Below are 57,671 nucleotides of genomic sequence, written 5' to 3'. Positions count from 1 at the left end.
TCTGGTAGAGATGGACAGAGATATCGAACAGAACGGAAAGTAATTTTAACCACAGATGAAAAAGGATGAACACAGATCAGGATTTGTATCTGTACCCATTTGTTGGTAAAAACTAGTAGCCATGGTTGGTGTTCTCACGAACCATTTTAAAGATTAATTGTGGCTTGTGGAAACGCAGGCCATTTTTTATAACGATAAACTGTCATTATAAGGCTAATACTTCATTAGCTGTGGCAATTTTTTTTGGTCCTTGCCGTGGTTTGTGTCCTCACAAACCATTTTAATGTTTTGTTAGTTGTTGTTTGGAAAGCAGGGTTTGGCAGTTCTTCGGATAGGACAGTTTTGCTATTGCCTATCAATATAATTCGTCATTGCGAGGCTAATCCTCCATTAGCCGTGGCAATCTTTCTTGTTAGTGTTTATGTTTCTGATGATTTTTTTTTGGAAAGCAGGGTTCTGTAATTCTTCGGTTATTTCAGCCCTGCTATTGCCAATAGTCCCGATTTTAAAAGCGCTTAAATAACAAATGTTTCCTTAAATCGGGAGCTATTTGGCGCTATCAGGTTTGGGTAATTTAGGGTTGTGTTCCAAATTCAAACCGTTCTATTGTAAAGTTTTTCCTCCTTTCGCCATGGTTTGTGTCCTCACAAACCATTTTGTTGTTAATATTACTTATTTAAGGTCTGATATAAACAAAAAAGCCCCGAATTATCGGGGCTTCTGATCTGTTAAGGTAATCCTTTGGGGGTTGTTTTTTATTTGTAAAGGTAATTTACGGCGATTACATCATTTGCATTGAAAGTACGATTACCACCATTAGAACAGGCTAACATAAATGAAGCCGCATCAGGAGCAGAAGGAGTTCCTGGTATTCTAACAGCACCAACATTTGATGCACCTTCGTTGCCTGCGCCACTTGCACCACAGCTAAAGGCACGGTTCATATAATCCGTATGGCGGAAACCGATGCAATGGCCAACTTCATGCTGGATAACAGAAGCTAGATACAATAAATTAGGATTAGCGCCATAGGCTGCTGCATTGGTGTTCATTCTGATCTGGTTAAAAGGCTGACCTGAAGAAGTAGGGAAACCTGCAGAGCCCAAGGTAATAAAGCCACCACTTGGACCTTCGTTAAAGCCAACAACGTTAATGTTGCCGGTTGTTCCGGCGCTGGCCCTTTGGAAAGTAATACGTAAACCCAACGAGTTATATCTCGAAATCATAGTGTTTACTGCATCGCTATATACCTGAGGTAAATTGGTTACCGACACTGTAATTACACGTGGTAAAGATTTAACTAGGTTTGTGGTTCGGTACTGTTCAGTTTCAGCAATGTTTAAATTTGCACCAGTAGAAGGCTCAGCTAAATTATCATCAGTTAAGAGAATATCTCCCTCAACTAAATAACCTTCATCTATCTTACGGATATTGTCGGTGCTAAAGCCTAGAGATTTAATCTGTGATAATTTGTCTGCTGAAATTTCAGTCTTGCTTTCTACTGCGTTTTCTGTATTATTACTCTTACAAGAGTATAGGTTGGTGAGTAAAAAGCATACTGCTGCAATCGATAAAAATTTTGTTGTTTTCATCTTACTTGGAATTAAATTAGTTTAGGTTGAATAAGTTAGTTAATAAAATTTGTGGATTACCTTATAAATCCTAATTTAGGGAAGATATATGATGTAAACAAAATTTTATAATAAAATAATTATTGAGAGTCGCTACTGTAGTTTTAGTTATATGTTTTTGTCTGTCTGTGTTTAGTTTAAACGCACAAGTACAACCTGCTGGAATAGAAAAATATTTTGAAAAATATATTTCAAAAACCGGCAATTCCCAAAAATTAAGTGACAAAGGGATTATTTTGGTTCGTTTCAATCGAACACTAACAGCTACCGAAATTCAATTATTGAACCCTAAAAAGAAGCTTGCCGGCGATTATTTTATTGTCGAAAAATCGGCTGTTTCCAACCTCTCTAATCGTATAATTTATCAAGAACAGGCTAACGGACTATGGAAGGCTAGCGATCGGTTAATCAAAGTGCTTGCTAAGGTCACAAAAAAGAACGATTCCATTCTGGTTAGGTTATCCTTTAAAAATATAAATGCACTGCCAGGTGCAACTAAAAACCTAAGCGTAAAATCAATAGATCACATCAATAACATGATCACGGTTTATATTTTGCCGGCTGATTTAATGTTGATATTGGAGCTGGAGGATATTTTATACGCCGATGTTTTACCTGTTGCTAAGGAGGAAGTGGTAATTAATGGCATCGACCTGGGCTTAAACCAAATTTCTAATGCCCGTAACCTCTTTCCTAGTATCGATGGTACAGGAATAAATGTTTCTTTTAAAGAAGGCATGTACGAGGCAACCGATCTTGATCTGCTGGGGAAAACGTTGCCTGGCGCTAATATTGGCAAAACACCAACCACTCACGCCACCATTATGGCCACTTTGGCATTAGGAAACGGCAATTCATTTATCCGCGGTTTAGGCGCTGCACCTAAAGCTAAATTGGCATATTCTGATTTTTCTAACCTCATGCCTGATTTGGTTACTGATTTAAATCGACTTCAGATTAAAGTTCAAAATCATTCGTACGGTACCGATATCGATAACGATTATGGAATTGAAGCTGCTGCATACGATAAACAGATCTTTGAAACTGATACTTTGATCCATGTTTTTTCTGCAGGAAATAAGGGAACAGCTACACCTTCTGTAGGGTTTTATCAAGGTATGACCGCTCGTGCCAATTTAACGGGCAATTTTAAACAGGCCAAAAATTTATTGGTAATAGGTGGGATCAACAGAGAAAACATTTCTGAAAATCTGAGTAGCAAAGGCCCTGCCTACGATGGTCGTGTAAAACCGGAACTTGTTGCGCTTGGCGAAGATGGAACATCCGGCTCTGCAGCAATTACCAGTGGATCAATCGCTTTGTTAGAACAGTTTTATCAGCAGAAATATAAAAAAGTACCTTCTGCTTCACTAATCAGAGCAACAGTGATTAATTCGGCTGATGATTTGGGTGCACCACAGGTTGATTTTGTGTACGGATATGGAAAACTCAATGTAGCCCAAGCATTAAAAACTTTAGATGAAAACCGGGTTTCTATTTATGATGTGGCTAAAAATCAGGATTTGGTTATTCCTTTAGCTATTCCAACTAATGTAGCTGAAGTTAAACTTACCATTACCTGGAACGATCCTCCTGCAGTTGTAAATGCAGCACAAAGTTTAGTTAATGGATTGGATTTAAGTCTCGAAAATTCTGGTGGAAATTTAACGCTGCCATGGGTGTTAAGCAGTTTTCCTCATTTAGATTCCCTCTCAAAGCCAGCTGTGCGTAAAGCAGATGTTATCAATACCGTTCAGCAGGTTACACTTGATAACCCCTCTGCTGGTGCTTACAGTATCCATGTTAATGGTAATAGGATTTCACAAGGCAATAACCAGCGTTTTGCACTGGCTTATCGTTATATCTTCAAAAACACTTTTTCTTTCATCAGTCCTGAAAAAAACGAATACTTTTTTGCAAATGAAGATAACTACATCCGGTGGGATAATACCTACACAAGTAAAACCGGAAACTTATCAGTGAGTTATGATGAAGGTATTACATGGAAATCAATTGCTTCTGGGATCGATTTAAGCAAAGGTTTTTACAATTGGAATACTCCAGATTTGTTTGCTAAAGCAATGATAAAAATGGAGGTAGAGGGAAATGTAATAGTGAGCCAATCTTTTATTATTTCTAATCCAAGAGCATTAAAAGTTGGATATGTATGCAAAGATGGAATTGTGTTAAACTGGAATCCACAACCTGGCGCAAAAGATTATACACTATATAATGTAGTGGATAATATCCTTTCTCCGGTTTTAACCCTTGCTGATACCCTAGTTAAGCTTGATATAACCAAAATTAATAGTAAATATTTTGCCGTAGCGGCAAATGGTGCAGGTTTTACCGGCCTGAAAAGTTATACCATCGATTATACACAACAGGGGATTGCCTGTTATGTAAAGAATTTATTTGCATCAGTAGCCGATGATAACCGGATAAGGCTTGATCTGAACATTGGAAGCACCTTAGATTTAAAGAATATCATTTGGGAAAAACAGACAGGTGTTAATACTTTCACGGCTTTACAGCAGACCAAACCGGTTCAGAATCAACTCGATTATGCCGTTTTCGATGAAAAGCCAAAAGCTGGAATCCAGTTTTACCGCGTTACTTTCGAAACTGCGAATGGCCAGGTGCAGAGCGATCTGGTGTCGGTAGTGTTTCTTAAAGAGAATGAATTTTCTTTCTTCCCTAATCCCGTAGCTGATTATTTAACAATTCTGAGCGGATCATTCGAAGATTATAACCTATCTATCTTTAACATATTAGGACAGAAGGTTTTTGAAGAAAAGGCCACAAGCTCGAACCGTTTTTTGCTCAATACATTATCAACGGGTATTTATGTAGGGGTGATTAATAAAAACGGGCAGCAGTTAAAGAAATTTAAGCTGATCAAGCAATAACTATTCACATCTTTCCCCAATTTCTTCGTATTTTTCAGAAAATGATATAACATCTATTAAAAACAAAATATTTTGATGAAAAAATTCATACTATTCTCGGGCTGTGTACTTCTTTTTTTAGGTGCTTGTAAGCAGGGCGTAAAAAGCACTGATGCCGGTGCTGATTCTTTAGCCATAAAAGCCATTAACGATTCGAGTTTAACCCAATATCTATCGGTAATTGCTGCTGATAGTTTAGAAGGACGAAAACCTTTTACCAATGGAGAAACCAAAACCATTAATTATCTAAAAACCCAGTTCGAAAAATTGGGCCTGCAGCCAGGCAATGGAGATAGTTTCTTTCAAGAGGTGCCTATGGTCGAGATTAAATCTGTGCCGGAAGATAAAATGGTGCTAAAAGGAAAAACGGCTTCCTTAACACTCAATTATTTAACCGATTTTGTGGCTGGCACGCGCCGTGTGCAAGATGAAGTAAGCATGAGTAACTCTCCACTGGTTTTTGCTGGTTATGGCATCGTTGCACCCGAATACGGTTGGAACGACTATGCAAACCTAGATGTAAAGGGGAAAACGGTTGTGGTGCTGATTAATGATCCAGGCTTTGCCGATTCGACCTTATTTAAAGGCAAAAACATGACTTACTACGGCAGATGGACGTATAAGTTTGAAGAAGCTGCAAGACAGGGCGCTACAGGGATTATCATTGTGCACGATACTGAACCTGCAGCCTATCCTTGGACAGTTGTGCGCAGTGGCTGGTCGAAATCTAAACTTACACTACAAAGCGAAGACAATGGAATGAGTAGGACTGTGGTAGAAGGCTGGATTACTTTAGATAAGGCAAAACAGCTGTTTGCAATGGATGGGAAATCATTTGATGAGTTGGCTTTAAGTGCCCGTAAAAAAGGCTTTAAAGCTGTCGATTTAAATATCACTACCTCACTCAAAGTTAAAAATACCATCAAAAAATCTGTTACCTATAATGTGCTGGCTAAAATACCAGGCGATAAACGTAAAGATGAAGCTATTATTTATTCGGCACATTGGGATCATTTAGGTGTGGGAGAGAAAATACAGGGCGATTCTATTTACAACGGAGCGGTTGATAATGCAACTGGCGTAGCTTCTTTATTCGAAATTGCTTCAGCCTTTAAAAAGTTGCCTAAAGCGCTTGAACGTACCATTTTGTTTATTTCTTATACCGCTGAAGAGCAGGGCCTTTTGGGTTCTGAGTATTATGCCAAACACCCAACTTTTCCATTGGCTAAAACGGTCGCCAATATCAATATGGATATGATGGGCATGGCGGGTAAAACTAAAGATATTGTGGTGTATGGCTTTGGACAGTCAGAACTGGAAGATTATGCTGCAGCGGCGGCTAAAAAGCAGGGGAGGGTAATTGTGCCAGATCCTGTTCCATCATCAGGCTTGTATTACCGTTCAGATCATTTTAATCTGGCTAAGGTTGGTGTACCCTCACTGTTTACAGGTTCGGGTGTAGATAATATCAAAAACGGCAGGGAGTGGGGATTAAAACAGGTAGCCGATTTTACAAAATTCCGTTACCATTCACCACAGGATAATTTCGATGCCAAAACATGGGATTTATCGGGCATTATAGAAGATGTTCGGATGCTTTTTGATATGGGTTACCGCATCAGCAATGAAGATTCATATCCAAAATGGAAAGATGGATCTGAATTTAAAGCCATCAGAGAAAAGAAGTAAAACAAAAAGCGTCCCGATGGTAAACCGGGACGCTCTTTGAAAAAAAGTCATTTTATTAAGTTCCCTTAAGGGAGAATTTAATTAAAAGTAGAACTGTACACCTAATCTTGGTGCGAAAGTATCAGCATTTAAACCAAAAGTGTTTGTTTTTAATTTAGCGCCAGTACCTTCAGCTTTTAAAGTATAGTTTTCATAACTTAAACCTTTAACCGAAAGTTCGATACCGATTCTTTTTGTTGGGAAAAATGCAAAACCTGGAGCAAGTTCCACACCGATTTTAGTAGTAGTACCCAATTTAACTGCATTATCGCCGTTTGCATCAGTTGCTTTTAACTCACCAAATGCCAATGGCACAGATAATTGTCCGAAGAATTTGAATTGATCAGATAAACCAATATAGTAACGTCCGAAAGGAGCAACTTTAAAAGTGCCTTCTTGAGTTTTGTTGCTTACTTTTTTATCGTATTCGTAACCAACACCAGTACCAATTGCAAAATTGTTGCTGATAAAATAACCAACACTTGGTAATACGCTAAAGCTGAAATCTGCCTTAGGAGCGCCATCTACTTTTGTAGAATTAACACCTACGTTACCACCTAACATAAAATTTCCTTTTTCAGTTTGTGCTTGTGCACCGTAAACTAAACCTGCTACTGCTACTAAAGATAATAATAGTTTTTTCATCTTTTTTATTATTTATTTGTTATTAAAACATAGTCAATTTTATTATTTTAATGTCTGACTATATTTGCCTAAAAGTCAACACTTGTGCCAGAAAACTTTGTCTAAGTCATCAAAAAATCAGTTTTTGGTCAACTGCCTAATTGATAAACAGATATAAAATTAATGTTAAGTCAATATTATTTTCGTATGACTAAAAATTAATCGACCGATTAATTTTTGAGGCATGACAGATTGACAATCTGACTTTTTTTGTATAAATGTCAGAATTTAAAATGTCAAAAATGGCAGGTTTTAATGAGGGCTTGTTGTTTTTTTGAATTAAACTTTGCAAGCGGAAATTAAATTTTCTATTTTCTTTTTTATGATACCGGTGGTTCTCTCGTCGATTAGATTTCCTTCAGTGTCGAATTTATTTTGAGCCTGCGCAACTAAAACTTCTGGTTGTAAAACCGGATTCATATTCAGGAATGTAAAAACAGGCAAAAATGCTGTTTGCATTCTAACCGTTCCCCACATTCCCTGTGTTGCGCCCATTAAGGCAACTGGTTTATGCATTAAGGGCGAATCTTTTCCTCGGCTTGCCCAATCAATAGCATTTTTTAATCCACCAGGAATAGAATAATTATATTCAGGAGAAACAATAATAAAAGCATCAGCAGTGGCGAGGACATCTCTGAATTTTGTTACGCTCGCAGGCCTCTCTTCAGTTTCAGGCAAGTCGAGGTCTGCATTATAAATGGGAACGTCATCAAAAGCCACTGTTTCGAACTGAATATCTTCGGGGACTAAACTGCCTGCAACTTTAAGCAGCATGGCATTGTACGATCCCTTTCTTAAACTTCCGCATAAGCCAACAATTTTTCTGTTCTTTTCCATAGCTATAAAACCAAAGCTTTACAAAAATGTTTGGTTTTTGCAAGGACAACCGATGTAGTTAAAAATTTATAATTGCTATTTTTGACGGTATAATTTACCTTTATGACTGAGAATAGCACGACCACTTCTATTATTGAAAAAACCGTTTTTCCGATACTTTTCGCTCTAAGTTTTTCGCACCTGCTTAACGATACGATACAATCATTAATCCCTGCCATTTACCCCATCATTAAAACCAGTTATCATTTAAGTTTTTCGCAGATCGGCCTAATTACATTAACCTTTCAGTTGGCTGCATCACTGCTACAACCTTTTGTGGGTTTATATACCGATAAAAAGCCTCAGCCATATTCTTTGGCGGTAGGTATGGGTTTTACGCTGATCGGGTTGATTTCACTTTCACAATCGACACATTTTTATACCATACTGCTTTCTGTATGTTTTATTGGCATTGGCTCTTCTATATTTCATCCCGAAGCTTCACGTATGGCGCACGCCGCATCTGGCGGAAAGAGGGGATTGGCTCAATCTGTTTTTCAGTTGGGCGGCAATGCAGGGAGTTCTTTAGGTCCATTATTGGCTGCCTGGATTATTGTTCCGTACGGGCAGTTCAGCGTGATCTGGTTTTCGGTTATTGCACTTTTGGCTATTATTATTTTAACCTATGTAGGTAATTGGTATAGAGGCTTTATGCTGTCAAGAAGTAAAAAGATTAATATACAAACGGTGGTTAATCAATTTTCGAGGGGGAAGGTAATCTTCTCGGTATGTATTCTATTGCTGCTGATCTTCTCCAAATATTTTTACATGGCAAGTTTAACCAATTATTTTACCTTTTATCTGATCGATAAATTCCATGTTTCAGTGCAAACCTCACAGATCTATTTATTTGTGTTTTTATTTTCGGTAGCTGCCGGAACGTTACTGGGCGGACCAATAGGCGATAAAATAGGACGGAAATATGTAATCTGGACATCGATATTGGGTACTGCTCCATTTGCGCTGTTGTTGCCGCATGCCAATCTGTTTTGGGTAGGCGTGCTCATTATTCCTATCGGGATGATTTTGGCATCAGCATTCTCCGCAATTCTGGTTTATGCACAGGAGTTGATTCCTGGAAAAGTGGGTTTGGTTGCTGGATTGTTTTTTGGTTTCGCCTTTGGCATGGGCGGCATTGGCTCGGCTTTATTGGGAAAACTAGCTGATTCTACCAGTATCGAATATGTATTTAATGTTTGTGCGTTTCTGCCTTTGATAGGTTTATTAACCGGGTTTTTGCCAAATATTGAAACAAAGAAGAAATAAAAAGGGCCCATCCTTTTTAAAGGGATGGGCCAAAAGCTTATTGTTGAGGGATTAAAATAGTATGTAAATCTTAAAACCAAGGTTGTTGATGAATCCTTGGCTGCTTAAATTGAATGAGGTATATTCGTTTTTAGTAAAATAGTTATTGGCATTTATTTCATTTTGTTCTGTTTTATTGTAAACAATATCTGCTGATAATAAACTTGTTTCTAAGGCGAATCTTTTTGATACAAACCAGGTAATACCACCATAGGCTCCTATAGCGTATTGATTTGAGGTAAAATTCGTTACCTGAGGGTAAGTGTTGTTGTATAAATTATTGTTTTTAGAATAGGTGTAGCCAGCTTTTCCACCTGCATAAGCAAACAAGGTTTTTACAAGTGGAAAGTAGTGTTGGTAACTTAGGTTTCCGCCGTAACTTTTTTGCTCTTGGTGGCTGTCATTTCCAGAGGAATTTTTAGTTAATCCATAGATTAAATCTAAGCCAATCTTATCATTATCTTTAAAGAAAAATCCATAACCAAGCGTAAAAGAGTTGTTTTTTGATTTGATTTCGTAATTGTTTCCGCTACTTTTGTTTGTAGTAGTATTAACGCCGAAGCTTAAAGCGTTTGTTCCTTTTGTTTGCGCGAAACCGCATAGGGAGATACCCACCGCCATAGCGGTAATTAATAATTGTTTTTTCATTTTCATTTGTGTTTTTTTGTGTATCCAATGATAAAATAAAAAAACGACATAAAACTATGTTCTTAGTTATTTTTATGTTAATTATTTGATTGTCAGTAATAAAAAAAACCAGACTAAATATTAGCCTGGATTCAACTGTTTATTATGTTGTAAATTATTGACAATTGAGTCTTTCAATAAAGTAATAGGTGTCTAATGCATCTTCCGATTCGGAATCATCATTTTCATTAAGGATTGATTTTATCTTAACATCGCTTTTTTGAGAACCACTGTTATTGTACTCAAATTTGATATTACCAATCGATTTAATTTTTCCATCTTCCGATTTAAAAACCGAATTATAATATTCAATTTTAGTACCATTAATAGATTTAATCTTTCCATCCTCAGAAGGGAATACACTGCTGTAATATTCTATTTTACCACGAAAGCGTTGAGCATTTGCTTGATTGGAAAAGCTTAAAAGAACTAACAAGCTTATGCCTGTGATGATTAAAATTTTGCTGAATATATTTTTCATGAGATGTAAAATTAGAAGTGAATATTGATCGTAAAAGTAGGGGTAAAGTTATCGAGCGCTAACCGCAAGTTATTTTTCTTATCGAAGTTGTACAACGATTCTTCAGCATAATAATTTTGATGAAAGAAACTTAAAATGGGAAACGAAAAGTCGATACTAGAATCGTTAGAGAGGATATAAGTAAAACCTGGAGTTAAACTTGCTCCTAAGCCTTTTGCCCGTGCATCGGTACGGATGAGGTAACCTTCATCGTCAATCCTATTGAATGTGTTAATTTGGAGCAGCAAATTAGCCTGGGCAAAAAACTTAAACCGATTTTTAACATCCACATATTTCCGTATGAAAGGAGATATGCCGAAGCTAAATTCTTTGGGACCATAGCGGTCCTCGTATCTTCCATCTTCTTCGTCCCAAGAGATATAGCTTTCGCCGCGTAGTTTGGAAAGATTTAAAGGGATCTCCAGACCTATGGCAAAATTATTGGCCAAAAAGTAGCCTCCTCTAGGTGTAACGGTAAAGGTATTTAGGCTTGGTGATGAATTGTTTTGTTTTGAAGTTCCAAAACTTAGGCTCAAACCAGCAAAGCCGGTTCCCTTTTCAGTTTGGGCATAGCAATGCCAACTGACGGCGCATAACAGCGCCATGATGATTAATTTAGGTTTCATTTTATTTGTGTTTTTGTGTGTAATCAATAATAATCATTATTGAAACAAAAAACAAGAAAATGAACTATCATGTTAGTTACTTTTAATGAGGGCATTTTAAACAAAAAATCCCACAGAAATTAATCTGTGGGATTTAATCTGGAATGTATTAACCAGCGTTTTGGTTCAGGAACACAAAGTTATGATCGAACATATCCAACTTAATTTTGCTGTCTTTATCTATCTTACCCGCCAATATCTCTTTCGACAACTCGTTTAAGATTCTTTTTTGAATGACCCTTTTTAACGGTCTGGCACCAAATTGTGGATCGTAACCCAATTGTGCCAACCAATCTAAAGCTTCATCACTGGCATCCATTTCTATACCCATTTCAGCCAATGTTTGCTGTACATGTTTAAACTGTAAGCTTACTATATTTCTGATTTCGCTGCGGTTTAACGGGGTAAACATAATGAGCTCATCAATCCTGTTCAAAAACTCCGGACGAATGGTTTGTTTCAATACTTCAAACAGTTCGTTTTTGGTTTTGGCAATTACCTCATCGCGGTTTTCATCACTTAAATCTTTAAAATTATCTTGAATTAAATGTGCCCCAATATTAGAAGTCATGATGATGATCGTGTTTTTAAAATTCACCGTTCTGCCTTTGTTATCAGTTAAACGGCCATCATCTAACACCTGTAAAAGGATATTAAATACATCAGGGTGTGCTTTTTCAATCTCATCAAGCAATATCACTGAATAAGGTTTACGTCTAACGGCTTCAGTTAACTGTCCCCCTTCATCATAACCAACATATCCTGGAGGCGCCCCAATTAAACGCGAAACCGCATGGCGCTCCTGGTATTCACTCATATCGATACGTGTTAAAGCATTTTCATCGTTGAATAAAAATTCGGCCAGGGCTTTCGCCAGCTCTGTTTTACCTACTCCGGTTGTTCCCAGAAAGATGAAAGAGCCAATTGGTTTGCGTTTATCCTGCAAGCCTGCGCGAGAGCGACGGATGGCATCAGAAATGGCTTCAATTGCTTCATCCTGACCGGCCACACGCTGGTGTAATTCTTCTTCTAAATGAAGTAACTTTTCACGCTCGCTGGCAATCAGTTTGGTAACCGGAATGCCTGTCCAGCGGCCTACTACACCTGCAATGTCATCGGCAGTAACTTCTTCTTTAAGCATACGGCTATCGCTTTGCTGGCTTTCTAAATCGGCTTTCAGTTGCTCAACTTTATCTTGTGTTTCCTTAATTTTTCCATAACGGATTTCGGCCACTTTACCATAATCGCCTGCGCGTTCTGCTTGTTCTGCTTCTAATTTGTAGTGCTCAATCTGCTCTAGCTCGTTATTTACCGCATCCACCAGATCTTTTTCACCTTGCCATTTGGCTTTCAATTGATCGCGCTCTGCTGATAGATTAGCGATATCTTCTGAAAGTTCTTTAACCTTTCTATCGTCTTTTTCGCGTTTAATGGCTTCGCGTTCAATTTCTAAACGCATAATTTCACGGTCTAAAGCATCAACGTTTTCAGGAACGCTATCCATCTCCATACGCAATTTCGAAGCGGCCTCATCCATTAAATCGATGGCTTTATCTGGTAAGAAACGGTCGGCAATATAGCGCTGGCTCATTTCTACTGCGGCTATAATCGCCTCATCTTTAATCCTTACCTTATGGTGTGTTTCGTAGCGTTCTTTTAATCCACGAAGAATTGAAATCGCATCCTGGGTATCAGGTTCTTCTACCATAACCTTTTGAAAACGACGCTCTAATGCTTTATCTTTTTCCAAATATTTTTGGTACTCATCTAAGGTTGTTGCACCAATGGCACGTAACTCTCCGCGGGCTAGGGCAGGTTTTAAGATGTTCGCCGCATCCATTGCACCCTCGCCACCACCAGCACCAACTAACGTGTGGATCTCATCAATAAACAATACGATTTCTCCATCACTCTGTGTAACTTCTTTAACCACGGCTTTTAAGCGTTCTTCAAACTCACCTTTATATTTTGCACCCGCAATAAGCGATCCCATATCAAGCGAATAAACTACTTTGCTTTTAAGGTTTTCTGGCACATCTCCTTTTATAATCCTGAAAGCAATGCCCTCAGCAATGGCCGTTTTACCCACACCTGGCTCACCAATTAAAATAGGGTTGTTCTTGGTTCTACGTGATAAAATCTGGATGACGCGACGGATTTCTTCATCGCGACCGATCACCGGATCCAATTTTCCGCTCTCGGCATATTCGTTTAAATTCCTTGCATATTTGCTTAAAGCCTGATAAGTTGCTTCCGCATTTTGATCGGTTACGCGGTTATCACCACGTAATTCTACAATGGCTTTTTTAAGGTCTTTTTCGTTAACACCCTGTTCTTTTAACAGTTTCGAAGTGCTATCGTTAATGGCTAAGATGCCTAATAATAGATGTTCAACAGATACAAATTCATCTTTAAACTCTTTTAAAAATGTTTGCGCTTTCTGCAAGGCGCTATTGGCATTAGATGACAGATAGACATTGCTTCCGCTCACTTTCGGGAACCTGGCAATCTCTGCATCTAGATTTTGATTGAGTGAATTTAGGTTGACGTTTAATTTCTTTAACACATAAGAAACCACGTTTTCATCAACAGTAAGCAAACCTTTAAGCAGGTGTGCCGTTTCAATAGCCTGTTGCTGATTGCCCTGGGCTATTTCAGAAGCCTGTTGAACTGCTTCCTGGGCTTTTATAGTAAAATTGTTGAAGTTCATATTCCCTTTAAGGTCAAAACAAATGCCATAGTAATTTTGATTTTACAATCGGAAATTTTGTCGGTAAGATTTTGTTATTAATGACTAAATTACTGATTTATAGTTAATTATACTGAAAATTTGTCGTGTTTTGAACTTTAAACCTCACAGGTTTTTAAAATGCATGGTGATCTATGTAGTTAATCTTATTTTGAAAATCAGGGTTCAGCCCATGTCGGTTAGAGCAGTCCTGCTATCGCTCCAAGTCCTCGCTGCGCTGTGGGCTTTCCGCTTTATCAGGTTTATTTAACCTAGGTCTGTGGTCTTAAAACTAAACGTATTCAAAACCTGCACAGTTTGTAGAGCGGATTAATGCGATCAATCCCTATGGAAGATCATTGGTGTCATTCTGAACGCAGTGAAGAATCTTTACAATACATAGACTTTGAAGTAATATTAATCAATGAAATCAGTAATCTATCGCTTAAAGATTGTTCGTGCCTATCATCGACAGGATTCAATAAAAGAGGCGTCATTGCGAGGAACGAAGCAATCTTAAAGCGCACGCTAGTAGCGATTGTTGTAAGATTGCTTCGTCGGCTGAAAAAGCCTTCTCGCAATGACGGTATCTCGGGAACTGGATTATTTTCGGGCTTTATGTTCAATTACATATTTACCAGCCGCTAAATCTATTTTTCCAATGTTGTTTATCTTACCATTTACATAATTAACCATGTCACGCGTAAGTGGCAGGTTAATAGTAGCCGTTGAATTAGCAGGAATAGTGATGTCGTATCTAATCCCGTTGTCAACTTTTTTCCATGCACTAGTAATCTTTCCGTATGGGCCAATATGGCTGGCTTCGAAAGAATCCAGACCTTCCACAATGTGCGGATCTAATATTACATGCTTAAAGCCAGGCTGTTTTTCATCCGGCTTAATGCCGCCTGGCGATTTGTATAACCAGGCACCAATTTCTCCAAACATAATGTGGTTCATTGAAATATCCGATTTTGCATCAATAGGCCAGTTTTCGTATAGGGTAGTGGCTCCATTTTCCATCCACCAACCCCAGCTTGGATAGCTTTTTTGAGCGGCAACTTTGTAGGCAATGTTGCTGTAACCATTTTCACTCAGCGCATTTAAAATGGCTTTGGTACCCAATAATCCAACATCTAAGTGGAAACCATCAGCTTCTACACGTTTGGCTAAATTTTCGGCAACTAAAGCAATTGATTCTTCCGGAACAATTTTCCAATAAAGTGGAACGCTCATTTCGGTCTGTACACCAGAAGCATAAATTCCTTTTTCTTTATTTAAGTACTTGCTATTAAAAGCATCTTTAATTTTTTTAGCTAACGCTATGTACTTTTCATAATCATCGTTTTTACCTAAAATTTTTGCTGCTTTGGCTAAAATAAGCACATCGGCATAGTAATAACAGGTAGAGGTAAGTTCGACAGGTGATTTTGATTTCACCGGAATCCAATCACCCAAACCCCATGTGGTTAAACCTGTTGGATAGGTTTCGTCAATGTGGTTTACATATTTTCTGATATTTTCGTAACAATCGGCAAGCAATTTTTTGTCGCCGTAAAACAGGTAAACATTCCATGGGATAATAGCAATTGTACTGGTCCAATCGGGTCCATTGCCCCACTCGTAGCCCCAGCCATCGGTAGGGATAATGGAAGGTAAAACACCATTGGGTTGTTGTTCATCGCGGTGATCGGCGAGCCATTTTTCGTAAATGGTAATGCCGTCAAAGCCATAAAGACCTGTTTCTATGGCAATCTGTGCGTCGCCTGTCCATCCGTTTTTCTCTCTTTGTGGACAATCTGTAGGGTAGCCAAAAAGATTCGATAGGTAAGAATTATTGGTGGCGTAATAGATTTTATTGATGATGGGTTCTGAAGATTTAACATCTCCAACAACCGGCACATCACTATGCATAAAACAGCCTACCAGATCTTCTTTTTTTAATTGAATGGGAGTAGAGCTGCTCACTTCTACATATTGAAAGCCCTTATAATTAAAGTGTGGCATAAAACTTTGTGCCCCTTTTCCGTTTAAAATCAGGATGTCAGTTTGGAAAGGATCGGTATTATCGGTTGGGCGGTAATGGGCATCAATATTCGAGATATCCACGTGCCCATTGGTATATAAACGCTCGCCATGTTTCAGTTTAATAACAGTGCCAGCTGGACCGCTTACTGTGATTTTGCTTACCCCCGAAATATTTCTGCCCAAATCGAACAGGTATGTGGTATCATTAAATTTTCTTAAACTTTTGCTGGCTATTTCTTCAACATTACGGATAGGGTGCATGGCCTGTGCAACAATATTTTTAGACGGTGCTGAGCGGTAAATCACATTTTTCCAATCTGTATCGTTGAAATTTGGCGTGTTCCAGCCTACTTTTTCAAGGCGGGCATCATAATGCTCAGCGGTATAAATGCTATTAAAAATAATCGGACTTAATGCTGTTTTCCATTCTTTACCCGATTTAATGGTTGCGGTTGTTCCATCCTCGTAAGTAATGCGCACATCAAGACAAAAAGTTGGCCTGTTGCGCCATGGGGCACGATCGAAATCCCAAACTGCGGTTGATTGGTGGTTATACCATCCATTTCCCAGCAATACGCCAATAGCATTTTTACCTTTGCTGATGGCATTGGTTACATCATAGGTAACGTATAAGGTTCGTCTATCAAAACGGGTGTACATCGGATCCATGCGGTGGTTACCGATTTTTTTGCCATTGATAGAGAGTTCGTACAAGCCGGCTGCAGTAATGTACGCCCTGGCCGATCTGATTTTTTTAGTTGTGGTAAAGGTATTCCGGAAATAGGGTGCGGGTTTAAGTTTGGTATTCTCGTTATCCGAAATCCATGCGCCCTGCCAATTCTCCATTTTCATCATCCCGGTTTCAAAGCTGGCGATACGAATTTTGTCTGATTTCTTTTTGTTCCCGTCGACAATATCAACCCTCCAATAATATTTAGTAAAAGGTTTTAGTGATTGACCCGAATAAACGATCAGATTTTTTTCTGAAGCTATCCAACCTGTATTCCAAAGTTTTGCCTCAGCCTTAATAAGCGAGGCCGAATCGGTATCTACCAGAACACGGTAGGCTGTTTGTTTAGCGCCTTGGCTGGCATCGTTCATTTGCCAGGTAAAACGCGGATTTGGATTGTCTAAGCCAATCGGATTAACCAAATATTCGGTTTTTAAGGCTGTAATCGATTGAGCGAACCCTTTGGAAATAGGAGCAAGGGCAAAAAATAAAGCAGTTACCTGTAGAAATCTGAGGTTCATAGTTTAAGGTTATTCAGAAACTAAGGTATTAAAATAAAATGCTGATAAAAGAACCACAATGGAATTTTACGCATAAAAAAAGACGAGGTTTAACTCGTCTCATTATCTTTGGAATCAATTAAATCTGTGTAATCACCATTAATTATCCTAATATCTCTTTCAATTTTTCTGTTTGGTGATCGGCCAATTTTTGTAGTGGTCCAGATGCCAACATTTTCATCATCATATTCAAATCTGCTGAGATAATGTGTTTAGCTGTAGTTGTTCCGTTTCCGTTATCGGCTACAGTCCACTTTAACTCTACATCGAAAGGTGCTTTTTCACTAGGAATTGCTGTTATTTCTTGATTTTCGATACGGCTCGAAATTTTAATGGCCAATTTTGCCATATTCTGGATGGTAAACCGTGCATCATCTTCAGTAGATTCCCAGTTATAGATATTTTCTGGCATCAGTTGCTGATGATTGTTCATATTGGATAGAAATGCATAAACCTCTGTAGCTGGCTTATTCACCTCTACTGCGCTTTCAATAACAGTCATTATATATTTTTTATAGATTTTTGTTTTTTAATCAAAACTTAAGACTCCGGACTCAAAACCTGTCCCTGTCCCCATTCTGAAGGATTTAAACGCCATTTACTTAATAATTCCATATCACTTTTGGCAATAATACTGTGCTCGGCAGCATAGTCGATTAATGCGCCGTAGCTTGATAAGGTTAAGTAACGGCATTTTGCAGCTGCGAAATTTTCGTCTGCTTTTTCGAAACCGTAAGTGAAAATTGCCGCTAAACCAGCTACCGATAAACCTGCAGCTCTTAATGCTTCAACTGCTTGTAAACTGCTTTTTCCGGTAGAAATTAAATCTTCGATAACCACCACACGCTGACCTTCTACTACTTCGCCTTCAATTAAACTTCCGGTGCCATGTTCTTTAGCCTTCGCTCTTACATAGATAAAAGGTAAACCAAGTTCTTGAGCTACTAATACACCTTGAGGGATTCCAGCAGTTGCAACACCCGCAATAACATCTACCGAACCAAACTCTTCTTGTATGGCCTGCGCAAGTTTTTGACGGATGTAAGTTCTAACCTGAGGGTGGGAAAGGGTAATTCTGTTGTCGCAATAAATCGGCGATTTCCAACCAGATGCCCAAGTAAAAGGATTATTTGGTTGTAATTTGATTGCTTTTATCTGTAATAAAAATTCCGCTACCTTTAATTCAATATCACTTTTATTATACATGGCTCAAAATTACAGATTTATTTGTGTTTGTCATAACGTTTATTAAGCCCCACTTGTTTTGGTGAGGAGAAAAAATGTCGGAATTTGAATTTATTTCGACTCTCAAATGCTACAAATATCGAAAATTTTGATGGATGGTAAAAGCTATTTCTTGTCACTCCTTGTAAATCAGTACGATAAAGAATGGTGAGGGCTAAAAATCTAAGAGAATGTAAATGCATATTGGTGTTGCTAAGTTTCTATGCTTACTAATTCTGTAGCTGTAAATGATTGTTTTTGTTTAAAGTGCGTCTTTGAAATTTCTTTTAAATGGTAGGGATTGTTTGAATTTTGCAATGATTTATTTGATTTATGTAATTGTTGTTAACAAACCGCTGTTTACATTTGTTATGGTAAAATAAATTTAAATTTTTATGATAGCAACAAAAGGATATGCGGCACAAAATGCCGAAACAGATCTTGCACCCTGGAATTTTGAGCGCCGGGAAGTAGGACCTCATGATGTTCAGTTTGAGATACTTTTCTGTGGGGTTTGCCACTCAGATCTGCACCAGATAAAAAACGATTGGTTTCCGGGAATATTCCCAATGGTTCCTGGTCACGAAATTGTGGGTAGGGTAGTAAAGGTTGGAGATCACGTTAAGAAATTTAAGGTAGGTGATCTTGCGGGTACAGGTTGTATGGTAGATTCGTGTCAGGTTTGTGAAAACTGTAAGCAAGATTTAGAACAATATTGTTTAGAAGGAAATACGCAGACATACAATGGTTTAGAAAGAGATGGTAAAACACCAACTTATGGTGGATACTCAGATTCGATTATAGTAAGAGAAGAATTTGTACTTCATGTATCAGATAAATTAAATCTTGCTGCTGTAGCACCGCTTTTATGTGCAGGTATCACCACTTATTCTCCCTTAAAACACTGGAAAGTAGGAAAAGGTCATAAACTAGCGGTACTTGGTTTAGGCGGTTTAGGCCATATGGCTGTGAAATTCGGTGTAGCTTTTGGTGCCGAGGTAACGGTATTGAGTACTTCACCAAAAAAAGAAGAAGATGCCAAAAAACTTGGTGCCCACCATTTTGTGGTAACTACCGATCCTGCGCAGGTTAAAGCAGCAAGGGGTACCTTCGATTTTATATTGGATACCGTATCTGCTGAACATGATTTTAACATGTATCTTTCTTTATTGAGAACAAATGGTATACACATTTGCGTAGGTGTTCCGCCTAAACCAGCAGAAATTGCGGCTTTTAGTTTACTTGGTGGTAGAAAAAGTCTTGCCGGATCTGGTATTGGAGGTATTGCCGAAACTCAGGAAATGTTAGATTTCTGTGCGGAGAACAATATCGTATCTGACATCGAAATGATCGATATGAAAGACATCCACCATGCCTACGAGCGTATGGAAAAAGGTGATGTGCGTTACCGCTTCGTGATTGATATGGCTACGCTTTAGATATAAAATCATATTGCGGTTAAGAATAGGGGTTTAGAGGCCGAAAATAAAGGTTTCTAAATCCCTATTTGTTTATCAAACAAATCAACTTCTTACGCGGTGTAATTTCCTTTTACAAATTCTGATATGGAGATGTTGTGCTCAGATTCTACTTTGAAAATTTGTTTTTTGTTTTCCATTAGCAGATTTTGGAGTGTACCTAGCGAATCTTTAAGGTAAGAGATAGATAATATGCCCGAAATCCTGCTTCTGATCTTTTCGGCAAGGAACAATTCGACCAAGATCAGTGTTATTAAAAAGATATAGTGGGTAAAAATCAGGTTATTGGTATTCTTGCTTAAAGCGGGCAATCCTAATGAAACAAAAGCTATATCTATTACTAAAGGAATGCCGATGATGGCAATAACCGAGATTGCACTTGCTTTTAGTGTAATGCGTTTTTCTGCTTGTTTTATCTGTTCGTTGAAAGCAGAGAGTTTACTGTTTAGGGGACTATTCCTGTTGTTTTGTTGCTGTTCTAGCTTCTGAAGGTCTTTTCCATGTGCTATATCTATTATTCTAATCTGCTCTACGATGGATGATTCGGCATGGTTAAGCTTTTCTTGATCTTCAACAATTGATTCTTGCTCAGCTATAATTTTATCCATTACCATCAAATCGTCGGGTATACCATGACGTAGCTTTTGCTCTGCGGCAACAATACGGTTATCTAATTGTTTAAACTGCCTTTTAAGTTCAGCAATTTCTTTATTATAATGCTCTTTTTTCGAAGCATAACTTTTTTCCAAACTGTGTAGTTCAGATGCGTATTCGAAACTTGCCAACAGCTGTTCATTGCCGGCAAAACATTGATAAAGCCCAGTTAATGTAATAAAGAGCGCTCCTGTTGATTTTTCTGGGTTAGAAAGATCATTTCGGTATGCTTCCAGATCTGTTTCGGATAATGAGGGTATGGGCATGGCAGATTAAAAGGTTAAAATTATGAAAAATATTATCGTTGAGGGAATTATTCATCATAGTTTTCCAGGCGAATGTTCCAATACAGATTACTAACCGTTTTTTTTACATTCTAGTGTATCTGGCTTTTAGTATTATAGGATCATCATTAATTAAATATTTATTTTTTTTCCATCCTTTAATAAATTATTATATATTTGTAGCAAGCAAGGGGTGAGAGCCTTGCATCAATCTTTGATTGAGAGCGTTAATTTAGATAAGGTTACAACATTAATTGTTGTAACCTTTTTTTATACCCTATAAATTACCCAACAATTTTTCTACTTTTAGAGCATTGCAAAATATATAGGTTTCGCAGAAAGAACTCTTTAAATGTAATCAGGAAAGGAGTGGGTTGCTATAAAATGTAGTGTGCTTCATTAATGTGTTTTAAAAATATATGCCAAGAAATTATAGAATTTATATCAACGATAATACTTTGTTTATCTCAGATTTTTTGCCAGAGCAAAAGGAAAAAATTCAACAGCTTGAATTTCAAGATTTTAATCTGCAAACATTCTACAAAAAGCTAAAAAATGGTTCTAAAAAGAGCTATATTTTCTTGACAAAAAATCCTCAGGAGACCTTTAAAAAGCTAAAGAAAGATTGTACTATTATTAAAGCCGCAGGTGGTTTGGTAGAGAGTGCAAATGGAAATTACCTGTTTATTTTTCGAAATAAAAAGTGGGATCTGCCTAAAGGAAAGCTCGAGGAAGGTGAAAAAATGAAGGAAACTGCTGTTCGTGAGGTGGAAGAGGAGTGTGGAATCAGGGTCCTTAAACGCGAAGAAAAACTTTGTAAAACCTATCATGTTTACCCCATTGGCACTAAAATGGTGATCAAGAAAACAAACTGGTACAAAATGAAGGTTAAAGGGGAACCAAAATTAGTCCCTCAAAAAGAAGAAGGGATTGATGAAGCGGTTTGGCTGGATAAAAATCATATTTCGCCTGTGGTTAAAAATACTTTTCCGTCAATTATGGATGTTTTAAGGGCCGGAGGAATACTATAAGTATTCTATCCCAGAGATCGTCCTGCTGAACTTGTTTCAGCATCTTTTGTAGTAAATACCGGTATCTTGTGGTGTCAGATATTTCTATCTGACACGGATTGGAACAATTACAGGATCCGCTTTTTAATGTACTTTAACAGTCAGATGGTAACATCTGACTGCACCATTACGATATTTTTTACCACAGATAAAAAGGATGAACACAGATTTGATATTTGTTTAAGTTGTGGTGTTAGATATTTCCATCTGACACTTACAAAGTTATTTAAAAATCAATGAATCGGTGAGTTTTATGAGTCAGATGGTAACATCTGGCTGCACTTAAAGCTCCTGCTGCACGGATTACTATTCATAATCCAACTCATCAACTACTTTTTTAACCTGCTTTAAATACTTTCCGTAGTAATACCAGGCCCATAGCTCGGTAATTGCGCCAATAATCAAAATGGTAATAAAGCAGTTCAGCAAGATGTAAACAGGTGATAGTTTTCCTAAAATTCTGGTGAAAATGGAAGCTTTTTCTATAAATAGGTAAACTGTAATAAAGGCAATTCCAATAAAGGCAATGATGTAGGTTAGCGCTTTATAAAGTTCGATATTCAGTTTCATTTCGTAATAGAACCAAAGGATGTTTTTACGCGTATCCAGACTCAGGTCGTAAGAGTTTTTATAGAATAGGTAAAATTTAAAAAAGTAATAAGCCGTAAATCCGCAGGTGATGGCATAAAACATTAAAAATACCTGATTCATTGCCGATGAAAACCCAAAAAAGTAAGGAATGAAGGCCATGATGACCAAAAAGAAGATCTGGTAAAAAAACTCGTGTTTCATTTTTCCTCTTATTTTGTCAATTGGGGTATGTGCTTGTTTTATTTTAAGCATATCGGTAGAAATGTTGCTTCCTTCGGGACTTTCAGCATTCCATTCATTTTTTATATCGTCAAAATTCATAACCGTTTTTCTTTATGATAAATTGTAATTTTTCTTTAGTTCTGTTGAGTTTTACCCGTGCATTTACCTCGCTAATACCCAGGTTTTCGGCAATTTCGCGGTGGGATTGATTTTCGAGAAAGAGAAATATCAATGCTTTTTCTATAACATTTAGCTCTTGAACAGCCGTGTACAGATAGGCTAGTTTTTCTTCCTTTTCGGTACTTTCATTTACATCTATTACATCAATATTTTCATCCAATGGCGTTTTATCTACTTTTCTGTTCTCCTTTTTAAAGTAGATTAAAGCTGTATTTAAACAGACTCGGTACATCCAGGTGCTAAATTTAGCGTTGCCTTTAAAGGTAGGATAGGCTTTCCACAGCTGTAGTGCGATTTCCTGAAACAGATCGCGCTGTTCTTCGGCACCATTCATATACATTTTGGAAATCTTATGTATAATGCCTTTATGCTGATTGATCAGGGCGAGAAATATGTTTTCTGTTTCTTCCATTTAATATATACTACATTGGTAACAGATTTTTAAAAACGTTACAGATTTATTGAAATAAAATTACATGAATCCTCTGCCGTAACGTTTGGCTACAACTTAAAAATAAGTATAGTTACAGATTATTTAATAATTGCTGTATAAATAGCGCCAATGATCAGGAATAAAAAAGTGCCGGTTAAAATTGCAGCGCCTGTGTACAGGTACAATGGGGTTTTTGAGAGCTTTTCATACAGTTTAGCATTCTCGCTTATTACGTTATTGTTGCTAAAGTTACAGCTATCGCAACTCATTCCTGTGTATTTTTCGGCAGGAAGGATTGGAATACTATTGATTTGATAATATTCCTGAACGATGCGATAGGTTACTGTTGTCTCATTGCAATTATCACAGCTTGCCAATTCATCTTCATAGAAATTGAGCAGTTTCTCTGTTTTACCAAAATGAACGAGCATGAGGAGTTAGGTTTCTATAAAAAACTAAGCGCTTCTTTTGGTACAAACGGACTCACATCGCCATGGTTTCTTAAAATATCGCGCACAATGGTAGAACTGATGGCCGAATATTCTGGTTTGCTTAAAAGTAAAATGGTTTCTACTTCGGGCATCATGGTTTGATTGATCTGTGCGATGGCTCTTTCATATTCAAAATCAGCAGCTGAACGGATGCCGCGTACCATATATGTAGCATCAATTTTTCTGCAGAAATCGACTGTTAAGCCCTCGTAAGTTTGGATTTCGATGTTTTGATAGCCTTTAAAAACAGTCTGTAAAATCTGAAGACGCTGCTCTGCACTTAAAAAATTCTGTTTAGAACTGTTTAGTCCGATACCCACTACAATTTTATCGAAAAGTGGAGTGGCACGTTGTAAAATGTTTACGTGAGCAATAGTGATCGGATCAAATGAGCCCGGAAATAGCGCTATCTTCATGATTCAAATATAGATTTTTAAGCTGAAATTATTTACCACTAAGACACGAAGAACACAAAAAGGGGTTATTTTTTGCCACGGAAACACGGATTTACACGGAATAATTTTCTAGTCATGTTCTTTTAACATTAAGAAATTAAGATCATTAAGTTGATTTTGGGTATCATGATTAAAGCAGACCATTGACAATAAGCCTGAGTGCAATGGAAAGCCCGGAACCCGATTCTTTACCGATGAATCGGCACTAAATTAGCATCGGGTGAGGACTTGTAATGAAAAGCAGGACTGAAGCCCGCCACAATGCACTAAATGTTCACTTCTAAAAACGAAAGAGCGGATTTACATGGGATATTCTTAGGTTTTGTTTTTTAACCATTGACGAATTAAGCACATTAAGATATTTCTCACAAAAATATATACTTCGTGTGCTTGGTGTCTTTGTGGTAAAAATTATTTGTGTTTAACTAAACTCAAAAAAACTGAATGATGAATTGCCGTACTTCCTGGTTTCGGTATAACCGGGCTGGCTGTTCAGTTTCATATGGCTTTGATGCTCTACAATGAGTAAACCATCGGGTTTAAGCAACTGCTGTTCTTTAACCATCACTGGAATCTGCGGGATGTTAGGCATATTGTACGGTGGATCGGCAAAGATCAGGTCGTAAGCGCCAGTCATTTGTTTCAATAACTTAAAAACATCGCCTTTGCGTACCTCAACTTGATCGAACTGGTATTGTTTTGCGGTGTTTTTAACCCAATTTACACAACCATAATCCATATCAACCGCTAAAATACTTTCTGCACCACGTGATGCAAATTCGAAAGTTAAATTTCCGGTGCCGCAGAATAAATCCAAAACAGTACAGGTTTCGAAATCATATTTGTTGTTTAGGATATTGAAGAGTGCTTCTTTGGCCATATCCGTAGTTGGGCGTACCGGTAAATTTGCAGGGGGCTGCAAACGGATGCCCTTTAATTTGCCACCAATTATTCGCATAAATCTAAAGCAAGGAGACCGGTGAAATAGTGCTTAGGCATATCGGCCAATAATTCGCTATCTTGTTTTCCAGCCGGAAGGAAGAAATAAAGTTGGTTAAAATATTTTAATAAGCAGTTATAATGCTCATCATCTTCGTTTATAATGCCTTGTAAATAAACCGGAATGGTATCGGTTAAACCCAGTTGTTCGATCATTAACAACAGGAAATAATTAAACTCCTCTGCATTTTCTGATTGATAGTGGTTTTGAAAAACAATCTTTTTATCTTTTGTATACAGCACATTGAAAGATACTGCTGTAAAATCGATTAATAAAGATTCGTCTGCCAAATGGTTATATAAAGCCATTAGTGGTTCAGATTGCGGAAATAAATCTGTTTTTTCAGGCAGATTTGCTTTCACCTCTTCATTTAAACAAAAAATAGTATTAAATCCGAGTACATTGTTATGTTTGGTATAAACCTTAGCATCGGAACCTAAATATTTAGCGTAAACGGCCAGGTTCTCACCATCAAACCACTCATCAGGGATAAAAATAAAATTTGACGTATGGATTGCTGCTTTTACCGTTGCGTAGTTTAATGATAGGTAACTATCGGTTTCAAAGGCAGATTTTATTTCTTGCTGCACATCATCGCAACCCTGCCTATCAAAAATGATATTGATCTCTTCTGTATCCTTACTCACGACGGCATAAGAAAAGCTGTCATTCGTTATTTTTAATAATAAATGGCAGTTTGCAGATGCATCAGCTTTAAAATTCGGATCGACTAATAAGAGACTATTGTTACTCATTGAAACAAAAATAGACTTTTTTAAGGATTAACAGTAAGTTGCTGGTTAATTTTTTGGTTTTGACCATTAAAAGGTCTTCGACAAGGTCAGACTGATAATTGAGTAAGTTGTATAAGATAAAAAGAACTTAACTTTCTTAACTCCTTAATGGTAATATTATTAATCATTAAGAACATTAAGGAGGTTGTTACTCAATTGAAAAGCCCTCTTCATGACGAATTAAAGGGCTGTAATTACCGAATGAACAAATGGCCAACGAACTTTTTACCACCTGAGACCCCTAAGTTCACCTAAGAAATGGATTTAGAGACAAAAACATGCAATTAACTTTGTGCCCTTTGCGTCTTTATGGTTAATCCCTTCCCTGCGTGCTTTGCTGTTAAAACTGCATCGAAAATATCTGTGTTTATCTGTGAAGATCTGTGGTAAAAATGTCTGTGTTTTTTTACCAAAATCAAACCTTTCAACTATTCAAAAATCGAAATATTCGGCTTAAATTCGAAACATGAGTTACAAGCCTACCTATAAAGCGGCAAACACGATTGCAGCAACTATTGAGCAACATTTTGTTAAACTGCACAAAAATGCAATTGCACAGGGTGAGATAGATTTGGCTACTCAACCAGATCGAAAAATAATTGAAGCAATAATCGATGTTGCTTTTTGGAGCAGCCTGCGTAAGGAGGAAGGGCATTCGCCACGCATTTCGATCGCATTTTTACCACCTGAGCAAACCTCGAAACCATTACATTTTGCGAAAAAGCTAGCCTTAAATGCCAACACATTAACCAAAATAGCTCCTGGGATAGAACGTTCTGGTATTCACTTAGGCGTATGGGAAGAAGATAGTGAGCTTTACATCTGGGGAACAACCTTAAATATTCCGAACTTTTGTTTTGTAGTTGATGTTTCTGAACCTGGATTAATTGTAATTAAACACCGAAGGATTTACGGCATAGGTAAGTTTACCAATGTTGCTGTACTAAAAGGGGAGCAGATCCGGATTGTAGACGATAGAAGCTGCACGAATAAAGATTGTCCGCCTATTTTGCAGGCCTTGTTAGATTTGACTGTTTTAGCAAGCTGGAACGACCCCATCAATATCCTGATTCAGTTTTCAGTTTCTATGCGTGCACATGGCCGTGGTGGAGCCTTGCTAATTGTGCCGAAAGGTGATACGAAATGGGAAGAATCTATTATCCACCCGATACAGTATTTGGTAGAACCTCCATTCTGTGGCCTATCCAACCTGGCGAAACAGAGTGGTAACCAGAGTGAAATTTTTTCGCAGGGCGCTGTACGCCGCGAGGTTGATCATTTAGCAGGTTTAACAGCCGTTGATGGTGCAACGATCATCAATGAAGAATTTGATCTGATTGCTTTTGGTGCAAAAATTGGCCGGGCTAAAGGCAAACCAACAGTAGAACAGATTGCATTTTCGGAGCCAATTGTTGGTGGTGAAGATAAAATTCTTTATCCCGGACAGCTAGGTGGCACGCGGCATTTTTCTGTGGCACAGTTTGTTAACGATCAGCCTCAATCTATAGGTTTGGTAGCCTCTCAGGATGGCCATTTTACCATTTTCAGCTTTAGTAAAAAACAAAATATGGTAATGGCACATCGCATTGAAACCTTACTTTTGTAGCAAAAATTGTTTAATTGTTCCATTGCTTTATTGTTTAGCCGCGGTAATGCTTAAAAAGGAGCATGCCTTTTTGTTGAGGTTACTTCGACAATCTACCATTGACGGATTCAAGTAAAGCAATCGTCATTCCCGCGCAGGCGGGAATCTTAAAGCGCTTGCATTACGATTCCCAATCGAGTTGGGAATGACGATTCCTCGCAGTGTGACACTCACAAAAAAGATATAACGGAAAGATCGACTGCCGGAACAAATTAGCGCAGCAACTGCTTTCCTAAAACAATTTATCAATAAAACAATTTAACAATACATGTTAACCGATAAAAGCCAGCTTATAGCTTCAGCATACGAACATAGTCCAACTAAGGAGCAATTGCTTTTTTGCCAACGGATGTCGGTGTTTTTGCAAGAGGATGACGAGCACCGTTGTTTTGTGCTTAAAGGTTACGCAGGTACGGGTAAAACTACATCTGTAGCGGCTTTGGTGAAGGTACTGAAACAATTTAACTTGCGTAGTGAACTGCTTGCGCCAACTGGCAGGGCAGCAAAGGTAATGAGCCAATATTCATACCGCAAAGCCTTAACCATACATAAACGGATTTACCGCAAGCGCTCTGCAGCATCGCCTGAAATGCAGTTTCAGTTAGCACCGAACCTTTCCGAAAATACACTTTTTATTATCGATGAGGCTTCGATGATTGCCGATGAATTTAACGAAACGGGTTCTTCAATATTAAGGGATCTGCTCGAGTTTGTGTACAATACTAAAAATTGCTTTTTGCTTTTCGTGGGCGATACAGCACAATTGCCTCCTGTGGGGAGTTTAGATAGTCCGGCACTGAACGAACGGTACCTCAAAGATAAATTTGCGTTAACAGTTTCATCTGTCGAGTTAAAGGAAGTGGTTAGGCAAGGAAAGAAATCGGGTATTTTGGCCAATGCCACGATGTTGAGAAATCAGATTGCCAAAAATCCTGAAAATCCACTACCTAAATTCCTGACTAAAAGTTATACCGACATTTACAATATGCCTGGTGCTCGTTTGGTAGAAGGCTTGGAATATGCTTACCGCAAATTTGGAATGGAAAATACCCTTGTGGTTTGCCGTTCCAATAAATCGGCCAATGTGTATAACCAGCAGATTAGAGCAAGGTTATTGTACCGAGAGGAGGAATTAACAGGTGGCGATCAGATTATGGTGGTGCGGAACAATTATTTCTGGCTGCCTGAGAATGAGGATACTGCTTTTATCGCCAATGGCGATATGGCAAAGGTGATCCGTGTGAGGGGAGAGGAAGAACGTTATGGTTTCCGCTTTGCCGATGCCACTTTAGAGTTTATGGATTTCCCCGCCGCAGGACAGATTAGTTGCAAAGTAATGTTGGATACGCTCAATTTAGAAAGTGCCAATCTACCTTATGAGCAGAATAAAAAGCTTTTTGATGGGCTTAATGAAGATTATGAGCATATCGCCAATAAGCGGCAGCGGATGTTGGCCATTAAAGCTGATCCTTTTTATAATGCGCTACAAATTAAGTTTGCTTATGCGGTTACTTGTCATAAAGCACAGGGTGGACAATGGGATGCTGTTTTTGCTGATCAGGGTTATCTTACCGAAGAAATGATCGATCTCGATTTTCTCCGCTGGTTATACACCGCTGTAACACGAGCAAAAAAAGAGCTATATTTAGTCAATTTTGCTCCTCAGCTTTTCGCAAAGACTGTGCAGGAGGATTATTTTTAGAAAGTGATTACACAGATTGATAAAGATGATTGCACAGATTTATTAATCGAAACAGTTAACCACCAGGACACCAAGGCACAAAGGTTTATTTCTTGGTGTTGTGTACAAATGAAATAAGTTAACCAAAGGCATAAAGTTTATTTCTTGGTGTTCTTTGTGCCTTTGTGGTCGAATATACTAACCAATTATAATATGAAATTTGCCTTTAGTCTTAAAAACAAGCTGAAAATTGCTTTCTTGCTTTTTTGCATTATGTGCTGCACGTTATTGATCCGTTTTTTGGAAGATAAAAGTGTAGAGAAGATTAACGAATCTTTTATTTCAATGTATAATGATAGGCTTGTACCAGCAACAGATTTATATTTTATTGCTGAAAATCTGCATTATAAAAATGAGATCCTTCAGGAAACCTTGTTAGGTAATGGTGCTGTTCATCCCTCAACTGGTATGGTGAAAATGAATACACACAACCGTAAAATAGATTCGGTAATCAATAAATACGAGCTCACCTTATTGGTAAAGCAGGAGCAAAACTTTTTAAATGACCTTAAAAAAGCATTAACTGTTCAACAAGGATTAGAGGCTAAAATTTTGAACATGGCTGGCACAGAGGGAAGAGCAATTTATGAATCGATGGGTAGGAACGCAGCAAACCAGACTTTAGCCAAACTTTCGGCACTCATTAAAATACAATCTAAAGTAGGGAACGAGCTGATTAAAGGATCAGAAATTTTTGTTTCGGGAACCAAGGTTTACTCTACTCTACAGGTAATTTTGGCTATTGTGATCGGGATTATGATCGTTGCTATTATTTCGGCATCGAATGTAGTGAAGGTTCAGAGTGATAAGTTTAATTTGAATTAGTTTTTTTGCCACGGAGGCACGGAGGTCACGGAATATATTTCATCATCTCGATCGCAGTGTTCCCAAGACTCCTTCGGAGGAGAGACCTTTGCCTATTGGTCGGTGTCACACCGACCAACATTACCAATTTATCCAATCTGGAGGTGAGCCTGCTTCTTTCGGTCGGTGTGACACCAACCGATAAATAAAATTTGAATTAGTTTTTGCCCCGCCTGCCCGGCCGTTCAGGCGGGGAAGCACAGAAGATTATTTCGCTATAATCATTTTTTGCCGCGGAGACATTGAAATTACAGAACAGTATTCCGTGATAATCCGTGTCTCCGTGGCCAATGCTTTTTATTCAGCTTCATCGTCTGTAATCAGTCTGATTGAATCATCAGAAAGTACGATTAAACGTTCTTTATACAATGAGCCAATGGTTTTTTTGAAGGCACTTTTACTGATCTGGAAACGATGATAAATCTCCTCAGGAGAGCTTTTATCGCCCAGTTCAATAACACCGCCACTCTTTTTCAATTCGCTTAACATCATCTCTTTCGAATCGAGGATATGGCCATAACCACTTGGCTGGAGGGTTAAATCGATCTTGCCTTCCACACGGATTTTCTTGATCCAGCCTTTACGCATTTCACCTGGTTGGATATTATCGAAAACCTCATTATTGTAAAGCAAACCAATATAAGTGTTGTTGATAATGGCGTTGAAACCAAGATCAGTTTCTTCGGTAATCAATAAGCTAACTTCATCACCTTCTTCAAAATCAAAGCCATCTTCTTCTACAAAATCGTATAGTTTAGAAGAAGCCAATAAGCGGTCGTTACTTTCGTCTAAATACAGGTAAACCACATATTTATAGCCTTTTTGCATTGGCCTTTTTTGCTCTCTATCTGGCACATATACATCTTTATCGATGCCGAGATCCATAAACACGCCATCATCACCATCAGAAACCACTTTCAAAAAAGCGAAATCACCTACTTCGGCATAAGCTTTCTGGGTGGTTCCGGTTAAACGGCCATCTTTCTGTACAAATACGAAAACCTTAATGTTATCGCCAATTTCTACACCATTCGGAACATATTGGTAAGGCAGCACCACTAGTTTATCGCCGTCGGTTAAGTTTAATCCAGCTTCTGTTTTGCTTAAAATCCTTAACTCGTTGTATTTTCCTATTTCAATCATTTGTTTTGGGTTTAACCATTTTCTCCAATGGCTTTTGCTGCAAAGGTAATAATGTTTAGTTGCAAATTGGTTTTAAATCATTTGAGATAATTTAACCACAGATGAAAAGGATGTGCACAGATATTCATATCCGTGTTTATCTGTGCTTATCTGTGGTGAAAAAACTAACCTAATATTTGTTTTTAGCCAGGTTACCATTGACTGACTCGGCTAGAGCGGTCGTCCTCTCGACCGGAGCAACGCGGAGTGGAGAGATCTATTACAATTAGATTTCTCGACTACGTTGCACTCCGCTCGAAATGACGTAAACTGGGAGCTATCAATAACGATCTATCACTGTTACTTGAACCTGCAATGAAAAAAAATATATAATTTAGCAGCTTATCTAATATTAAATCTACAATATGAACAAGCAGATTCCTCCATTTTTTTTAAGCGACGAATATTTTATTGATGAGAAAGTAAACTTTTTAAAGTTTGCGAACGAGTACAAAGTTTACAACGATCAGGGCGCTCAGATCGGGATTATTAAACAACGCATTTCTGGCTGGCAAAAGGCATTAACTTTATTGGTTGACAAACGTATGATGCCTTTTAAATTAGAAATTACCGATACTAACGATCAGTTGCAGGCTACCATTACAAGAGGCTGGACATTCTGGATGTCGAAAATTATCGTTACCGATCCGCTTGGTGTTGAAGTGGGTGTTATTAAACAAAAATTTAAATTCTTTAAGCCAACTTTTACCATTTCAAGTCCAACATCGGGCGAGGAGATCGCAAAAATATCTGGCGATTGGAAAGCCTGGAACTTTAGCATAACCAATAATGCAGGTGCCGAAATGGGCAAAATAAGCAAAAAATGGGCTGGTGCTTTGAAAGAAGTTTTTACAACAGCCGATAAATACAACGTTTCTATCGACCCCAGTTATGCAGAAAGCAATCAAAAAGTTGCGATTGTGGCTACTGCCATTACCATCGATATGGTTTTGAAGGAAAGTAAGTAAATTAGATTAATGAGAGATTGACAGAATTATTGAATGATAGAATGATTGATTTATTGAATGGTGGATTCCTTTAAATAAAAATTACATTCTATCATTCATAATTCACTCATTTAATCATTTCTTTGGGCTAAATTTGGAACCTACAATTTAAGGTATCTTCATTGACATGGAAAAAACCAAAGAAGCCAAAAAGCCAAGTATTTTCAGTTTACTTGGGAACTATAGGGGCTTAATTTTTATGCTGATCCTGTTTGCGTTGCTCAGTAACGGTATTAACTTACTCTTACCAAAGATTATTGCAAATGGTATCGACTCTTATACCAACAAAACCTTCAATCTTCAATCCATATTGTTTCAGTTTTCGTTGGCCATTGTACTGGTTTTTATCTTTACCTATCTACAAAGTATTGTACAAACCTATGCTTCCGAACGTGTGGCAAGAGATTTAAGAACAAGATTATCTGATCAGATTTCGCGACAGAGCCATGCCTACATTATTCAGGCTAACCCCTCAAAATTGTTAACCAACCTTACAGCCGATGCCGATTCGATCAAAATGTTTGTTTCGCAGGCTATCGTTTCTATCTGTTCATCTATATTTTTAATTGTTGGGGCAAGTATTCTGCTCCTGATGATTAACTGGAAACTGGCACTTTGTGTAATTGCGATTGTGCCGATTATTGGCGGTGCATTTTTCTATGTGTTAAGCAAGGTAAAAGTGCTGTTCAAAAAGAGCAGGGAAGTTATCGACTGGCTGAACAAGGTCATCAGTGAAAGCATTTTGGGTTCAGCTTTAATCCGTGTAATTAATTCACAAGTATTAGAATACAATAAATTTTTAGATGCAAATGCCAAAGCCAGAGATTTAGGGATAGCTATCCTCCGAATGTTTGCAGCCTTGATTCCGGTTATTGTTTTTACAGCCAATTTATCTGGGTTGTGCATTTTGGTGCTGGGTGGTCACTTTGTAATTACCAATTCAATGACCTTGGGCGAATTTACCGCTTTTAGTAGTTACCTCACACTCATTATATTTCCAATTTTGGTGATCGGTTTTATGAGCAATGTAATTGCACAGGCTACAGCGTCTTACCAAAGGATAGAAAGTGTGTTAAATGCTGCTGAGATCAAACATCCAGGTACACTGACTACACCATTGAGGGGAGATGTAGAAGCGAAAGATATTACCTTGAGTTTTGGTCAGAAACCAATTTTGAAATCGGTTTCATTTTCTGCTAAAGCAGGTTCAAAAACAGCAATTATCGGCCCTACAGCTGCGGGTAAAACACAATTGCTTTATATTTTAACAGGCCTTATTGAAGCAGATTCTGGTGCGGTGCTGTTCGACAACGAAGAAATTAAGAAGTACAACCAGGAGAATTTCCATCAACAGGTAGGCTTTGTATTTCAGGATAGCATCATGTTCAATATGAGCATTAGGGAAAATATTGCCTTTAGCGATACCGTTACAGACGAATCGCTGGCCAAAGCCATTGCTACAGCCGAACTTAAAGATTTTGTAGATGCTTTGCCAGATAAATTGAACACCATTGTTTCCGAACGTGGTAACAGCCTTTCTGGCGGACAAAAACAACGGATTATGCTGGCTAGAGCTCTAGCTGTGAATCCGAAGATCTTATTGCTCGATGATTTTACGGCCCGTGTTGATACCAATACGGAGAAAAGGATTTTGGAGAATATCCAACAAAATTATTCTGGTTTAACTTTACTTTCCATTACCCAAAAAATAGCTTCTGTTGAACATTACGACAAAGTGATCTTGCTGATGCAGGGCGAAATCATTGCAGAAGGAACCCATCAGGAATTATTGAAAAGCAGTCCTGAATATGTTCAGATTTACAATTCACAACAGAGCACCAGTAATTATGAACTACAATCTTAACCAGCTTAACACTAAGCAGGAGAAGCAATCGACTTATAAGGCGCTGAAAAGCCTGCTTAAATTGATCTCGGCCGAGCGTAAAAACCTTTGGCTGGCACTAATTGCCATTTTGGTAAATTCGGGCTTATTGCTTTTGGGACCATTATTAGTGGGTTACACAGTTGATACCTATATCCGCACTAAACAATTCCATGGTGTGCTTATTTTTGGTGGTATACTGTTAGTGATGTACATGATTGCCATGGTTACCGGTTATACCCAAACGAGATTAATGGGCGGAGTAGGGCAAAGAATGTTATACACTTTAAGGAATGCCATTTTTAATAAACTGCAGGAGTTACCAGTTTCATTTTTTAACCAGAATAAAGCTGGTGATCTAATTTCGAGGGTGAATAACGATACCGATAAGCTGAACCAGTTTTTTTCGCAGTCGTTAATGCAGTTTATTGGCAGTATTGTAACGATGATTGGTGCAGGTATTTTTCTGCTTTCGATTAATTTAGAACTGGGTGCTGCAACACTTTCGCCGGCGGTGATTATCGTTCTTTTTACCGTGGCCTTATCGCCTTGGGTAAAAGGGAAAAATGCTAAAAATTTAAAAAGTGTTGGTGGAATGAGTGCCGAAATACAGGAAAGCCTGAATAACTTTAAAGTGATTATTGCATTTAACCGTAGGGATTATTTTAGGAAACGTTTTAATGAAGCCAATGCCGAAAACTATAAAACGGCAATCAGCGCTGGTTTAGCCAATAATATTTTCGTGCCTGTTTATGGTTTGCTATCGAGTATAGCACAGCTCATTACCTTACTGTTCGGTATTTATCTGATTTCTGTTGGCAACTTTACTTTGGGCTTATTGGTAAGTTATATTGCTTATACAACCAATTTTTATAATCCTTTAAGGCAGTTAGCCGCCCTTTGGACAAGTTTTCAGGTAGCTATGGCCAGTTGGGACAGGATATCGCAAATTTTAACCTTGGAGAGCAATTTAAAACAACTGGAAGTAAATGACAACATCACATCTGATGCTTTGCTGGAGTTTAAAAACGTGCACTTCTCTTATGATGATGATAAAGAAATCCTCCATAATATCAATTTAAGGTTCGAAAAAGGAAAAACTTATGCCTTAATTGGTCCAACTGGAGGTGGAAAAACCACAACGGCTTCTTTAATCTCCCGTCTGTACGATGCCACAAAAGGAATGGTTTTGTTAAATGGTAAAGATATCCGTTCATTTTCTGCTGAGGAAAGAACACAGAAAATCGGTTTCATTTTACAGGAACCATTTTTATTTACAGGAACTGTAAAAGAGAATATTTTGTATGGCAATAGTCAGTATAAAGAGGTAAGTGATGCAGAACTAGAGAAGATAATCGAAGAAGCTAACCTAAACGCACTTTTAGCCATATTTGATGAGGGATTAAATACGCAGATTACTTCAGGGGCAGACAGTATAAGTTTGGGGCAGAAACAGCTGATTGCCTTTATGCGTGCGGTGTTAAGAAATCCTGAACTATTGATCCTTGATGAAGCCACGGCCAACATCGATACCATAACCGAACAGCTTTTGGGAAGTATTTTAAATAAACTATCAAAAGAAACTACGCTGGTTATTATTGCCCACCGTTTAAATACTATTGAAAACGCCGATGAAATTTATTTTGTAAATGAAGGCGAAGTGCAAAAAGCTGGAACGCTTAACGATGCACTAAATATGTTACTAAAAGGCAAGCGGGTAAGTTAATATCTTTATAAACCTTGGGTTGGTCGAGATTTGTAATCTCGACTGTATGAGTTGTGGATTTGCAATCCAATTAAAAGATTAGAAATCTTTAGTTCAAATAGTCGGGATTACAAATCCCGACTAACATTATTAAAAAATACAAATGAAAAAATACTACTTCTTTTTAGCGTGTTCTGTCTTAGGCATCGCTTCTTTTGCACAAAATACAGGCGATAATCTTTTTGTTCAGGACAGTTTAAAGGTGATTTCTGCACAATTTAAGTTTACGGAAGGTGCTTCGGTTGATAAACAAGGGAATGTTTTTTTTACCGATCAACCAAACGATAAGATCTGGAAGTACGATATTAACGGCAAATTGAGCTTATATATGGATAAATCGGGTAGGGCAAATGGAACTTATTTTGATAAGAAAGGGAACTTAATTGTGTGTGCCGATGAGAATAACCAAATCTGGTCTATCAATAAAAACAAAAAGATAAAAGTACTCTTCAGCGATTATGAAGGCAAAAAGGTAAACGGACCAAATGATCTCTGGTTGGATGCTAAAGGAGGCATTTATTTTACTGATCCTTACTATCAGCGCGATTACTGGGCTAGAAAATCGCCTGAGATTCAAGGTCAAAAGGTGTATTATATTCCAAAAGGGAAAAAAGAAGCTATCGTGGTTGCTGATGATGTGATTAAACCTAACGGTATTGTGGGGACTCCAGATGGTAAATTTTTGTATGTGGCCGATATGGGTGCCAATAAAACTTATCGTTATAGTATAGGTGCCAATGCGAAATTAACAGACAAACAGCTTATCCTGAACCAGCATTCAGACGGGATGACTTTAGATAACAAGGGAAATATTTACGTAACCGGAAAAGGAGTGAACATTTACAAACCTACGGGCGAAAAAATTAGCCATATTGATATACCCGAGGAGTGGTGTGGCAACATTTGTTTTGGTGGAAAAGATAAAAATATGTTGTTTATTACGGCTTCAAAATCATTGTATGTTATTCCGATGAATGCAAGGGGAGTGGAATAATAGTTTATTATAGCCCTTTAAAAGCACGTAAAGAGGAAAAAATAAAGAATGAATTAAGATAAAAAATTTTTCTGTTCAGTTTATTCAACCCCTAAAAATATTAAACACATTATTTAGTTTTGAGCTTCCTACTTATAGGGATAGACGACTATGAAAAAGCCCTCTCAGGATTGAAGGGCTTTTTTACTTTTATATTCTTCCTTATTTTTTTAAATTCTGTAGGTAACCTGTAGGCGTAACCCCGAATTCTTTCTTAAAGGCTTTTGTAAAATACGATTGCGTTTGAATGCCGATCCGGTACATCACTTCTGTCATCAGTACATCTTCGGTTTTCATGATCTCAATTGCTTTTCTGAGTCTTGCCGACCTAACAAATTCTCCAATGGATTGACCTGTTATTGATTTCATCTTCTGGTAAAGTTTGGTTCTGCTCATGCCGATTTCTTTGCAAAGGTAATCGATATCCATTTCGGGGTTGATCATTTCGGCATCGATAATCGACAGTAATTTGGTGATGAAGGCTTTATCCCTTTCCGAATGGGCAAGTGCTCTTGGCTCGGTATCTTTGTTTTTTAAATAATGATCTTTCAGTTTCTGTCTTTGCTCAAAAATGTTTTTGATGGTGAGCAGTAGTAAATTAGTGTTGATGGGTTTGGTGAAATACAGATCAGCACCCGATTCGGCACCTTCTATCTCAGCCTCGATACTGTTTTTGGCCGTAAGCATTAAAAATGGAATATGGCTGGTTTCTATATCTTCTTTGATATGCTTACAGAATTCGGTTCCGTCCATGCCAGGCATCATAACATCGCTTATAATTAAGTCAGGCAGATCTTTTCGTGCCTGTTCAAGCCCTGAATGGCCATCAGCAGCTTCGGTAATGGTGTAAAACGGACTTAAAGTATCTTTTAAAAAGTTTCTTAATTCTTCGTTATCATCTACCAGAAGAATACTTGTAGTGGTATCTGCAGGGGTAAGTTCGCTGCCGGGCCAAGGTACTTCAGTTTCTGACTTGTAACTAATACTTTCCAATCGGGTTCCACCAGGTTCGTTGTTTTGGCTAAATTGTTCGTTTAAGGTATAATCTGTTTTACTGCTTGGTATACCGATAATAATTTCTGTTCCTTCGTTGCGCTCGCTAGATACCTGAATCAAGCCTTTGTGCAGTAAGGTTAAACTTTTTACGAAAGCCAAACCCACTCCCGAACCCAAATGCGTCTCAGTAATCCGGTAATAACGCTCAAATAAATGCTGGATAGAGTCTTTGGAAATCCCAATTCCACTATCAATTACGCGGAAGTAGATGTACACATTGGCTTCGTAATCACTTTTGATCACCAATTTGTTTTCGAAAGCTGGTTTATGGTCGTTTAAGTCAGTAAAAACCTGAAGTTTAAGTGTTCCGCCAGATTTAGTGTATTTGATGGAGTTGTTGATCAGGTTGAGAATGATTTTTTCAATCACCTGCCTGTCGAACCAGATATCGGGAGGGAGATTTTCTTTTTCAACCGTAAAGCTAATTTCCTTTTCAGCAGCCATTTCCGAAAATTCTTCTGCAACTTCATCAATAAAAAGGTTCAAGTTTCCATTTACTACATTGAGCTTTAAAGCTCCAGAGGCAGTTTTTCTGAAATCCATTAACTCATTTATGAGCCGCAATAAGCGGTTGGCATTACGATGAATAGTGTTGTAATAACTTTGGAAACTTTCTTGCGTATCTTCTTTTAAAAGGCGTTCTATCGGCCCTAATATTAGCGAAAGCGGAGTCCGGAACTCATGCGAAATATTGGTGAAAAACTGAAGCTGTGTCTGGTGGATTTCTTCTCTTTTTTCTTCTTCGATTTTTCTGATCTCTAGCCTGCGTTTAAAACTGAGCGCTAAATAGGTTAAATACAGGGTGGTGGCAATAACGATGAGCCTAAACCACCAGGTTGCCCAGAATGGGGGAGAGATGATAATTTTTAAAGCCGTTCCGGTATTGTTCCAAACATTATCGTTGTTTGATGCCCTTACCCTAAAGGTGTAGGTTCCCGGATCAAGGTTGGTATAAAAGGCCTGTTTAACATTACCTACATTGATCCAGTCTTTATCTTCGCCTTCTAATTTGTAAGCATAGTTGTTATTCTCGTTGGCTATATAGTTTAAGCTTGCAAATCGGAACGATATCGTAGCTTGGTCATAATCTAGTTTTAATTCTTTAGTGTAGCTGATGTCGTTTTCGAGCGCAGAACCTTTTGTATTGGGTAGGATTTTCTGGTTAAAAATCTGAAACTCGGTCAAGTAAACCGGCGGAATAAATTTATTGGTTTGTATATCATCAGGAAAGAATGAGTTGAAGCCATTTACGCCACCAAAAAACATTTCTCCGTTTTGGGCTTTGAGGTAGGCGTTAGTTTCGAATTCGAGTCCTTGCAAACCATCGCCTGTATTATACTTTTTAAAGTTATAATCCTTTGGATTAAATTTGGTGAGGCCTTTCGCGGTCGAAATCCAGAAATTACCTTTATCATCTTCCGTAATTCCTTTTATAAATTCGGTTGATAAGCCTGCTTTATCGGTATAAAGCTCAAATTTTAGCTTTGATCGGTTAAAACGGTAAAGCCCGGCCTGGCCAATCCATAAATTGCCCTTATTATCGATGAAAATTACCCTTAAATCTGGCCGTTTCCCACCGCCCATAAAATAATGGGTAAATACTTGTGTATTGAGGTTGTAGCAATTTAAACCTCCATCATCAGTGCCTATCCATAGGTTTTGATATTGATCTTCATTAATGGAAACAATGTTGTTGCCCGTTAATTTACTGCCGTTTTTTCCTTCGGTAATGCGTTTAAACTGCTTGCTTTGCGCATCAAACAGGTTTAATCCACCGTAATATGTGCCAATCCAGATGTTTCCTTTACTGTCTTCGAAAGATTTCTGTACATAATCTGAAGAAATAGACGTAGGATTGGCGTTGTTGTGGTTAAAACGGGTAAAAGAGCCATTGCTGTGCATGATGTTCAATCCACCTGCCCAAGTGCCAACAAGAAGTAGACCGCTTTTTATTTCGGTAATATCGAGAATGGCGTCGGCACCAATACTATTCTGATTAAAGGGATTATAGCGATGATGGATAAAGGTTTTGCTCGTTTTGTTATAGATATCGAGTCCGCCACCGTCCGTTCCGATATAAATATTACCCGTTTTATCTTCATGGAAAGCCCTCACATCGTTGTAACTTAAACTGTTTTTGTTGGGCTCCTGGCGCACCAGCTTAAATTTTTCGGCCTGTGGACTGTACAAATTTATTCCACCCCGGTGCGTGCCAATCCATAAGTTTTCCTGCTGATCGATAAAAAGAGCCGAAACAGTACGTTGCGATAAACTAAAGGCATTACCGGGTTCATTCTGGTAATGCGTAAATGTTTCTGTTTCAGGGTCGAAATGATTCAAGCCTCCGTTAATTCCTCCAATCCATACATTTTTCTGCTGGTCGAAAACAATTGCCCTTATTAGATTGCTGCCTATGCTATTTTTGTTTTTTTCCTGGTGCTGGTAGGTTTTTATATTATTATCAACTGGGTTGAAACGGATTAAACCATTTTCTTCAGTTCCAAACCAAAAAGTACCATTAGCATCTTTTTTAATTACCCTAAAAGTTTCATTTTCTAAAGTTTTAACGGTTGTTGCGTTGCCAGATTTAAGGTTTAAAATATGGATACCTGCATCGGTAGCCATCCAGATGTTTCCAGTAGCATCGCAGTACAGGTCGTTAATGTAATTCTTTCTGTCGGTTTTTACCTGATCGGAACGATATGGATAACGGCTAAAGGAATTTGTGGTTTTATCAAGCAAGTTAAGCCCTCCGCCATAAGTACCAATCCAGATCCCTTTATTGGTTTCTTTAACCGAAGTGATGATGTTATTGGTCTGATTTTTTTTGTCTTTAGATCTGTAGGTTACAAAATTGTTTTTCTCGGCATTAAACCTGTTCAACCCATCTGATGTGCCTACCCAAAGGTTATGACTTTGATCTTCGAAGATGCACCGGATAAAATTATCGCTAATGCTATTCGCATTTTTATCGTGTTTAAAAACGGTGATCTGGCTGCCATCGTATTTGTTCAAACCATCTCGTGTGCCAAACCAGATAAAACCTCGGTGATCTTGAAAAATGCATTCGATGGTACTGTTCGATAATCCATCTTCTACACTTACGTGTTTAAACTTTAAGTTTTGTGCGCCAACGTTTCCTATCGAAAAAATAAAGAGGAGCAGGAAAATGGTTCTCGTTAACGTGTTCATTAATCATTTCGTCAGACAGTTCTGAGGCGATAAAGATAATTCATTTTTTGGCAACCTTTGGTATAATTGGTTGGTTAGCCTAGCAACATCATCCCGAATTTATAATGGAGAGATTAAGGTGCTGTCGTCATTCCCAACTTGATTGGGAATCGTAATGCTTTAGCTGGGCTTGTATTATTCATTAGGATTCCCGCCTGCGCGGGAATGACGTATGGGAGGGTTAGACGCTGTCGTCATTCCCAACTTGATTGGGAATCGTAATGCCATGGTAGGTTTTTTCTTTCGCATTAGGATTCCCGCCTGCGCGGGAATGACGCATTAGGGGTTTAGGCGCCGTCGTCATTCCCAGCTTGACTGGGAATCGTAATACTTTAGCTGGGCTTGTATATTCATTAAGATTAGCTCCGCTCAGCAAACGTGGTTCCGCCTACGCTGGAATGATGGAACTTATTAATACTAAATGTTACAAATCCTCACTAAACAGATCTAGCCAATCAGGGTTATGATCACTAATCAGCTTAATTTTCCAATTCCTATTCCATTTTTTTAGTCTTTTCTCCTGCTCAATCGCCTCTTCAATGTCATCATAAAGCATGAAATAAATCAGCTTAATACAATTATATTTCGATGTAAAAGAAGTTGGATATCTCTTGTGTTTATGCTCTATAACTCTTGAGTACAAGTCTGAAGTAACACCGATATAATAAACCGTGTTAAAGATATTGGTCATGATATATACGCAACCACCTCGTTCCATATCTTAAAAATACAAGTTTCTAATAAAATTCCTAGACGATATCGTCATTCCGAATTTCTTCGGGATCGTAGCCATGGTAGGCTTCTTCTTTTGCATTAGGATTCCCGCCTGCGCGGGAATGACGTATGGGAGGGTTAGACGCTGTCGTCATTCCCAACTTGATTGGGAATCGTAATGCCATGGTAGGTTTTTTCTTTCGCATTAGGATTCCCGCCTGTGCGGGAATGACGTATGAGGGGTTTAGCGTGATAGTCATTCCCAACCCTATAGGTATCGGGTCGATTGGGTATCACGTAGTTGCTCATCGCAGATAATCGCAATACTATGCTAGGTCTTTTTCTTCCGCATTAGGATCCCCACCTCCGCGGGAATGATGGATAGAAAGCGATTTAACCCAATAATATGTCGATTAGCACAAAAGAAATGAACAATAGCACAAGGCGAAGAATGGTATAAAGCCTTCATTTGTATTGTTAATTCTAACCATAATATTCTATGCACATTTTTACATCTTTCATCAAGAGTAACAAGCAAATGTTAATGCTTTTACTACTGATTTTTACCCATGGATATCTTTTTGCACAGCAGGCAACCGTTAGTGGAGTTGTTAAATCAGCACCCGATAATTTGGGCATGCCTGGCGTAAGTGTCCGCTTAAAAGGAACGGCGATTGCCACCTCTACTGATGCAAATGGAAATTTTAGTATCAAGATACCGGCCCAAGCCGGAATTCTCGAATTTACCTCAGTGGGTTATAAAGTTCAGGAAGTTCCCGTTTCTAAAACCACAACGCTAACCATCACTTTAATCGAAGATGCTTCTACCTTAAATGATGTGGTGGTAGTGGGTTATGGAACTACCCGAAAACAAGACCTTACGGGATCTGTAGCGGTTGTTGGCGTAAAAGATTTCCAAAAAGGAAGTATCAGCACGCCCGAGCAAATGTTATCAGGTAAAGTATCGGGAGTTTCGATTACTTCGAACAGCGGACAACCAGGAAGCGGTAGTACCATTCGTATCCGCGGTGGTTCATCGCTAAATGCCAGCAACGATCCGTTAATTGTTATCGATGGAGTACCATTAGAAAGTGGTGGCGTTTCGGGTGCATCAAATCCATTAAGTTTTATCAATCCAAATGATATTGAAACCTTCACGGTTTTAAAAGATGCATCGGCAGCAGCCATTTACGGTGCAAGAGCGTCGAATGGTGTAATTATCATTACCACAAAAAAGGGATTAGGTGATGCTTTGAAAGTAACTTTCAATTCGGTAAACTCAGTTTCTAAGTTAACCAAACAGTTAGATGTATTAAGTGCTGATGAAATCCGCGCGATTGTAAACTCAAAGGGTACCTCGGCACAAAAAGCAAAACTAGGAGCGTTTAATACCAACTGGCAGGATCTGATTTATCAGGATGGTTTTTCTAGCGATAACAATATCAGTATTAGCGGAGGGATTAAAAAACTGCCTTATCGCTTATCTCTCGGTTATCAAAATCAAACAGGAGTACTCAGGACCGATGAATTGCAGAAAACTTCAGCCGCAATTGTTTTCAATCCAAGATTTTTTGATAATCACCTAAAACTGGATATCAACCTGAAGGGGAGTATGCAGAAAGCACGTTTTGCAAATGCTTCAGCTATCGGTGGAGCCGTTAGTTTTGATCCAACGCAGGCAACTTATACCAATCGATCTGATTATAATGGTTATTGGGAATGGCTAGATTCGAGTACGCCAACAGGTTTGGTTAATCTGGTTGGTCGAAATCCGGTTGGTTTATTGGAACAGAGAGAAGACAGGGCGAAACCGATGCGTAGTATTGGTAATGTTCAATTGGATTATAGTTTTCACTTTCTGCCAGAGTTGCACGCTAATTTGAATGCTGCTTATGATGTAGCTTCGGGTAAAGGAACGGTTTATGTAGATCCAAATGCTGCTGAATCGATTTTAAGCAATGGTGTAAGCAACCAGTATAAACAAAACAGAAGAAATACCGTTCTGGATTTTTACCTGAACTATATTAAAGAATTTAAATCGATTAAAAGTAGGATAGATGCAACGGCGGGTTATTCTTACAACGATTATTTAACTACGCAATACAATTATCCAAGTTTTGATGCGAATGGGAATAAGGTAGCCAATTCTGATCCGGCATTTGCTTTTAATAAACCGCAATACCGTTTGATCTCTTATTTTGGAAGATTGAATTACAACTACGATGAACGTTTTCTGTTAACGGCAACCATACGCCGCGATGGTTCATCACGCTTTGGTCCGGCATATAAATATGGCGTTTTCCCTTCAGTAGCATTGGCCTGGACAGTTAAAAACGAAGCCTTTTTGAAGGATAATAAAATAATATCTGCCTTGAAATTAAGAGCCAGTTATGGTATTACCGGACAGCAGGACGGGATTGGGAACTACGGTTACATGTCTACCTATGGTTTAAGTGCTTTAAATGCATCTTACCAGTTTGGAAATACTTTTTACCAAATGTACCGCCCTAGTGCATACATCGCTAACATTAAGTGGGAAGAAACCGCAACAGCCAATATTGGTTTAGATTTTGGTTTGTTTGATAACCGTATCACAGGTAGTTTGGATCTCTATCAAAAGAAAACAAGTGATTTGTTGAATTTAATTCCTCAACCTGCCGGTACAAATTTCGCGGCAACAGCAATCGTGAATGTGGGTGATATGGAAAACAAAGGAATTGAACTTACTTTAGGATTTAACCCAGTTAGAGAAAAGGATTTTAATTGGGATTTCAGTTTCAATGCCACTTATAATAAAAATACCATCACCAATTTAACGGTGGTGCCGAATGATCCAAATTATGCAGGTTTCCCAAGTGGGACAATTGCCGGCGGCGTTGGTGGCCAAAATGCATTTATCAACGCGGTTGGCGGACCGAAAAACACTTTCAATCTGTTTGAACAGACTTATGATCAGAACGGAAATCCGATTGAGGGTGTTTATGTAGATCAGAATGGTGATGGTGTAATCAATCAGAACGATTTCAAAAAAGGGAAACAAGCAGATCCAAAAGTATTTCTGGGTTTTAGCAATAACCTGAGCTACAAAAAATGGAACCTGTCTTTTACCCTGAGGGCCAACTTAGGTAATTATGTGTACAACAATAATTATAGCCAAAGCGGTAATCTAAATCAAATTTTAGGTACGGCAATTATTTTAAATGCTTCACCCAATTACCTGACTACCAATTTTAAAACACAGCAATTACTTAGCGATTATTATGTTCAAAATGCATCATTCTTGAGAATGGATAATGTTAATTTGGGTTATGCTTTCGGTAAAATCTTAAAAACCAAAGCAAACCTGCAACTCACGGCCAGCGTGCAAAATGTATTTGTAATTACAAAATATCAAGGATTAGATCCGGAAGTGGCTTCGGGTGTGGATAACAATATCTACCCAAGACCACGTATTTTCTCTTTAGGCTTAAATGTTAATTTTTAAGATGATGAACTGTTTTAATAAAAAATATATGAAACCACGTGTTTTACAACTAATCACTTTGGTTTGCGCAATCGCTCTACTGACTTCGTGCAACAAATTAGATTTAGTACCTACAAATGATCTTACAGCTGATAAAGTGTATACTTCAGCAGCTGGTTATAAACAATCGTTGGCCAAGGTTTATGGCGCTTTTGCGCTTACTGGAAACGCATCTGTTGGCCAACCAGATATTCCGGTAGAGATTATCAAAGATGAAGGTAATTCGGACTTTATTCGCTTATACTGGAATTTACAGGAATTAACTACCGATGAGGCGGTTTGGTCATGGCAAAATGATGCTGGTATCCAGGGACTGCACGAAATGACCTGGTCGTCGATAAATTCGATCATCAACGGTTTATATTACCGTTCATTTTTCCAGATTACGCTTTGCAACGATTTTATCAATCAATCATCCGATGACAATCTAAGCAAAAGAGGAATCGTGGGTGCTGATGCCGATCAGGTGCGTAGGTTTAGGGCAGAGGCCCGTTTTATCAGGGCTTATCAGTATGCGGTATTGATGGATATTTACGGAAATCCACCACTGGTTACCGAAACTACAGAAATAGGAGGCAAAGATTTACCAAAACAGATTGCCCGTAAAGATTTATTCGCCTATGTAGAATCAGAACTCAAAGCCATTGAAAATGATTTAGCTGCACCAAAAGCCAACGAATATGGCCGTGCCGACAGAGCAGCATCGTGGGCTTTATTATCCAGGATATATTTAAATGCAGAAGTATATACTGGTACCGCCAGATATACCGAAGCAATTACCTATTGCAACAAAATTACTGCCGCGGGTTATACACTTCATGGCAATTACCGTGAACTGACCATTGCCGATAATCACTTAAATACTGATGAAAATATCTTTACCATTAATTATGATGGTACCAGTACCCAGAATTTTGGCGGTACTACTTACCTGATGCACGGACCTGCAGGCGTTCCTGCAGAGGTATCAGGATCAAATGGTAACTGGGGCGGATTAAGGATTACCCAGCAATTTGTAAATCTTTTTGCTGATAAAACAGGTGCAACAGATACAAGAGCGCAGTTTTATATGTCGGGACAAAACCTGGAGGTGAACGATTTATACACTTCTACCGATGGTTATTCCAGCACAAAATACCGCAATAAAACCCGTTCTGGCGGTCCGGCTCCACACCAGGATGTTGCCAAAGACTTTTCCGACATTGATTTTCCACTTTTCCGATTAGGAGAAACCTATTTAACTTATGCTGAGGCTGTTTTACGTGGAGGTAGTGGTGGTAGTTTAACGCAAGCTTTAGCCTATATTAACCAGTTGCGCACCCGTGCTTATAACGGGAGCACTGCCGGAAATATCACTTCAAGCGCGTTAACTGCTGATTTTATTTTAGATGAACGTGGTCGTGAACTTTGGTACGAAGCCATCCGCAGAACAGATTTGATCCGTTTCGGAAAATTTACCACGGCTGCTTATTTATGGGCATGGAAAGGTGGTAGTAAAGGTGGTACAGCTGTAAATGGTAAATACAATCTTTATCCATTGCCACCAACCGATCTTTCGGCCAATCCAAATCTTCGTCAGAATACAGGTTATTAATCTAAATCATCATGAAAAAACTCATTCAGATCATATATACTTTTCTTTTAATCAGTCTGTTTTTTGGCTGTAAAAAAGAAGAACGCACAAATATCGTAACCTCACCAGGTGCGAGTAGCCTTGCCTTTAAAAGTTCAGCCGCCAGTGTAGTATTAACTTCGGCAAATGATGCTACCAATGTCGCCACTTTCAGTTTTAAGGCTGCAGATTTTGGTGTGAGCATCGTTCCATCTTATTCTTTAGAGTTTGATGTGCCTGCTGATACCTTAGGTGCAAATGCCTGGGCAAACGCGGTTATCGTTAAACTTGCTGCTGGTACTTTTGAGAAAGCTTATTTAGGCGCAGATTTTAATTCACTTTTGGCCAATCAATTATTATTGCCAACCGGTGTAGTAAGTACTTTAGTTGTCCGTTTAAAAGCCGAGGTAACACAAAATACGGGCATGGCTTCAACTATCAAACCGATCTACTCAAGCTTAACGCTAACGGTTAATCCCTACAAAGCCACAATAGAATATCCTGCTTTAATGGTAAAAGGAGGTAACTCCTGGAAAACACCAACCGCAAGGACCAACGGTTTCGTGTTAACCTCGGCTAAATTCAATTCGAAATACGAGGGTTATTTAAACCTGCCTAATGCCGATGGTTATGGCGGCGACGCTTTTCAATTGGTATCTACAAAAGATGCCAGTAAAGTTTACGGTTGGGGAGGCACTTCAACTACGATGAGCTTAACAGGAGGTAATTTATATCTCACACCAGCACCCGCTTATATGAAAGTAAATGCTGATGTAGATGCACTAACCATTACCTATACGCCTGTAAAATTCTTTATCTCCGGTGATGACAATGCCTGGAGCACTTCGGCAACACCTTTAATTTACAATGCAACAACAGGTAAATGGGTTGCGGCAAATGTATCGTTAACTGCAGGTAAAACATTTGTGTTTACCTGTAACGGCGGCTACGATATCAGTTATAAAGTAGATGCCAATGGTGTATTGGTCTATGCGGGTGCACCGACCTGGGGCGGTATTAATATTCCAATTACCAAAACGGGCGTGTTCACCGTTACTTTAGATTTAAGTGCTGGTGATGGAAATTATACGTATTCGGTTAAATAACCTTCACAACGACGAATTCTAATGTAATAAGCTTTAAGATTACCGCCTGCGCGGGAATGACGACCGAGTTAGATAAAAAAATAAGTTCAATACTTGCTTTAAAAAGAATAGAAAATGTTTAAAAAAATAAAAAACGTTAACTGGCTGTGCATTATTTTGTTGCTATTAGTTATAAATACCGCGTGCAAAAAAACAATCAAAGGCGAAACACAGATTTATCCTGAGCCAGATCCAATTGGTACTTATGCCTTAGGTGCCGATGTAAGTTGGTTGACTGAAATGGAAGCTGCGGGTAAAAAGTTTTACAACGCTGCCGGAGCACAAGAGGATCTGCTGAAAATTTTAAAAGATAAGGGTATCAATACCATTCGCCTTAGGGTGTGGGTGAATCCAACGGCGGGTTATTGCAATACTGCCGATGTGTTAGCTAAGGCTAAAAGAGCAAAAGCCATGAACATGCGTTTGTTAATCGATTTTCATTACAGTGATTCGTGGGCAGACCCCGGCCAGCAAAACAAACCTGCCGCATGGGCAACACAAGATTTTGCAGCCTTAAAAACTTCGGTTTACAACCATACTGTTGAGGTTTTAACGGTTTTAAAAACCAATAAAATTGTACCTGAATGGGTTCAGGTAGGTAACGAAACCAATAATGGCATGTTATGGAATGATGGAAAAGCCTCTACAAATATGAAAAACTTTGCAGATTTGGTGCTTTCAGGCTATAACGGCGTAAAAGCGGTAAATTCAAGTTCGAAAGTAGTGGTGCATATTTCTAATGGTTATGATAACAGTTTATTTAGGTGGATATTTGATGGATTAAAGAATAATGGTGCCAAATGGGATGTAATCGGAATGTCGATGTACCCTACAGCTACTGATTGGTCGGCAAAAAATACCCAGTGTTTAACCAATATGACCGATATGGTTTCGCGTTATGGATCGGAAGTAATGATCTGCGAATTGGGAATGCCGGTTTCAGAAGCAGTAGCCTGCAAAGCTTTTATTAAAGACTTAATCGCGAAGAATAAATCGTTGCCAAATAATAAAGGTTTGGGGGTTTTTTATTGGGAACCACAATCTTACAATAGCTGGAGCGGTTATAAATTGGGTGCTTTTGATGATACGGGCAAGCCAACAGTTGCAATGGATGCGTTTCTGCCTTAGCCCCCAGCCCCTAAAGGGGAGTAAAAGTTCGATGCAGTGGTTCGTATCTCCACGAATCAGACAAATTGGTACTTGAAGACGTGTACCAGGCAAAAAAAACAAAGCCTTAAATCAAATACATTTTACCAACTTGTAATATGAAATTATACATAAACGATAGAAAGTCAAAGCCCCCTCTAGGGGGTTGGGGGATCGTTGTTTTTTTGCTATTTGCAACACTTGCCCATGCGCAAAATAAACAAGGTGTTTATGTAGATGCATCGGGTGTAATCCGCTGGGAGAAGGATAATAAGGAAGCTGCTTTTTTCGGTACAAACTATACTGCGCCTTTTGCATACGGTAACCGGGCCATTGTAAGGATGGGTGTAACTGCCGAACAAGCGATAAAAGACGATGTGTATCATTTCTCAAGGTTGGGTTTAGATGCTTTCCGTGTGCATGTTTGGGATCAGGAAATATCAGATGCTGAAGGAAACCTGATCAATAACGAGCATTTACGTCTTTTCGATTTTTTATTAGCAGAACTTAAGAAACGTAAGATCAAAACTTTGGTTACACCGATTGCTTTTTGGGGAAACGGTTATCCGGAAAAAGATGAAAATACCGGGAGCTTTGTTAATAAATACGGAAAAGATAAATCGGTTGTTAGTGAAGCCGCTTTTAAAGCTCAGGAAAACTACTTAAAGCAGTTTTTTAAACATAAAAATCCATACACGGGTTTAACCTATCAACAGGATGTTGCTATTTTAGCAGCAGAGATCAACAACGAACCTCATCATAATGGCCCGAAAGAAAGAGCAACCGAATATGTTAACCGCATGACAGCCGCCATAAAAAGTACTGGTTGGACCAAACCCATTTTCTATAACATCAGCGAATCGCCTTGGTATGCTGATGCCATTGTAAAAGCAAATGTTCAGGGGCATACCTTTCAATGGTACCCAACAGGTTTAGTTGCCGGACATACTTTGCAGGGCAATTACCTTCCGAATGTGGCGAAATATAAAATTCCTTTCGATTCTATTCCAGCGTTTAAAAATCGTGCTAAAGCCGTTTACGAATTTGATGCGGGTGATGTGATGGCTCCGATCATGTACCCTGCAATGGCTAGAAGTTTCAGGGCTGCAGGTTTCCAATGGGCTACACAATTTGCCTACGATCCGATGGCAACCGCTTATGCCAATACCGAATATCAAACCCATTATTTAAATCTTGCTTATACGCCATCAAAAGCGATTAGTATGTTAATTGCTTCAAAGGTTTTTCACCAAACTACCCGTTTAGATACGTTGAACAACGGTAATACTTTTGGCCCTTTTAAAATTGATTACAAAAATTCGCTAAGTGAAATGAGTACCGCTGAGGAATTTTATTATACCAATACAACTACGTCGAAAGTAGTCAATGCCCGAAAGCTGAAGCATATTGCAGGCGTGGGAAGCTCCAGAATTGTACAATATGAGGGTAGAGGGGCTTATTTTATCGATCAGCTCGCCACTGGAGTATGGCGTTTAGAGGTTATGCCAGATGCGATTCAGATCAGAGATTCTTTTGAAAAAGCTTCACCAAAAAAAGAAGTCACACAGATTATCTGGTCTACTTTACCAATCGATATTGATCTTCCTGATCTAGGCTCTGGTTTTACAGTCAAAGGATTAAATCAAGGCAATACTTTTAATTCAGCAGCTGTTGAACATCGTTTTAGTGTTTCTCCAGGTGCTTATCTTTTGACTAAGAAAAATTTGAAAAGCAATCTGAACGCCCAAAGCATTAGTCAGAATATAGCCTTGGGTGAATTTGTTGCGCCAAAAGCTTCAACAGGTGGTGTTTTTGTGAAACATCAGACTTTAACAACAGTTTCAGAAGATATAGCTTTACAAATCAATGCAGAAATTTTGGGTTTAGGTTTGAAAGATTCTGCCTTTGTTCAGCTAAATGCTGTAAACCGCGTGAAAAATATTCCTTTACAAAAAAATCAGGAATACCAGTATAGCGCAACAATTCCTGCTGAACTGGTGAGAAATGGTCTGCTGAAATATCAGATCATCGTCCATAAAGTAAATGGCGATTACATCACTTTTCCAGCAAATGTAAAAGGAAATCCCAATGCCTGGGATAAACTCGAAACTGAAAGTTACCAGACCTATGTGGCAGCTAAAGATGCCATTGTAGAAATCTTCAATGCAGGCATAGATGGAAAAAATATCAATATTTATAATCCTGATTGGGGAAACAATAAAGTTGAATATGTTTCAGAAGAAAATCCATCGGTATTGAACCTGAAACTCTCCATGAATAAGCCAAAAACAGGTCAATTGATGGGTTTTCAAAGCTTCTTTGTAGATAAAATGGCTGGGAGGACTGCAGAGCTGAATAATTTAAAAATATTGGTGATCAAGATTAAAGCAAATACAGAAAACACAAAGATTAAAATCGGTTTAATTGATACTGATGCACATTTTTTTGCGACTGAAATCCAAGCAATGAAAGGTTTTCAATCGATCGAAATTCCGTTAAATCAGCTTAAAAACGATAAACAGTTGTTGCTTCCACGCCCTTATCCTGGCTTTTTACCACTTTATTATCAGTCGCCAGACCGATCTGCTTTTAGTCTGAAGAATGCTGAAAAATTTGAAATCACATTTGGTTATGGAAATACCACTAAACCAACTAATATTACTATCGAATCTATCTATTTAAAATAACCGTCAATTACATGTTCCGATTGAAAAAAATATTTTTTACCATTTTTATGGTTAGCCTTGCTTATTTAAATGCCTCCGCACAACGGACTGAAATTTTACTTGACGAAGGTTGGAAATTCTCAAAGGGAAATTTTCCCAATGCAGCCGAAGCCACTTTTAATGATACGCGTTGGGAAACTGTTACCGTTCCACACGATTGGGCCATTAGCGGGCCTTTTGATAAAGAAATAGACAAGCAGGTAACGGCGATCACTCAAAATGGCGAAACAAAGGCAAGCGAAAAAACAGGTAGAACAGGCGCTTTACCTTATATTGGTGAAGGCTGGTATAGGAAAAAACTGAATCTCCCAACACTTAAAGCAAACCAGAAAGTGCTGCTTCAGATTGATGGCGCCATGAGTGAGCCTCGGGTTTACCTAAACGGAAAATTGGTTGGACAATGGAATTACGGCTACAATTATTTTTATATTGATATTACAAATGACCTTAAAGCGAATGATAATTTACTCGCTATCCATTTGAAGAATATGCCCAAATCTTCACGCTGGTATCCAGGAGCAGGCTTGTACCGCAACGTGCATCTGATCATCAAAGAAGAAAAAAGCATCGATCAATGGGGAATCACCGTAACCACTCCTGTAGTGAAGAAAGAATTTGCGAAAGTAAATATCAAAACCAAATTAACAGGTAATGGTGTTCGAGTGGTTACTCAAATTTTAGATAGTTTGGGTAAACAGGTGGCTATTGATACGGCAAAAAACATTTTTGGCAACGAAACAGATCAGAACATGGCAATCAGAAATCCTAAGCTTTGGAGTCCGGAAAGGCCTTATTTGTACACTTCAGTATCGAGTGTGTATGAAGGAAACGTTTTGAAGGATGTGGTGAAAACAAGATTTGGGATCAGAACAATCAATTTTAATGCAGGTGTAGGATTTAGCCTCAATGGTCAGGTAAGAAAGTTTAAAGGCGTTTGTTTACATCACGATCTTGGCCCACTTGGTGCCGCCATCAATACAGCTGCTTTAAGAAGACAATTAAGCATTTTAAAAGAAATGGGCTGTGATGCCATCAGAAGTTCGCACAATATGCCTTCGCCCGAGCAATTGGAGCTGTGCGATGAAATGGGATTTATGTTTCTTGCCGAAAGTTTCGATGAATGGGCAAAAGCCAAAGTAGAAAATGGTTATCATTTATATTTCAATACCGATGCCGAAAAAGATATTGTAAATCTGGTGCAAGCCAATAAAAACCACCCCTGTATTGTGATGTGGAGCTCTGGAAATGAAGTGCCCGATCAGTTTGGTGCCGAAGGTGTTAAAAGGGCTAAATGGCTTCAGGAGATTTTTCACCGCGAAGATCCTACACGCCCTGTTACGGTAGGGATGGATCAGGTTAAAGCAACTATGCAATCGGGCTTTGGTGCGCTAATGGACATTCCAGGCTTAAATTATCGGGTTCACCTGTACGAAGAAGCCAATAAAGTTTTTCCGCAGGGATTTATATTGGGGTCGGAAACGGCATCAACGGTAAGCTCAAGAGGAATATATAAATTTCCGGTTGTAAAAGGATTTGATAAACAATATCCTGATTTTCAGTCTTCTTCTTATGATCTGGAATATTGCAGCTGGTCTAATGTACCTGATGATGATTTTGTAATGCAGGATGATAAACCTTGGGTAATCGGCGAATTTGTATGGACAGGTTTCGATTACCTCGGTGAACCTACCCCATACGATAGCAGCTGGCCTTCAAGAAGTTCTTATTTCGGGATTTCCGATCTCGCAGGTTTGCCTAAAGATCGTTATTACTTGTACAGAAGCCGTTGGAACAAAACAAAACCCACACTACATTTACTCCCTCATTGGAACTGGGAAGGAAGAGAAGGCGAAACTACACCTGTTTTTGTATACACCAGTTACGATAGTGCCGAACTTTTCTTGAATGGTAAAAGCTTGGGTGTGCGTAAAAAAGATAAATCGTCACCACAAAACCGCTACAGATTGATGTGGATGGATGTAAAATATGAACCTGGAACATTAAAAGTTATTGCATTTGATAGCAATGGAAAATCTGTAGCAGAAGAAAAGGTAATTACAGCTGGTAAACCTTATAAAATTGTGTTAACACCAGACAGAAAAGAAATTACGGCCGACGGAAAAGATTTGTCTTTTGTAACCGTATCGGTAGTTGATCAAAACGGTATACCTTGTCCAACAGCTATAAACGCTTTGAATTTTGAAGTTAAGGGAGCGGGGATATTCAAAGCCGTTTGTAATGGCGATGCCACTTCCTTAGAATCTTTCGTGAAACCAACAATGAAACTTTTCAGCGGAAAGTTAGTGGTAGTGGTACAGTCTGATAAAAATGGTGGTATGATACAGTTGAATGTTAAAGGGAAAGGATTAGAAAATGGAAACATAGAAATTGTTTCGGTTAAGTAATTATGTTTTGGTCGCTTCTGTAAAGTAACCCGCAGGTCCGTCATCCTCGCGCAGGCGGGGATCTTAAAGCTTCATACAAATCTAGCTAAAGCATTACGATTCCCAATCATTTACCAATTACAGATTGTAAAAATGAGTCGTCATTTCGACTGGAGCATAGCGAAATGGAGAAATCTTTAAACTATGTTTATTGGATAGCTCAAAGATTTCTCCACTGCGGTCTTAGCGAGATGCTAAGACCAGATTTTATTTAAAGATTCGTCATCCTCGCGTAGGTGGGGATCGTTAATGCCATTGCCATTACTTATTTTCTTTTAGGCGTTTCATACTTTCTGTATTTCCGTGACTAAATTGTTCTTGTAACATTGTATTTGTTCTACTTCTGAATAATAATCTTTTGATGTTCGGTTTTTAATTAAAAAAGCATCGAATTGCCTGTGTTTTTAAACTCTTTTCTGCTTTATGGGTTTTTTGTAACTTAATTGTATAGGTGCTGTTACAATTAATCTTATTTGGAATAATTCTTTAAATTAGCATATATTAAATAACCTGATAAGCTTATGGAAAATCTAAAAGAAGAACCCAAAATCAAAGCTTTCCTCACCAGGATAAAAGCAGAGTGGCCAGGAGTGGTAGAACGCTTTGAGTTTAAAACAGGCAGTGTAATTTACGTTCATTTAAAGGAAGGCATATCGAGTATAGATTTTCTCGGTAAACTATCCAGACAGGTAGAGCGTTTTGTCGATTTCAGTATGCCCATTATCTTATATCATATTGAGAGTGATGGCATGAATTTGAGGTCGCACCCAATTAATTGGTATTCTTCCATTACGCAAGGAAAATCTTTTTAACATTCCTAAACATTCGCAGTTAGTACCTTAGACTGTAAAATGGCAGCGATAATCTTTACAGTTGTAAATCTTTTGTGCATAATTAGCAATTTTGTTTGCCAGTAATTTTGGTTTTTGGGTTTTAATCCTATTTTTGGTTTTTAATTTAAAAACATCCAGTATAATGAAAAACGGAACAGTAAAATTTTTTAACTCAGAAAAAGGCTTTGGCTTTATTAAAGAAGAAAGCGGATCTGAGATTTTTGTGCATGCATCAGGCCTGATTGATGAAATCAGAGAGAATGATACAGTTGAATACGAAGTTCAAGAAGGCAAAAAAGGCCTTAATGCAGTTAAAGTAAGAGTTGTTTAATTCTTCCCCAAAAGATTTTGAGCAGGATTTAGTCCTGCTTTTTTTTTGCCTGATTTTTCCATCCTGACATCAAAATGGAAGATGCAAATTTACTGAACAAAAAGGTTGAAAAAATTTCCATCTCATTTTTAGTTGATTACCTTTCTAACCAGCATTAGGAACGTTTTATATAGTTATTTTCTGGATTGGATTTTTATTTTTGCCGCTGTCGATATACTCGGACGGAACCAAACAAATTAAATATTTTTGCAACTCTCTATTTTTTCAATTCAGAAACCTGTTATAAACACCAAACCGCTTGATCGAAGCGCTTTTATGGCTGCTGCACAATTTGTAATGGCACTTAATTTTGCTGATGAATTTGAGCTTTTAAGCTTATCGGTTATGAACACCCAGCCTGGCACAACTAAAAAAGGCGGACTGGTATTTGTACGCAATGGCAAGTTGAAAATGCATCCCGAAATCTACGATCATTTAGCGCTGATATCGATATCTTCTATTTGTGCAGGGAGTGTTTACTTCCATGGCCGCGATAAAATTGCTGCAGAAATTGTAAATTTACCCTATAGTGATGGCCTATTAAATCTGGAAGGTGCAGAAGAGGATTATATGGCTTTTAAACGTTTATGCAGCCCTGTTTCGCGATTCTTTTTGCTTCAAGCTAAAAAAGTACAATGGTCTGCAATACTATCTACCTTTCGGTTTTTTATGATGGAAGGCATTTGGGATGTGGTTAATTTTGTTGCCCATGCCCTGCATCAGGCTGACGCCGATGTACTCGCCTGTGCGCAACTTTTAGAAAGCATGCATAAACAAGAGTGGTATCCTGGTTTTTGTCGCTCCCTTCAGGATTTCCATGCTTCTCGTTATCCTTTAAGTAAAGTTGGTTTAGAATCAGAACTGCCAGAGATGCCCTAAATTATTTCAGATAGTTTTCTAATAAAGCACTTATTTCATCTCCAATAACTCTATTGCCCATATTAGTGAGTTTTTGCTGCGAAGAATTGTGTTTTTCGATATATGTAGCCTCTGTTTTATTGAATTTAAGGTAACCCTGCTCAAAATAACGTTCTTCAATTTCGGTAGAAGAATCCATCGATCTGAACCATAATTTAATCAACGACCCCGTAATTTTATCAAAATAAAGCCAGTGGTAGGTCGCTTCTGCATCTGCATTGTGTGGCAGGCCAAGACGCTGAATTTCTAGAATAGCGGTATCAGAATTTTGGAAAAAGTATAAAATCTTATATTTAGACGACATGCCGCAAAAATAGGACTTAATTTTTTACTACAAAAGAGATTTCTGTTGTTTAGATTTAATATTTGTTGGTTTAAACGAATTCGTCTTTCCCGCGCAGGCCTATCGTGTGGACACATCTTTATTAGCGTTTTAAAGGCCAATAGCTACTTCGTGGTCAGCATCTTTCCTGCTATTAACAAGCACTGATTCCTTAAAAACTATATTTTGAAGATAAATGTTGATTTTTTTTCGCTCTTTGCCGCTAGGGCATGGTACTTTGGAGCGCCAAAGTACCCAAAGCGCTTTGTCAATCTAGCAATGTGGCTTGTCACCGCCCCGCGCTCATCAAAAAAACAGCGGCACTTTGTTTTGTGTTGGTATTGCTAAGTGAAAGTTTTTACAAACTTCGAACACAAAACCACTGCGTTTCAGGCTTGGTAGTGCTATTTGTTCTTTTCTGCATCTGTTTTTTTGATTCTGCTGCCACTTGAGATTGACGGCGTTCTTCGGTAAAGCCTGTACTTTATTAAAGTTGGTCAGCAAAATGCCTAAAAAAATCAATAGTAAAAGATGTGTCCACACGAT

General features: G+C 38.3%; 44 protein-coding genes (1 of these 44 running past the window's edge). 22 read left to right on the top strand and 22 right to left on the bottom strand.

The window, feature by feature from the left end:
* Positions 1-43, top strand: the final stretch of a protein-coding gene (locus tag EZ456_RS16260) for a S9 family peptidase (RefSeq protein ID WP_131531903.1). 2,465 nt of this gene lie to the left of the window's left edge; 43 of the gene's 2,508 nt are visible here — the last part of the coding sequence; its start codon lies beyond the left edge, outside the window; its stop codon occupies positions 41-43.
* A gap of 712 nt (positions 44-755) precedes the next feature.
* Here EZ456_RS16260 and EZ456_RS16255 read toward each other — a convergent pair.
* Positions 756-1,592: a M57 family metalloprotease gene (locus EZ456_RS16255; protein WP_131531901.1), complete on the bottom strand. Its 837-nt coding sequence runs from the start codon at positions 1,590-1,592 to the stop codon at positions 756-758.
* Positions 1,593-1,759: 167 nt separating this feature from the next.
* On the opposite strand from EZ456_RS16255, the gene EZ456_RS16250 reads away from it, so the two are divergent.
* Together EZ456_RS16250 and EZ456_RS16245 are read left to right on the top strand one after the other, a co-directional pair.
* Positions 1,760-4,540, top strand: coding sequence for a S8 family peptidase (locus tag EZ456_RS16250; RefSeq protein WP_131531899.1), 2,781 nt, complete (start codon positions 1,760-1,762; stop codon positions 4,538-4,540).
* A gap of 75 nt (positions 4,541-4,615) precedes the next feature.
* Positions 4,616-6,268: a M28 family metallopeptidase gene (locus EZ456_RS16245; protein WP_131531897.1), complete on the top strand. Its 1,653-nt coding sequence runs from the start codon at positions 4,616-4,618 to the stop codon at positions 6,266-6,268.
* 81 nt (positions 6,269-6,349) lie between these two features.
* Here the strand turns inward: EZ456_RS16245 and EZ456_RS16240 are convergent, their stop codons facing one another.
* On the bottom strand, positions 6,350-6,952 hold the full coding sequence (locus EZ456_RS16240) for an outer membrane beta-barrel protein (protein WP_131531895.1): 603 nt from the start codon (positions 6,950-6,952) through the stop codon (positions 6,350-6,352).
* 318 nt (positions 6,953-7,270) lie between these two features.
* The gene (locus EZ456_RS16235; protein ID WP_131531893.1) at positions 7,271-7,828 is read right to left on the bottom strand and encodes an NADPH-dependent FMN reductase; all 558 of its coding nucleotides are present in this window, start codon (positions 7,826-7,828) and stop codon (positions 7,271-7,273) included.
* 102 nt (positions 7,829-7,930) lie between these two features.
* Here EZ456_RS16235 and EZ456_RS16230 point away from each other — a divergent pair, with 102 nt between their 5' ends.
* Positions 7,931-9,133, top strand: a complete 1,203-nt coding sequence (locus EZ456_RS16230; RefSeq protein ID WP_131531891.1) for an MFS transporter — start codon at positions 7,931-7,933, stop codon at positions 9,131-9,133.
* Positions 9,134-9,184: 51 nt separating this feature from the next.
* Here the strand turns inward: EZ456_RS16230 and EZ456_RS16225 are convergent, their stop codons facing one another.
* The 7 genes from EZ456_RS16225 to pyrE form a co-directional block, all read right to left on the bottom strand.
* Positions 9,185-9,820: an outer membrane beta-barrel protein gene (locus tag EZ456_RS16225; protein WP_165501352.1), complete on the bottom strand. Its 636-nt coding sequence runs from the start codon at positions 9,818-9,820 to the stop codon at positions 9,185-9,187.
* 154 nt (positions 9,821-9,974) lie between these two features.
* Entirely contained in the window at positions 9,975-10,340 is a 366-nt protein-coding gene (locus EZ456_RS16220) for a hypothetical protein (protein WP_131531887.1), read from the bottom strand.
* Between the two features lie 11 nt (positions 10,341-10,351).
* On the bottom strand, positions 10,352-11,005 hold the full coding sequence (locus EZ456_RS16215) for a hypothetical protein (protein WP_131531885.1): 654 nt from the start codon (positions 11,003-11,005) through the stop codon (positions 10,352-10,354).
* A 148-nt stretch (positions 11,006-11,153) separates the two neighbouring features.
* Positions 11,154-13,754 carry an ATP-dependent chaperone ClpB gene (clpB, locus tag EZ456_RS16210; RefSeq protein ID WP_131531883.1) on the bottom strand — a complete coding sequence of 867 codons (2,601 nt, stop codon included), beginning with the start codon at positions 13,752-13,754 and terminating at the stop codon, positions 11,154-11,156.
* A 621-nt stretch (positions 13,755-14,375) separates the two neighbouring features.
* Entirely contained in the window at positions 14,376-17,051 is a 2,676-nt protein-coding gene (locus EZ456_RS16205) for a glycoside hydrolase family 78 protein (RefSeq protein WP_131531882.1), read from the bottom strand.
* Positions 17,052-17,193: 142 nt separating this feature from the next.
* Complete coding sequence (locus EZ456_RS16200) at positions 17,194-17,592, bottom strand: SRPBCC family protein (protein ID WP_131531881.1); 399 nt, start codon at positions 17,590-17,592, stop codon at positions 17,194-17,196.
* Between the two features lie 38 nt (positions 17,593-17,630).
* Complete coding sequence (pyrE, locus tag EZ456_RS16195; protein WP_131531879.1) at positions 17,631-18,296, bottom strand: orotate phosphoribosyltransferase; 666 nt, start codon at positions 18,294-18,296, stop codon at positions 17,631-17,633.
* A gap of 413 nt (positions 18,297-18,709) precedes the next feature.
* On the opposite strand from pyrE, the gene EZ456_RS16190 reads away from it, so the two are divergent.
* The gene (locus EZ456_RS16190) at positions 18,710-19,753 is read left to right on the top strand and encodes an NAD(P)-dependent alcohol dehydrogenase (protein WP_131531877.1); all 1,044 of its coding nucleotides are present in this window, start codon (positions 18,710-18,712) and stop codon (positions 19,751-19,753) included.
* A gap of 92 nt (positions 19,754-19,845) precedes the next feature.
* On the opposite strand, the gene EZ456_RS16185 is transcribed toward EZ456_RS16190, so the two are convergent.
* On the bottom strand, positions 19,846-20,712 hold the full coding sequence (locus tag EZ456_RS16185) for a hypothetical protein (RefSeq protein WP_131531875.1): 867 nt from the start codon (positions 20,710-20,712) through the stop codon (positions 19,846-19,848).
* Between the two features lie 437 nt (positions 20,713-21,149).
* Here EZ456_RS16185 and EZ456_RS16180 point away from each other — a divergent pair, with 437 nt between their 5' ends.
* Positions 21,150-21,761 carry an NUDIX hydrolase gene (locus EZ456_RS16180; RefSeq protein ID WP_131531873.1) on the top strand — a complete coding sequence of 204 codons (612 nt, stop codon included), beginning with the start codon at positions 21,150-21,152 and terminating at the stop codon, positions 21,759-21,761.
* 345 nt (positions 21,762-22,106) lie between these two features.
* On the opposite strand, the gene EZ456_RS16175 is transcribed toward EZ456_RS16180, so the two are convergent.
* The 6 genes from EZ456_RS16175 to EZ456_RS16150 form a co-directional block, all read right to left on the bottom strand.
* Positions 22,107-22,712 carry a hypothetical protein gene (locus tag EZ456_RS16175; RefSeq protein ID WP_131531871.1) on the bottom strand — a complete coding sequence of 202 codons (606 nt, stop codon included), beginning with the start codon at positions 22,710-22,712 and terminating at the stop codon, positions 22,107-22,109.
* Positions 22,702-23,205 carry an RNA polymerase sigma factor gene (locus tag EZ456_RS16170; RefSeq protein ID WP_131531869.1) on the bottom strand — a complete coding sequence of 168 codons (504 nt, stop codon included), beginning with the start codon at positions 23,203-23,205 and terminating at the stop codon, positions 22,702-22,704. The genes EZ456_RS16175 and EZ456_RS16170 overlap by 11 nt, the downstream gene beginning before the upstream one ends.
* A 119-nt stretch (positions 23,206-23,324) precedes the next feature.
* On the bottom strand, positions 23,325-23,657 hold the full coding sequence (locus tag EZ456_RS16165) for a hypothetical protein (RefSeq protein WP_131531867.1): 333 nt from the start codon (positions 23,655-23,657) through the stop codon (positions 23,325-23,327).
* 14 nt (positions 23,658-23,671) lie between these two features.
* A complete protein-coding gene (coaD, locus tag EZ456_RS16160; RefSeq protein ID WP_029279302.1) occupies positions 23,672-24,133 on the bottom strand; it encodes a pantetheine-phosphate adenylyltransferase in 462 nt (153 codons plus the stop codon).
* Between the two features lie 460 nt (positions 24,134-24,593).
* The gene (rsmD, locus tag EZ456_RS16155; RefSeq protein WP_131531865.1) at positions 24,594-25,130 is read right to left on the bottom strand and encodes a 16S rRNA (guanine(966)-N(2))-methyltransferase RsmD; all 537 of its coding nucleotides are present in this window, start codon (positions 25,128-25,130) and stop codon (positions 24,594-24,596) included.
* Positions 25,121-25,927 carry a DUF3822 family protein gene (locus EZ456_RS16150; protein WP_131531863.1) on the bottom strand — a complete coding sequence of 269 codons (807 nt, stop codon included), beginning with the start codon at positions 25,925-25,927 and terminating at the stop codon, positions 25,121-25,123. The genes rsmD and EZ456_RS16150 overlap by 10 nt, the downstream gene beginning before the upstream one ends.
* 505 nt (positions 25,928-26,432) lie before the next feature.
* Between EZ456_RS16150 and EZ456_RS16145 the strand changes: the two genes are divergently transcribed.
* The 3 genes from EZ456_RS16145 (at position 26,433) to EZ456_RS16135 (ending at position 30,177) form a co-directional block, all read left to right on the top strand.
* Positions 26,433-27,572, top strand: coding sequence for a putative sensor domain DACNV-containing protein (locus EZ456_RS16145; protein WP_131531861.1), 1,140 nt, complete (start codon positions 26,433-26,435; stop codon positions 27,570-27,572).
* 307 nt (positions 27,573-27,879) lie between these two features.
* Entirely contained in the window at positions 27,880-29,313 is a 1,434-nt protein-coding gene (locus EZ456_RS16140) for an ATP-dependent DNA helicase (RefSeq protein ID WP_131531859.1), read from the top strand.
* Positions 29,314-29,505: 192 nt separating this feature from the next.
* Positions 29,506-30,177 carry an MCP four helix bundle domain-containing protein gene (locus EZ456_RS16135; RefSeq protein ID WP_131531857.1) on the top strand — a complete coding sequence of 224 codons (672 nt, stop codon included), beginning with the start codon at positions 29,506-29,508 and terminating at the stop codon, positions 30,175-30,177.
* Positions 30,178-30,513: 336 nt separating this feature from the next.
* Here EZ456_RS16135 and EZ456_RS16130 read toward each other — a convergent pair whose 3' ends face one another.
* Positions 30,514-31,359, bottom strand: a complete 846-nt coding sequence (locus EZ456_RS16130) for a CvfB family protein (protein ID WP_131531855.1) — start codon at positions 31,357-31,359, stop codon at positions 30,514-30,516.
* A gap of 404 nt (positions 31,360-31,763) precedes the next feature.
* Here EZ456_RS16130 and EZ456_RS16125 point away from each other — a divergent pair, with 404 nt between their 5' ends.
* From EZ456_RS16125 to EZ456_RS16110, 4 genes are all read left to right on the top strand, one after another.
* Entirely contained in the window at positions 31,764-32,366 is a 603-nt protein-coding gene (locus EZ456_RS16125) for an LURP-one-related/scramblase family protein (protein ID WP_131531853.1), read from the top strand.
* A gap of 166 nt (positions 32,367-32,532) precedes the next feature.
* Complete coding sequence (locus EZ456_RS16120) at positions 32,533-34,269, top strand: ABC transporter ATP-binding protein (protein WP_131531852.1); 1,737 nt, start codon at positions 32,533-32,535, stop codon at positions 34,267-34,269.
* Positions 34,253-36,013, top strand: a complete 1,761-nt coding sequence (locus EZ456_RS16115) for an ABC transporter ATP-binding protein (RefSeq protein ID WP_131531851.1) — start codon at positions 34,253-34,255, stop codon at positions 36,011-36,013. Before EZ456_RS16120 ends, EZ456_RS16115 begins: the two co-directional genes overlap by 17 nt.
* A gap of 142 nt (positions 36,014-36,155) precedes the next feature.
* Positions 36,156-37,046, top strand: a complete 891-nt coding sequence (locus EZ456_RS16110) for an SMP-30/gluconolactonase/LRE family protein (protein WP_131531850.1) — start codon at positions 36,156-36,158, stop codon at positions 37,044-37,046.
* A 201-nt stretch (positions 37,047-37,247) separates the two neighbouring features.
* On the opposite strand, the gene EZ456_RS16105 is transcribed toward EZ456_RS16110, so the two are convergent.
* Together EZ456_RS16105 and EZ456_RS16100 are read right to left on the bottom strand one after the other, a co-directional pair.
* Complete coding sequence (locus EZ456_RS16105) at positions 37,248-41,333, bottom strand: hybrid sensor histidine kinase/response regulator transcription factor (protein WP_131531849.1); 4,086 nt, start codon at positions 41,331-41,333, stop codon at positions 37,248-37,250.
* Positions 41,334-41,796: 463 nt separating this feature from the next.
* Entirely contained in the window at positions 41,797-42,090 is a 294-nt protein-coding gene (locus tag EZ456_RS16100; protein WP_131531848.1) for a GIY-YIG nuclease family protein, read from the bottom strand.
* A gap of 495 nt (positions 42,091-42,585) precedes the next feature.
* On the opposite strand from EZ456_RS16100, the gene EZ456_RS16095 reads away from it, so the two are divergent.
* The 9 genes from EZ456_RS16095 (at position 42,586) to EZ456_RS16055 (ending at position 56,764) form a co-directional block, all read left to right on the top strand.
* Positions 42,586-45,570, top strand: a complete 2,985-nt coding sequence (locus EZ456_RS16095) for a SusC/RagA family TonB-linked outer membrane protein (RefSeq protein ID WP_131531847.1) — start codon at positions 42,586-42,588, stop codon at positions 45,568-45,570.
* Positions 45,571-45,598: 28 nt separating this feature from the next.
* Positions 45,599-47,203, top strand: a complete 1,605-nt coding sequence (locus EZ456_RS16090; protein WP_131531846.1) for a RagB/SusD family nutrient uptake outer membrane protein — start codon at positions 45,599-45,601, stop codon at positions 47,201-47,203.
* Positions 47,204-47,214: 11 nt separating this feature from the next.
* Positions 47,215-48,327 carry a SusE domain-containing protein gene (locus EZ456_RS16085; protein ID WP_131531844.1) on the top strand — a complete coding sequence of 371 codons (1,113 nt, stop codon included), beginning with the start codon at positions 47,215-47,217 and terminating at the stop codon, positions 48,325-48,327.
* 114 nt (positions 48,328-48,441) lie between these two features.
* On the top strand, positions 48,442-49,494 hold the full coding sequence (locus EZ456_RS16080) for a glycoside hydrolase family 53 protein (protein ID WP_131531843.1): 1,053 nt from the start codon (positions 48,442-48,444) through the stop codon (positions 49,492-49,494).
* Between the two features lie 137 nt (positions 49,495-49,631).
* Complete coding sequence (locus tag EZ456_RS16075; RefSeq protein WP_131531842.1) at positions 49,632-52,199, top strand: membrane or secreted protein; 2,568 nt, start codon at positions 49,632-49,634, stop codon at positions 52,197-52,199.
* A gap of 11 nt (positions 52,200-52,210) precedes the next feature.
* Positions 52,211-54,643 carry a DUF4982 domain-containing protein gene (locus EZ456_RS16070; RefSeq protein ID WP_131531841.1) on the top strand — a complete coding sequence of 811 codons (2,433 nt, stop codon included), beginning with the start codon at positions 52,211-52,213 and terminating at the stop codon, positions 54,641-54,643.
* Between the two features lie 560 nt (positions 54,644-55,203).
* Positions 55,204-55,494: a hypothetical protein gene (locus tag EZ456_RS16065; protein WP_131531840.1), complete on the top strand. Its 291-nt coding sequence runs from the start codon at positions 55,204-55,206 to the stop codon at positions 55,492-55,494.
* Between the two features lie 163 nt (positions 55,495-55,657).
* Positions 55,658-55,846 (top strand): cold-shock protein, encoded by a 189-nt coding sequence (locus EZ456_RS16060; RefSeq protein WP_025142821.1) that lies wholly within the window; start codon positions 55,658-55,660, stop codon positions 55,844-55,846.
* A 246-nt stretch (positions 55,847-56,092) separates the two neighbouring features.
* On the top strand, positions 56,093-56,764 hold the full coding sequence (locus tag EZ456_RS16055) for a hypothetical protein (RefSeq protein ID WP_205945118.1): 672 nt from the start codon (positions 56,093-56,095) through the stop codon (positions 56,762-56,764).
* Position 56,765: 1 nt separating this feature from the next.
* Here the strand turns inward: EZ456_RS16055 and EZ456_RS16050 are convergent, their stop codons facing one another.
* Together EZ456_RS16050 and EZ456_RS25370 are read right to left on the bottom strand one after the other, a co-directional pair.
* Complete coding sequence (locus tag EZ456_RS16050; RefSeq protein ID WP_131531838.1) at positions 56,766-57,107, bottom strand: hypothetical protein; 342 nt, start codon at positions 57,105-57,107, stop codon at positions 56,766-56,768.
* A 324-nt stretch (positions 57,108-57,431) separates the two neighbouring features.
* Positions 57,432-57,671: hypothetical protein (locus tag EZ456_RS25370; RefSeq protein WP_205945117.1), on the bottom strand; the 240-nt coding region annotated here is incomplete at its 5' end.

The organism is Pedobacter psychrodurus (assembly GCF_004331735.1).
Taxonomy (GTDB): Bacteria; Bacteroidota; Bacteroidia; order Sphingobacteriales; family Sphingobacteriaceae; genus Pedobacter; species Pedobacter psychrodurus.
This window is presented reverse-complemented; position numbering and strand designations above follow the sequence as displayed.

Excerpts from the sequence above, each read along its gene's own strand:
- EZ456_RS16255 (WP_131531901.1), bottom strand. The coding sequence starts at position 1,592 with ATGAAAACAACAAAATTTTTATCGATTGCAGCAGTATGCTTTTTACTC.
- EZ456_RS16245 (WP_131531897.1), top strand. The coding sequence starts at position 4,616 with ATGAAAAAATTCATACTATTCTCGGGCTGTGTACTTCTTTTTTTAGGT.
- EZ456_RS16240 (WP_131531895.1), bottom strand. The coding sequence starts at position 6,952 with ATGAAAAAACTATTATTATCTTTAGTAGCAGTAGCAGGTTTAGTTTAC.
- EZ456_RS16235 (WP_131531893.1), bottom strand. The coding sequence starts at position 7,828 with ATGGAAAAGAACAGAAAAATTGTTGGCTTATGCGGAAGTTTAAGAAAG.
- EZ456_RS16230 (WP_131531891.1), top strand. The coding sequence starts at position 7,931 with ATGACTGAGAATAGCACGACCACTTCTATTATTGAAAAAACCGTTTTT.
- EZ456_RS16225 (WP_165501352.1), bottom strand. The coding sequence starts at position 9,820 with ATGAAAAAACAATTATTAATTACCGCTATGGCGGTGGGTATCTCCCTA.
- EZ456_RS16220 (WP_131531887.1), bottom strand. The coding sequence starts at position 10,340 with ATGAAAAATATATTCAGCAAAATTTTAATCATCACAGGCATAAGCTTG.
- EZ456_RS16215 (WP_131531885.1), bottom strand. The coding sequence starts at position 11,005 with ATGAAACCTAAATTAATCATCATGGCGCTGTTATGCGCCGTCAGTTGG.
- clpB (WP_131531883.1), bottom strand. The coding sequence starts at position 13,754 with ATGAACTTCAACAATTTTACTATAAAAGCCCAGGAAGCAGTTCAACAG.
- EZ456_RS16205 (WP_131531882.1), bottom strand. The coding sequence starts at position 17,051 with ATGAACCTCAGATTTCTACAGGTAACTGCTTTATTTTTTGCCCTTGCT.
- EZ456_RS16200 (WP_131531881.1), bottom strand. The coding sequence starts at position 17,592 with ATGACTGTTATTGAAAGCGCAGTAGAGGTGAATAAGCCAGCTACAGAG.
- pyrE (WP_131531879.1), bottom strand. The coding sequence starts at position 18,296 with ATGTATAATAAAAGTGATATTGAATTAAAGGTAGCGGAATTTTTATTA.
- EZ456_RS16190 (WP_131531877.1), top strand. The coding sequence starts at position 18,710 with ATGATAGCAACAAAAGGATATGCGGCACAAAATGCCGAAACAGATCTT.
- EZ456_RS16185 (WP_131531875.1), bottom strand. The coding sequence starts at position 20,712 with ATGCCCATACCCTCATTATCCGAAACAGATCTGGAAGCATACCGAAAT.
- EZ456_RS16180 (WP_131531873.1), top strand. The coding sequence starts at position 21,150 with ATGCCAAGAAATTATAGAATTTATATCAACGATAATACTTTGTTTATC.
- EZ456_RS16175 (WP_131531871.1), bottom strand. The coding sequence starts at position 22,712 with ATGAATTTTGACGATATAAAAAATGAATGGAATGCTGAAAGTCCCGAA.
- EZ456_RS16170 (WP_131531869.1), bottom strand. The coding sequence starts at position 23,205 with ATGGAAGAAACAGAAAACATATTTCTCGCCCTGATCAATCAGCATAAA.
- EZ456_RS16165 (WP_131531867.1), bottom strand. The coding sequence starts at position 23,657 with ATGCTCGTTCATTTTGGTAAAACAGAGAAACTGCTCAATTTCTATGAA.
- coaD (WP_029279302.1), bottom strand. The coding sequence starts at position 24,133 with ATGAAGATAGCGCTATTTCCGGGCTCATTTGATCCGATCACTATTGCT.
- rsmD (WP_131531865.1), bottom strand. The coding sequence starts at position 25,130 with ATGCGAATAATTGGTGGCAAATTAAAGGGCATCCGTTTGCAGCCCCCT.
- EZ456_RS16150 (WP_131531863.1), bottom strand. The coding sequence starts at position 25,927 with ATGAGTAACAATAGTCTCTTATTAGTCGATCCGAATTTTAAAGCTGAT.
- EZ456_RS16145 (WP_131531861.1), top strand. The coding sequence starts at position 26,433 with ATGAGTTACAAGCCTACCTATAAAGCGGCAAACACGATTGCAGCAACT.
- EZ456_RS16140 (WP_131531859.1), top strand. The coding sequence starts at position 27,880 with ATGTTAACCGATAAAAGCCAGCTTATAGCTTCAGCATACGAACATAGT.
- EZ456_RS16135 (WP_131531857.1), top strand. The coding sequence starts at position 29,506 with ATGAAATTTGCCTTTAGTCTTAAAAACAAGCTGAAAATTGCTTTCTTG.
- EZ456_RS16130 (WP_131531855.1), bottom strand. The coding sequence starts at position 31,359 with ATGATTGAAATAGGAAAATACAACGAGTTAAGGATTTTAAGCAAAACA.
- EZ456_RS16125 (WP_131531853.1), top strand. The coding sequence starts at position 31,764 with ATGAACAAGCAGATTCCTCCATTTTTTTTAAGCGACGAATATTTTATT.
- EZ456_RS16120 (WP_131531852.1), top strand. The coding sequence starts at position 32,533 with ATGGAAAAAACCAAAGAAGCCAAAAAGCCAAGTATTTTCAGTTTACTT.
- EZ456_RS16115 (WP_131531851.1), top strand. The coding sequence starts at position 34,253 with ATGAACTACAATCTTAACCAGCTTAACACTAAGCAGGAGAAGCAATCG.
- EZ456_RS16110 (WP_131531850.1), top strand. The coding sequence starts at position 36,156 with ATGAAAAAATACTACTTCTTTTTAGCGTGTTCTGTCTTAGGCATCGCT.
- EZ456_RS16105 (WP_131531849.1), bottom strand. The coding sequence starts at position 41,333 with ATGAACACGTTAACGAGAACCATTTTCCTGCTCCTCTTTATTTTTTCG.
- EZ456_RS16100 (WP_131531848.1), bottom strand. The coding sequence starts at position 42,090 with ATGGAACGAGGTGGTTGCGTATATATCATGACCAATATCTTTAACACG.
- EZ456_RS16095 (WP_131531847.1), top strand. The coding sequence starts at position 42,586 with ATGCACATTTTTACATCTTTCATCAAGAGTAACAAGCAAATGTTAATG.
- EZ456_RS16090 (WP_131531846.1), top strand. The coding sequence starts at position 45,599 with ATGAAACCACGTGTTTTACAACTAATCACTTTGGTTTGCGCAATCGCT.
- EZ456_RS16085 (WP_131531844.1), top strand. The coding sequence starts at position 47,215 with ATGAAAAAACTCATTCAGATCATATATACTTTTCTTTTAATCAGTCTG.
- EZ456_RS16080 (WP_131531843.1), top strand. The coding sequence starts at position 48,442 with ATGTTTAAAAAAATAAAAAACGTTAACTGGCTGTGCATTATTTTGTTG.
- EZ456_RS16075 (WP_131531842.1), top strand. The coding sequence starts at position 49,632 with ATGAAATTATACATAAACGATAGAAAGTCAAAGCCCCCTCTAGGGGGT.
- EZ456_RS16070 (WP_131531841.1), top strand. The coding sequence starts at position 52,211 with ATGTTCCGATTGAAAAAAATATTTTTTACCATTTTTATGGTTAGCCTT.
- EZ456_RS16065 (WP_131531840.1), top strand. The coding sequence starts at position 55,204 with ATGGAAAATCTAAAAGAAGAACCCAAAATCAAAGCTTTCCTCACCAGG.
- EZ456_RS16060 (WP_025142821.1), top strand. The coding sequence starts at position 55,658 with ATGAAAAACGGAACAGTAAAATTTTTTAACTCAGAAAAAGGCTTTGGC.
- EZ456_RS16050 (WP_131531838.1), bottom strand. The coding sequence starts at position 57,107 with ATGTCGTCTAAATATAAGATTTTATACTTTTTCCAAAATTCTGATACC.